Source organism: Streptomyces sp. NRRL B-1347, assembly GCF_000720325.1.
Taxonomy (GTDB): domain Bacteria; phylum Actinomycetota; class Actinomycetes; order Streptomycetales; family Streptomycetaceae; genus Streptomyces.
Map to the genome: position 1 here is coordinate 1 of NZ_JOJM01000059.1, position 51,070 is coordinate 51,070.

Below are 51,070 nucleotides of genomic sequence, written 5' to 3' on the forward strand. Positions count from 1 at the left end.
GGGAAATTCCGCCGCGGTAGCGGTGGGGTGGCCCACTCAGGCGCGGCGCTTCGCGTCGGGGCCGGGCGGGCGAAGCCTGGTGTCACGGGTGGGCGGGTGGGAGAGAGCCCGCCGCGGTAGCGGTGGGGCGGTTCGGCCGCGCTCGGTCAGGCGATGTGTTCCTCGGCGTCCAGGTCCTGCTGGTAGCGGTCCCGGAAGCCGCGCAGGTAGGGGCGCAGCGTGCTCTCCGTGAGGGGGCCGCCCGCCTGGCCCGTGACGCCGTACAGGTCCATCAGGTACAGGCTGAACTGGCGGGCGTTCGGATAGTCGCCCATCTCGCTCACGTACTTGCGGAAGGCGTTGAAGTACGCCTCCTCGCGCGTCATGTCGTCCGGCAGGCCCGGCCCCCCGTCGACGGACTCGACGGGCTCGGGCAGCGGCTCCGGCTCCGGCTCCTCGGCGGGTGCCTGCTCCGCGCGGGGGTTCGGGATCAGCTGCCCGTTCGCCTGGCCGTTCGCCAGCGGCCGGGTGCGGCCAGGGCCCGACGGGACCCGGAACTCGGCAGCCTCCGGCTCCGCAGGACGGGCGTACGGCCGCGCGTCCTCGAACGTCTCGTAAGCCTCGTAGGCCTGCTGCTCCTCGTACGCCGCCTGCTCGTCGAACCACTCGTCGTACGGCCCCTCCGGGTCCTCGTACGGCAGCGGAGCATCGCCCTGAGGGCGCTGCGGCTGCTGGGGCGCCGCGAACCACGGGCTGCCGTGCTGGCCCGGCGCCCACTGGCCCTCCGGCCCCTCCGGGCCCTCGACCCCCTCGGGCCGCCCCTGCGGCTGCGGCTCCGTGACCTGCTGGGGCTGTTGGGGCTTCTGGAGGTTCACGGGCCGCTCGGGCACGGCAGCAGGGGCCGGGGCGGGTGCCGGGGCCAGCTCCGGCTGCTGGACGGCCGGCGCGGCCACCGGAACCGGCGCGACCGGCGGCAGGAGAGCCGGCTCGATGCCCGCGGCGGCCAGACCCGCGGGGGCGGTCTCCGCCAGCGGCACGCCGTAGCGGGCGAGCCGCAGCGGCATCAGGGACTCCACCGGAGCCTTGGTGCGCCAGCGGCGGCCGAAGCGGGAGCGCAGCCGCGCCTGGTAGACGAGCCGCTCCTGCTCCAGCTTGATGACCTGGTCGTAACTGCGCAGCTCCCACAGCTTCATGCGGCGCCACAGGAGGAACGTCGGCAGCGGGGAGAGCAGCCAGCGCGTCATGCGCACGCCCTCCATGTGCTTGTCGGCCGTGATGTCGGCGATCCGGCCGACCGCGTGCCGCGCGGCCTCCACCGCCACCACGAACAGCACCGGGATCACGGCGTGCATGCCCACGCCCAGCGGATCCGGCCACGCCGCCGCGCCGTTGAACGCGATCGTCGCCGCCGTCAGGAGCCACGCCGTCTGCCGCAGCAGCGGGAACGGGATGCGGATCCACGTCAGGAGCAGGTCGAGCGCGAGCAGCACACAGATGCCCGCGTCGATGCCGATGGGGAACACCACGGAGAAGGTGCCGAAGCCCTTCTTCTCGGCGAGCTCGCGCACGGCCGCGTAAGAACCGGCGAAGCCGATACCGGCGATGACGAGCGCACCGAAGACGACGACCCCGATGAGTATCCGGTGCATGCGTGTCAGCTGCATCGCCGCCACCCGCGAACCCCTCCCTAATCCGGCTGTTGCGAGCGACAGCGTGGCACATGTGTGCGGCCGAGCGTGAGCCGGTACCGCCGGGCCGGGCGGTGGCACACCGCTCGCCCCCCGTGTCACAGGTCGTCAACAGCGCCAACCGAACGGGAAGTTCCGCTCTCTTGGAGCACGGACGGAAAGCCCCCGTCCGCCGCCCGCACCAGCCGAGGAGACAGCCGCCATGCCCGAGACCGCCACCTCCAGGACCCGCACCCTCCGGCGCCGGGCCACGGGACTCGCCGTGGCCGGTACGGCCCTCGCCCTCGCCGCCCCGGTGCAGGCGGCGGCCTTGGCCGGGCAGCAGGCCTCCGCCGCGCAGGCCGACCCGGTCTCCGTCCTGAAGTACACCGCCAAGGAGCGCAAGGACGCCCTCGCCTACTGGACGCCCGCGCGCATCAAGGCCGTCGGGAAGTCCGTGGACCTCGGCCCGACCGGGCCGAAGGCCAAGCCGTGGCGCGGCCCCACCCTGAAGACCGTGGGGCGGCTCTTCTTCGTCAACGCGAGCGGCGCCGACACCTGGTGCACCGCCACGGCCGTCAAGAGCGCCAACCGCTCCGCCGTGATGACCGCGGCCCACTGCGTGCGCCGGGGCTCGTCGCCGTACAACACCAACATGTCCATGGTGTTCGTCCCCGCCTACCACAAGGGCAAGAAGCCGTACGGCGCGTTCGCCGTCCGGCAGGCCGCGACCCCGCGCAGCTGGGAGACGGACTCCGCCAACGACATGGCCGCGCTGACCGTCGACGCCGGCAAGAACGGCAAGAAGCTCACCGACGCCGTGGGCGGCCAGGCCGTCGCCTTCAACCGCCCGGTCGGCGGCACCGTCTCCGCCTTCGGCTACTCCGCCACCCGCCCGCAGCGCGGCGAGGAACTCCTCGGCTGCACCGGCACGGCGAAGAAGGAGCACGGTCAGCAGGCCATCTCCTGTGACATGAGCGGCGGTTCCAGCGGCGGCCCGTGGCTGGCCGGCTTCGACACCACCACGGGCAAGGGCGGCGTCCTCATCTCGGTCAACAGCGCGCTGGACTCGCTGACCCCGACCAAGATGTACGGAGAGGTGTGGAAGGCCACGGCCAAGAAGGTCTACGACCGGGCGCAGGGCCGCTGACGCAGACGCTGACGCCGATGAAGGACCGGGAGCCCGGCCGCGCACCGCGGCCGGGCTCCCTCACTGACTGATCGGCACCGAACCGGTCGGCACCGAACCGGTCGGCACCGAACCGGTCGGCACTGACCGGTCGGCTAGCTCTTGGGCTTGGCGCCGTCGAGGGCCGCGCCCTTGCCGTCGCCGTCCTTCGAGCCGTCCTTCGAGCCGTCCTTGGCGTCGGCCTTCGCGTCGTCCTTGGCCGGGTCCTTGGCGTCGCCCTTCGGCTTGTCCGAAGTCGCCGGGGCGCCCGCCTTGTTCGCCGCGACGACCGCCGCGGCGGCCTCCTTCGCGGCCTTCTGCGTGTCCTTGCCGAGGTCGGCGGCGTTCGGCTGCTTGTCGCCCGCGAGACCCGCGCCGTTGTAGTCGACGGTGACGACGGCGTTCTCCACGCGCGTCACGAGGGTCTGCTGCCTGAAGGTTTCCTTGTCCTTGGTCACGTCGTAGCTGACCAGCGTCGCCTGGTCGCCCGTGCCCGGCACCGGCGTGGTCTTCACGCTCTTCGCGCCCTTGACCGCCTGTGCGTCCGCGACCTGCTTGGCGAAGTTGGCCTGCGCGCGCTTGGCGCCGCTGCCCAGGGACTGGTCGGACTCGAAGCGGTTCAGGGAGACCCGCAGCCAGCGGAACTGGGAACCGTCCACGCCGTTGTCCTGGAGGCTCTCCCAGGTGCAGTTGCCGCGCGTGGACACATCGTCCGAAGTGCCGGTCTTGCCCGTCTTGTCCTTGGCGGACGGGACGAGGTCGCCGAGCGTCTTCTTCGAGAGCGTCTTGCACGGCTCGGGAAGCTTGGCGTACGCGGCCTTCTCGACGGTCGCGGCCTCGCCGCCGGAGTCCTTCGACGCCGATGCGGAGGGCTTGCCCGCGGAGTCCTTCTTGGCGTCGTCCGAGCCGGAGCCGGAGTCGTCGCCGCTGCACGCGGAGGCGAAGAGGATCACCGGTGCGGCGGCCGCGCCCACCAGAACGCGGGTGAGTCGCTGTCGCTGTCGCTGTGCGGGTCGGTGCATGGTTCCTTCACTCGTGTTCGCTCGGGGCGTCCGTGCCGGGTGCGTACGGACCACGGGGTCCGTTGGGCCACCGTACGCGGTGAGCGACGCGGGTGACCCGGCTTCCCGGGAGCCCGGACCGGCCTCCCGGACCCGTCAGTCGTCGAACCTGTCGGCGAGGTTATCGGCCAGTTCGCGTGCGTTGTCCTGCATTTCCTTGGAGTCCGGGACCTCGGTGCGGCGCGCGGGCTGCTCGTCGTACTCGACGGTGACGACGACGTTCGACGTGCGGAACACCACAGTCACGGTCCGGTGGCGGCTCGCCGACGCGGCGGTGGTCAGCACGTCCGCGACGAACGCCTCGTCGCCGAGGTCGTCGAGGGTGCGCGACTCCAGGCCCTCGGGGGTGGCCTCGGCCTCCGCGGTGTCCGAGGGCTCGGCCCCGTCGCCCTTCCTGACCTCGGCGGACGTGCCGCCCTGCGGCTTGGCGGCGACCTGGGAGCCCGCGGCGGCGCCGGAGCCCGCGGGCTCCGCGGAGCCCTTGGGCTTCTCGGACTCCTTCGACTCCTCGGACTCCTTGGACCCCTTCGGCGCCTCCGACCCCTCCGGCCCCTCGGATCCGGTCGGGGAGGGGGACTCCCCGTCGTCGGAACCCGAGGCCGACGGCTCCGGGACGTCCGCCTCGCGGAGCTTCGTCCGGTAGACCTCGTGCGCGCGGGCGTCGTCGCTGACGGCCCCGTCGTACGAGACGACGCGCTCGAAGTCGACGAGCAGGTGGTGCGTGGCGTCCGCCGACTCGACCTTCCAGCGGCAGCCCACGCGGCGGTCGGTGTCGTACGTGACCGTGGGGGAGCCCTCGTAGGCCTTCTCGCGCTGGTCGGCGTCCTCGATCTCCTCGATGCCGGGCAGCATCGCGTCGAGCGTCGAGCTGTCGACGGCGCCGCAGGGCTCGGGCAGGGTGCGGTACCTGCCCGGCTCGGCCGCCGTCGTCGAACCGCCCGTGTCACCGGACTTGCCGTCGCCGCCGTCGTCGTGGCCCGAGCCGCCGGTGCAGCCGGCGAGCAGCGCCACGAGGAGGGCTGCGGCGCCCGGTACGTAGACCTTCCTCCGCTGCACCGTGCTGGCTCCTCTCGGTCCTGTCCGGTCCGTCCGGCCTGGTTATTGGGTTGCCGCCGGCGGGCGGCCGGTGGACACAATGTGTATCGCACGCGCTGCCGTGGACGCCGGTCCGTTTTCTTATTTGTTGACCTTGGCGCCGGTATTTGCGCTCCAGTGCTTTTGCTTTGCTTCCTGGGGGATGAGGACGTTATGTCGTACGTAGAGGTTCCGGGCGCGCAGGTGCCGATCCGGATGTGGGCCGACCCCGGCTCGGTCGAGGACGCCGCGATGCAGCAGCTGCGGAACGTGGCCACGCTGCCGTGGATCAAGGGTCTGGCCGTGATGCCGGACGTCCACTTCGGCAAGGGGGCGACGGTCGGCTCCGTGATCGCCATGAAGGACGCGGTGTGCCCGGCGGCGGTCGGCGTCGACATCGGCTGCGGCATGTCCGCGGTGCGCACCTCCCTGACGGCGAACGACCTCCCCGGCGACCTGTCCCGCCTCCGCTCGAAGATCGAGCAGGCGATTCCGGTGGGCCGGGGGATGCACGATTCCCCGGTTGACCCGGGCACCTTCCACGGCTTCGCCACGGCGGGCTTGGACGGCTTCTGGGGGCGGTTCGAGGGGGTGGCGGAGGCGGTGAAGTTCCGCCGGGAGCGCGCAATGGTGCAAATGGGGACACTTGGTGCAGGAAATCATCACCTTGAGGTGTCGGTCGATTCGGATGGTTCGGTCTGGCTCACGCTGCACTCCGGCTCCCGCAACATCGGCAAGGAACTCGCCGAGCACCACATCGGCGTCGCCCAGAAGCTCCCGCACAACCAGGGCCTGGTTGACCGTGACCTCGCGGTCTTCGTCTCGGACACCCCGCAGATGGCTGCTTACCGGCACGATCTCTACTGGGCTCAGGAGTACGCGAAGTACAACCGCGCCATCATGATGGCCCTCCTGAAGGACGTCGTCCGCAAGGAGTTCAAGAAGGCCAAGCCGACGTTCGAGCCGGAGATCTCCTGCCACCACAACTACGTGGCGGAGGAGCGGTACGACGGCATGGACCTGCTGGTCACCCGCAAGGGCGCGATCCGGGCGAACACGGGCGACCTCGGCATCATCCCGGGCTCCATGGGGACGGCGACGTACATCGTGAAGGGCCTCGGGAACGAGAAGGCGTTCAACTCGGCTTCGCACGGTGCCGGTCGGCGCATGAGCCGGAATGCCGCCAAGCGGCGCTTCTCCACGCGTGACCTGGAGGAGCAGACGCGGGGTGTGGAGTGCCGCAAGGACTCGGGCGTCGTGGACGAGATCCCCGGTGCGTACAAGCCGATCGAGCAGGTCATGAGCCAGCAGACCGACCTGGTCGAGGTGGTGGCGAAGCTCAAGCAGGTGGTGTGCGTGAAGGGGTGACAGCACGCGGGGCCCGGGCTGATGTCAGCCCGGGCCCCGGTGTTCAGGGCGTCACTGTTCGGTTGGTGTCGGCACCTGCCCGCTGCGCAGCCGCCAGAGGCGCATGTGGCAGCTTGTCCTGCTCCGTCCGAGGTGGTCGGCTGCGGCGGAGCTGTCGCCAATCCGCACGAGGAGTCTGTCTTCCTCCGGTGTCCAGCGACGCCGTGTGTGAGCGGCTCGCATTCCGGCGGGGCGGCTCCATGAGGTGAAGGAGTCGGCCTTGGCCTGCTTGCGTTCGAGTGAGAGGCAGCCGGGGTAGTAGAGGTCGGCAGCCAGAGCCTGCGCAGGTTCCTTCATGTAGAAGATGTTGTAGATGTCGTCGCGTGTGTTGCGTTTGAGGGTGCGCCCGATGCCTGTGAGGTCACGTGTGTGGTCGCAGAAGAATGTGGCGATTGCGGTGCTGGCTGTAGTCAGCGAGACGAACGGAAATCCTTGGCTCGTGTGGCCGACGGATCCGTCGGCGTCGACGACGCCTCGGACGTAGTCGCGACGGGAGAAGGCCACATCTGGGGGCGCGATCTTCGAGGACTTGCGGCCGTACGGCAGTCCGAGTTCGTTGAGCGTGGTCCGGGCTTCCAAGGAGTGCAGTTTCCAGACTGCCGAGGTGTGGCTCTCGGTGAAGTTCGTCGCGCGGGTGCGCTGACTGATGGTGCTGTTGTGCGGGGTCAAGCGTTGGAACGCGCGCAGTATCTCAATGTCTCGTGCCCCGAGTTCGACAGTGAGGCATCCTCTGTCCCGCGACTGTGCGGACAGATGCCCGTCCATCTGTAAGAACCCGAACATGTACGCGTACTCGGGGACTTCGAGGTCCATGAAGTCGTGCCCGCTAGGCTCGTGTGCAGCCATGAGGAAGTGCGCCTTCCTGTTTGGTCAGGCCCTCGGTTCGGGTTGCCGCCCGGCCGGGGGCCGTCTGTGTGATGTTGTCGGCTTGAGCCTAGGCAGGCCGGACATCACGGAGGAATGGCGATAGAACGCGTTCACCTGGATAGGTGAACGCGTTCGAGAGTGCGCCTTCAGGCCCTACTTCGCGTGGGAGACCGCGTAGATCATGATGAAGGCCACGATGTGGATGCCGAAGAGGAAGTACGCGAGGTACCACCACACCATGCGTTCGTTCTTCTTCTCCTCGGCCAGGCGGCGGGACTCCTGTTCGTGGCGGAGGCGGTCGAGGGGGTCGGGGGAGTCGGGGGAGCCGCCGGGGGTGCCGGGGTCGTCGGCGGCGTAGGTCACGGCTGTTCCCGGTGGACCTTCGTGTTGGAGGCCTGGGCGCGGGGGCGGACCACCAGCAGGTCGACGTTCACGTGCGGCGGGCGCGTGACCGCCCAGGTGATCGTGTCGGCGACGTCGTCGGCGGTCAGGGGCTCGGCCACGCCCGCGTACACCTTCGCGGCCTTCTCCGCGTCGCCGCCGAAGCGGGTGAGGGCGAAGCCCTCCGTCCTGACCATGCCGGGGGCGATCTCGATGACGCGGACGGGGGTGCCGACGATCTCCAGGCGGAGGGTCTCGGCGAGGACGTGGGCGCCGTGCTTGGCGGCGACGTAGCCCGCGCCGCCCTCGTACGTGGCGTGGCCCGCGGTGGAGGAGACGACGACCACCGTGCCGTCGCCGCTCGCGGTGAGGGCGGGCAGCAGGGCCTGGGTGACGTTCAGCGTGCCGATGACGTTCGTCTCGTACATCTGCCGCCAGTCGGCCGGGTCGCCGGTGGCGACCGGGTCGGCGCCGAGCGCGCCGCCCGCGTTGTTCACCAGGACCGCGATCTTCTGGAAGGCCGTGGCGAAGGTGTCGACGGCCGCGCGGTCGGTGACGTCGAGCGCGTATGCCGTCGCGCTGTGGCCCGCGTCCGTCAGCTCCTCCGCGAGCGCCTCGACGCGGTCCTTGCGGCGGGCCGTCAGGACGACGCGGTATCCGGCCTCGGCGAGGCCGCGCGCCGTCGCGGCGCCGATGCCGCCGCTGGCGCCGGTGACGACGGCGATGCCGGGCTTGCGGGGGGTGTCGGCGTGCGGCGTGGACGGCATGGGGGCTGCTCCCTCGGGTGCGGGGCTCGTCTGCGGGGCTCGTACGGGCGTTCTTCTCGCTCCGGCAGTCAGGATAGGCCGGGGGCCTCACTCGCCTCGCGGCGCGTACATGATCACGGCCATGCCCGCGAGGCACACCAGGGCGCCGATGACGTCCCACCGGTCGGGCCGGTATCCGTCCGCGACGGCGCCCCAGGCGAGCGAGCCCGCCACGAAGACCCCGCCGTACGCCGCCAGGATGCGCCCGAACTCGGCGTCGGGCTGGAGGGTCGCGACGAAGCCGTAGAGGCCGAGGGCGAGGACGCCCGCGCCGATCCACACCCAGCCCCGATGCTCCCGCACGCCCTGCCAGACGAGCCAGGCACCGCCGATCTCGAAGAGGGCGGCGACGGCGAAGAGGGCGGCGGAGCGTGCGACGAGCATGCCGATCAGGGTGTCACGGCCGGTGGCGCCGGCCGGTCAGCCGGTCCGCGGCTGCCGTGGCGCTCCGCCGGTCAGGTCGAGCGCCCAGTCGTTGCACCGGCTCCAGCGGCCCTTCGGGTACTCGAAGTCGCCCGCGCCCACGAGGGTGAAGCCGACCTTGCGGCAGACGGCGTTGGACGGGCCGTTCGTCGCGGCGGGGAAGGCGTACAGCGTGGGGTGCCGTCCGGCCGCGCGGGCCTCCCCGACGACCAGGCGGGTCGCGGTGACGGCGATGCCCCGGCCCTGGAACTCCGGCAGGACGCCCCAGCCCGTCTCCCAGACGGTGTGTCCGGAGTGGATGGCCTCCCAGAACCCGACGAGTCCCGCGGGCTCTTCCGTGTCCGTCGTCACGATCTTGAACATCCGGCCCGTGCCGTTCAGGTGCAGATATCTGTGGTGGCGGTCGCGCAGCTTCTCCTCGGCCTCGGGGCCGCCCAAGTGCGCCGTCATCTCCGGGCTGTTGTGCCGTACGAGCTGCGGGAGGTCGTCCTTGCCGTACGGGACGAGGCGGACCGGTGGCGGCTGTGCCGTGCTGGGTGTGCGCTCCATGTCCTCACGGTAGGGCGGGGGTCTGACAAGGCGGCCTGAGCTGCGCGTTCACCGCCGCCCGTCGCCCGCAGGGACGCCGTCGCTCTCACCGCGGCGCGTACGCCGTCGGCGGCACCCCCACCGTCGCCGTGAAGTCCCGTACGAGATGGGCCTGGTCGGCGTACCCGAGGTCGGCGGCGAGGCCCGCCCAGTCCACGGCCGCCTCGGTCTCGGCCCGCTCCAGGGCCTCGTGGATGCGGTAGCGCAGGATGACCCACTTGGGGCCGACGCCGACGTACGTCGCGAAGAGGCGCTGGAGCGCCCGGACCGATACGCCCTCGGCGCGCGCGAAGGCGCTCACGCGCCGGATGGCGCGGTCGGCGCGGACGCGGTCCACCAGGGCCATGGCGAGGTCCGCCTGCGGGTCCGGCGCGGGCCCGAGCCGGGTCAGGAAGGCGTCTAGCGCGGCCACGCGCGCGTGCTCGTCCTCGGGTCCCGTCACGTCCCGTGCGGCGTGCTGCGGTACGGCGTCGAAGACGTGCCCGAGGGGCAGCTGCCGCCCGGTCAGCTCCGCCACGGCGTGCCACGGGGCGAACGGCCGGAAGCCGCCCGGCCGGAACTGGACGCCGCACACCCGGCCGCGCCCTTCGAGCTTCTTGCTGAACAGGCCGAGTCCGACGCCCGCCACCTCCCCGAAGGGCTCGCCGCCCGCCGATTCCTGGAAGACGACGTTCACGGAGGGGTGGGGCACCACGTGCGACACGTACGGCTCGGGCAGGTCCCAGTCGATGAGCCAGTAGTGCTCCAGGTAGGGCCGCAGCGGGGGTGCGGGCACGTGGCGCCGGAACCGGACGCGCCGCATGAGGTCCGCGGCGTCGACGATGCCCCGGGTGTCGCGGCGGGGGCTCTGAGCTGGCATGGCGCGATCGTATGCGCGGGGTCGGACGGGGGCCGGGAGCGGCGGCCCCGCGCGGGGTGTCGTGACGCCCCGGCCTCGGGAACCGTCCCCGGAGACCCCGGAGACCCCGGAGACCCCGGAGACCCCGGATCCCGGATCCCGGATCCCGGAGCCCCCGGACCTCCGGACCCCGGAGACCCCCGGAGAACCGCCCCTCACGCGCGCGTGGGCGTCGCGTTTGTTCAAGCCTCCGCCGCGCCCCTCCTCGTACGGTCGCGACATGAACACCGACCACAAGCTCAGCGATCTGATGGCGGTCGCCGCGGCCCGTGCCACCCCGGTGGTCCGGGGCATCGGCGACGAACAGCTCGGCGCGCCCACGCCCTGTGCGGAGTACGACGTCAAGGACCTCGTGAACCACCTCCTCCACGTGGTGGTGGAGTTCCAGGCGCTGGCCGCCAAGGGGAGTGCCGACTTCACGGTCACGCCCGACTACGTGGCCCGGGACGCGGACTGGCGGGAGCGGTTCGCGCGGGAGGCCGACGGGCTCGCGGCCGCCTGGTCCGCTCCGGGGGCCGACGAGGGCACGACGGGCACGATGGGTCTCCCGGCGGCCACCGTCGGGGCGATGGCGCTGCTCGATCTGACCGTCCACGCGTGGGACTTGGCGCGTGCGACCGGTCAGGAGTACGAGGTGCAGGCCGGAGCGCCGGGCGCGCCGGGCCTCGCGGACGTCCTGGAGGTGCTGCGCGGGGCCGTCGAGGGCATGGCACCGACGGCCCGCTCGATGGGCGTCTTCGGGGAGCCGGTTCCGGTACGTGAGGACGCCACCTCGCTGGAGCGGCTGCTGGCCCGGACGGGACGGGATCCCGCCTGGCTCAAGTAGCCGTTTTTCACCGGGCGTTCGCACACGGGATGACCAGCGCCAGTCTTCCGCTGGAGTGCCATTGCAGCCACCATGGAAGCGGATTCTGAGTCGCGGAACCGTTACGTCAGGGGGAACCACGGTATGGCGGAGTCTGCGAAGGACTTCTGTTCCGACTTGGTCGATCTGTCCGGGGTCTCCTTGGTCTCCTTGGCGGAGCTGCACGCCGGTGACGATCCGGTGCTGCGGCGGGCACTGAACCGGGCGGCGCGCCGGGCGAGCGTGTTCGCCGGCACGCTGGACGAGCAGAACAGCGAGGAAATGGCACTGCTGCGCGGAGACCGGCCGAGGCAGCGGAAGTGATCGAAGGGCGGCTGGACCGCTACCGGCTCCCCGAGGAGTCGTTGAGGTCCATCGCCGCAGGTGACGCCGGGGCTCCGGAGCTGCGGCTGCTGCGGTCGGCCCAGCGCAGCCAGCTGCTGCTCGTCCTCAGGTCGCTGGTGGATCACAGCGGTGTGGCGCGGGCCAGGCCGCCGCGCGTGGGCGCGGTGGCGTCGGCGGAGTCCGCCTGGCACCTCCTGGCGGCCGCGCAGCGGAGGGACCCGGGCGCGGTGGACGTGGTCCTCGCGGACCCCATGGTGATGGCCTGGGCCCTGCGTCTGCTGCGGCGCCTGGGAGGGGCCGGGCCGGGCGCGGCTTCCCCGGCGGCGCCGCTGTGGGCGGATGTCGGCCAGTTGTACGCGCTGGCCGCTGCGGCGGCACTGCGTGCCGGGAGCGACGCCGTCGTGGGCGTGCCGGCCCACCGGGGCGTGGTGTGGGTGCCGGGCGCCGGGGTCGTGGGCCCGCTGTCGTCCCGCAGGTGGAGCGGGGCCGAGGTGCGGGTGGCCGCGGACGGCGCCGTCGTACGGGGGGAGAGCGGGGAGGTGCGGCTGCCGCGGGACCTGGGCGCGGCGGCGCCCGGGTGGCACCCGCTGCCCGTGCTGTGGGACGCGGCGCCCTGGGGCGAGGGGCCGGGGGGCTCCCTGTGCCTCGACACGGTCACGCCGTACCGCGACTTCGAGGTGGCACCGCGTGCTCCGGTGCGGATGGCGGGGCGCAGGTCCGGCCTCTGGCGGGAGCGGGTCGCCGGTGCCTGTGCCCTGCTGGCCCGTGAGTCCCCCGCGGACGCGGCGCGTCTCGCGGCGCTGGTGCGGGTCCTGGTGCCGCGGGCCTTCACGGCGTCCACGCGGGGTCAGGTGGCCAGTTCCTCCTCGCCCGACGCCTTCGGCGCGGTCACGCTGTCCCTGCCGTACGACGAGGCGCAGATGGCGGCCACGCTGGTGCACGAGACCCGGCACCAGCAGCTGAACGCGCTGCTCGGGCTCGTACCGCTGGTGCGCGAGTCGGCGGCGGGGGCGCGGCGGCCGCTGTACTACGCGCCGTGGCGCAGTGATCCCCGGCCCGCGTACGGCCTGCTGCACGGGGTGTTCGCGTTCGCGGGCGTGACACGTTTCTGGCGGCTGCACCGGGAGTTCGTCACGGGGGACGAGGCGCGGCGTGCCGACTTCGAGTTCGCCGTGTTCCGGCAGCAGGTGCGGGAGGTCGCCGTGACGCTGCTCGCGGGTGCGGAACTCACGGCTGCAGGGCGGCTGTTCGTCGAGGAGATCGCGGGGGCGGCCGAGCGGTGGGCGAAGGAGGACGTCCTGCCCGGGCCCGCCGGTCTTGCCGCGCGCTACTGCGCGTTGCGGCGTGCCGTGTGGCGGGCGCGGCACATGGAGCTGGACGGGGCGGCGGCGCGGCGTGCGGCCGTGGCACGGGTGGCGGGGCTGCCCGCGCCGCCGCTGCCGGGGTCGCGGCTGCGGCCGCGTCCGGACGCGATCCGTACGGACACCTTCGGTCATGTGGTGCGGCTTCACCTGGGGACGCCGGACGCGTTCGTCCGCCGCTGGCGGAAGGCCGACGCGGACCGGGACGCGGTGATCGGTGCCGAGTGCGCGTCGGTGGCCGGGGACGCCGAGGGTGCCGCGCGCCGGTACGCGGCGTGGACCGCGGCGGAGCCGCACGACGCGGAGGCGTGGATCGGCGCGGCCCTTGCCCGCCCGGACAGGACCGCGGCCGCGGCGCTGCTGCTCGACCGCCCGGAGGCCGTGGCGGCGGTGCGCCGGGCGATCTCGGCCGCGGGTGCGGAGCCACCCCCGCCGATGGAGTTGGCGGAGTGGCTCCGCGGTGCGCCTGCCGCGCCCGGCGGGGGCGGCGGCTAGAGCGAGATCAGGTCGATGTCGGCGTTGGCCCTGAGTCCCTTCTCGGCGTCGCGGGTCGCGGGGTGGGAGGGGCCGAGGATGGTCCGGTAGGTGGACAGCGCCTCGTCGAGGATCTGCCCGCTCTCCTCCGCGCGGCCCAGGGCCTTGAGGTCGTGGCTGAGGTTCAGCTGCACGGCGAGGTTCGCGGGGTGGCGCTCGCGCAGCCGCGCGGCTTCCTCCGCGACGGCCGCGTCGATCTCGTAGGCCCGGTCGGGGCGGCCGAGTGCGAAGTGGTCGCTGGCGAGGTTCATCCGGGCGAGCAGGGTGCGCGGGTGCTCGGCGGCGAGGGTGCGGGTGAGGCCGTCGACGATCTCCTGGTCCAGGGCGAGTGCGCCGTCGTTCTCGCCGAGCAGCCGCAGCGTCACGGCGAGGTTCATGGCCATGGCGTGACTGTGCGGGTGTTCGCGGCCGTAGAGTCCGCGGTGCTCCTCCAGGGCCTGCTCGGTCAGCTGTCGGGACTCCTGGAGCTTGCCGACCTGGCGCAGGTCGTTGGCGTGGCTGATGGCCATCTGGAGGTACTGGCGGCTGCGTTCCCCGAAGCGGCCGCGCACCAGGGAGATGTACGGGGTGGAGAGTTCGTACGCGCCTTCGTGGTCGCCCTTCTTGCGGCGGGTGACGCACAGGTTGCGGACCACCTGGACGGTGAACCAGTGGTCTCCGCCGAGTTGGTCCCGCAGGTCCTCGGCCAGTTGCTCGTACCCTTCGAGCGCTTCCTCGTACCGGCCCACTTCCTGGAGGTCGAGGAGGTAGGCGTTGTAGGTGGTGAGGGTGTAGAGGTGGTCCTCGCCGAGGACTTCCACGCGGCGCTGCCAGGTGTCGTGGTCCAGCTCGCGCGCCGTCTCCGGGGAGCCCGCGAGGCGCAGGCTCACCGCGTAGTTGTGCGCGGTGAGGAGGGTGGCGGGGTCGTCGGGGCCGAATTCGGCGAGGCTCGTCTCGTAGACGCGCTGGTCGATCTCGCGGGCTTCGTAGAAGTTGCCGCGGATGCGGTGGTTGCCGGCCATGAAGCTCTGGGCCTGGAGGGTGTTCTCGTGGGCGTCGCCGAGGACGCGGCGGTAGCGGTCGACGAGTTCGGCCTGCATGTGGAAGGCGCGGTCGAGGTCGAGGTTCTGCTCGCGCAGGGTCTCGGCGATCTGCTGGTCGATGCTGAGGACTTCCTCGTGGTCCTCTCCCAGCCGGTCCCGCCAGATCTCGGCCGCCCGCTCGCCCAGGTTGAGGGCGGCGGCGTAGTCGCCGCGCGCCCGCAGGAACCACACCTCGTTGAGGACGAGGCGGCGGGTCCAGCCCTCTTCGCACTCGACGGCGTTGGAGGCCCGCAGATGGGTGAGGAGCGAGGAGTAGCGCGGCCAGAAGGTGGCGCGCTGGGGGTTCCTGGGGTCGGCGTTGGACAGGAGCTGGTGGGCGGCGTGCCGCATCTGGGCCCGCTCCTGCGGGTTCATCTGCTCGACGAGGACGCGCTGGACCAGGCGGTGCAGCTGGACGGTGGACTGGCGGTGGTCGATGCGGGCGAGGGCGTACCGGCCGATCTCGCGGACGGCGCGGCCGAGTTTGACGGGGTCGTCGAGCGCGGCCTGGAGTTCCTGGGGCACGGAGATGCCGCGGACGGCGGAGAAGAGGTCCCAGGAGATGGGTTCGGGGGCGAAGAACGCGCAGACCTGGAGGAGTTGGAGGGCGTCTGGGCGGTCCTCGCGGAGGCGTTCCAGGGACACGTTCCAGGCGGCGGCGACCGGCATCTCGTAGTCCGGCGGCGGGTCGGACCGCAGGAGCTCGGCCCACTTGCGTTCGAAGAGCTCCAGGTACTGCTGGACGGGCATGCCCGTCTCGGCGAGCCAGACGGAGGCCTGCTCGACGGCGAGGGGCAGGTCGCCGAGGGAGGACGCGAGGTGGTTGACGGCCTCGTCGGGCAGCTCGGGGCTGCGGCGGCGGAGCAGTGAGACGCTCTCCTCGCGGGCGAACACGTCGACCTCGAGGGAGCTCGCCGTGTGGGACCACTGGACGTTCCGTGAGGTGACGAGGATGCGTCCGGGGCCGTCGCTGGGGAAGTACTTGCGTACTTCTTTGGGGTCTTCCGCGTTGTCGAACACCAGCAGCCAATCGCTGTAGGGCTCGCCCCTGCGCAGGGCGTCGAGGACGGCCGGGACCGCGGAGATCTCGGAGCCGACCTGGAGCCCCATCTGCTCGCCCAGTTCGATGAGGGACTGGACGATCTGGTTCTCCTGCTCGGACGCCACCCACCAGATGAGCCGGTAGTCGCGGCTGTGCCGGTACACGTACTCGACGGCGATCTGGGACTTCCCGACACCGCCCATGCCGTGCAGTGCCTCGGGGAGTACGGCGGTGACTCCGGTGCCGAGGCGGTCCTGCAGCTGTTCGAGCAGGGCTTCGCGGCCGGTGAAGTTCCTGTTCCGCTGCGGTACGTTCCCCCAGATTCGGGGCGGGTCGTGCGGGCCGCGCGGGCCCGGGGCAACCGGCAGACCGGCAGACACGGCGGGGCCTCCAGGAAGGGAGCGAGGGGGAGCAGAGGGGGAGGGGGGTGGGGTGGGTGCGGGAGAGCTGGGAGCAGTGGGGGGTGTGGCGGTGGAGGGCGCGGCCTGGGATGGAGGCGACGACGAAGAGCCCGTGCGGTCGGGGGTGTTCGCCTGGGCTTGCGGCCGGTACCGTATCGCAGTTTGACGGCTCTTTTTCAAGTTTGACCCGCTATCAGCCTGTGAGTACTGTAATGACTGCTTATGTCCTGATGTAAAGGCTTCGGCTTGGGTCAGGGCGCGCGGGCCTGCCGCATGGCTTTGCAACAGCCTTCCCAGGTGATCGGCGCGGGCGAGATAGGGCCCCGAAAGGGCGCAGAGCGCGGTGTAGAGGTGCGTCACGAAAGGGCGCGTCTGGTCCGTGATCGGCGGGTCGGCGGGGTCGCCGTCCGGCGCGACCAGGGCGCCGCCGCCCTCCCAGAGCGCTTCGAGCCGCGGCCCCAGATAGCCCTCGACCTGCCGCAGCGCCCCGATGGTGTCGGCGCGCCGCCCCAGGGCGAGCAGTTCCTCGCGCACGCCGTCCACGAAGTCGTACGACACGCGGTACGCGTCCTCGACGTCGACGGCGTCCGTGGCGTCGGCGCTGCGGCGCACCAGGCCGAGCAGCACGATCTCGGCCAGGTTCCAGAACCGGGCGCCCGGCAGCCCCTGTTGGAGCAGCCGCATGACCGGCAGGTTCAGGGGCACCGCGGCCAGGCGCTTGGCGAGGGCGAAGGCGGCGGGCGACGCGGTGGCGCGGAAGCGGCGCACCACGGCGGCCGCCCGCGCGGCGCGGTCCCGCTCCGGCCGCTCCCCGGCCTCGTCGGCGCCGCCCAGGAGCGCGTCGGCGAGGCGCTCGGGGACCGGGCCGACCGCCTCCGCGCGCAGGTCCCCGGCCGGTGCCGTCAGGAGCGCGGCGATGCGGTGCCACTCGCCGGTGTCGGCCGCGGCCACCAGGCGGGCCCAGCGGCCGAGCGACTCGGGGCGCAGTTCGACCACGGGGACGGCGATGGCGTCCGCGGGGCCCGGCTCGGGGACGGCGCGGGGCGCCAGGGCGTCGGCTTCCAGGGGGCAGGTCTCGGCGTCGTAGCGGCGGTTGGGCTCGGCCGGGGACGCCGCGCGCAGGCGGGTGGGGGTGACCGTGGGCAGGGTGAGGTCCCACAGGTGCTGCGGCAGCACGTTCAGGACGGCGGTGGGGGAGGAGCCCGCGAGGCGGTGCAGGAGCGCGGCGGCGCTGCCGTCGCGCCAGGCGTCGTGGCCGCCGTCCGTGACGACCAGGACCAGTTGGCGCGCGCCCGGGGACAGGGCGGGCGGCGCGGCCCCGCGAGGGCTCCAGCGCACCCGCCGCACCGTGCGGAACGCCGCAGTCTGCTCCATCAACTCGCCGATCCTGCGGGCGGTTCCGCGCCACAGGGCCATCGAGGGGCCGTCGTCCACGAGCAGCAGCAGGTCCTGGCGCCGCTCCGGCAGGGAGCGGCACACCGGCGTCCACAGTCCGTCCGCCGCGGCCTGCTCGGCGGTGGCCTCCTCGTCCAGCTCCACGTCGTGCGGCGAGGAGCGGTGGAGGCGCAGCGGGCGCAGGGCGCGGCCGAGGGCGAGGGAGTCGGGGAGGTGCGCGCCCTCGGGGCGAGGGGGCCGCTCGGCGCCCGCGGCGCCGCCGACGGCGCCGCCGCGCAGCCCGACGAGCGGCCCGAACGGCCTGACCGGGGCCGCGGCCGTCGGCGGGGCCTTCTCGTGCACTTCCTCCGGGCGCCCGGCCGGGGCGTTCGGGGTGTCTGGGGTGGCTGGGGCGTCCGGGGCGGAGCGCCGGGGTCCCGGGGGCTCGTCGGCCCTGGGGGGCCTGCCGGTCCTGCCGGGCCGTGCGGGCCCTGCCGTGCCGCGCGCCGCCGGCAGCGGCGGGAACTCCGGCAGCGCCGCGTCCTGGCACGCGGCCAGGTAGAGGGCGTCCGCCAGCTCCGTCCACGTGGGCGCTTCCGGGCTCGGGGTGTCCGGGTCCCGCCCGGCGCGCGCGGACTCCCGTGCGGCCCGGGGCGACGGCTCCGCGGAGGCCGCCGTCATCCCGGCCTCGATTCCGCCCCCGCCCCGTCGAGCCGGTGCCACAGGGCGTCGACCAGTTCGTCGAGCGCCCCCGCGTCGGTGGGGAGGCGTCCCGAGGTCGCCAGGTACACGGAATTGAGCAGTTGGTCGACGGCGAGCCCGCCGCGCTCCCGGCTGCGCCGGAGGAACCGCTCGATCAGATCGCCGCTTTCCCCCGCACGGGTGACCGCGCCTTCCGCGAGGTGCGCCGTCACCATGTCGACGAGCTGCGTACGATCCGGATCCGGCATACGCAGACGCAAACAGCGACGTAAGAAGGCGGGAGGGAACTCGCGCTCGCCGTTGGACGTGATGACCACGATCGGGAAGGCCCGGCAGCGGACCACCCCGCCGACGATCTCCGCGCCGCCCTCCGGGTCGTCGGTCAGGACGGTCACGCGCGGATGGCGCCGCCGGGCCCGCAGCAGCTCGGAGATGTTGAACTGGCCCTCTTCGAAGACGCTCAGCAAGTCGTTGGCCAGGTCCTGGTCGCTCTTGTCCAGCTCGTCGATCAGCAGCACGCGCGGGGTCTCGTACGGCAGCAACGCCGTTCCCAAGGGGCCCAGTTGGACGTAGTCGCCGATCCCGGGGAGCTGCCCGCCGCTCGCCGCGGGGTCGCCCGCAGCCCTGTCGCCGGCCGTCCGGGGCGCGATGGGCGATTCCCCCGCGGTGTGCAGCGCGCGCAGTGCGGCGGAGTCCTGGACGCGGCCGATCGCGTCGTACTCGTACAGGCCCGAACGCAGTGTCGTCCTGCTGGTGATGTGCCAGCGCAGGACCCGGCCGAGCCGCAGCTCGCGGCTGATGCGGTAGGCGAGGCTGCTCTTGCCCGTGCCGGGGCGGCCCGTCACGAGCAGGGGTCGTCGCAGAAGCAAAGCGGCATTGACCATGTCGGCCTCGCGCCGCAGTTGCTCGGAGGCCGGGGAGCGCCCCGACGGCCTGCCCAGCCTGCGCGCGACCTCCTCGTCGTCCGCGGGCGGCGGCGGCACCACGGGCCCGCCGGTGAAGCGGCGCCAGGGCGGCGGTTCGGGCAGCAGCTCGCGCAGGCTCGTGTCGTACAGGGGCTGCCCCGAACCGCGGTAGATCCACCAGCGGTTCTGCCCGGAGGCGCCGAAGCCGGGGCTGGAACCGGAGTCGGGGCCGGAGCCGGGGCTCGGGCCGGGTCCACCGTCGGCGGATCCGCCGACGGTGGCCGCCGGGTCCGCCGCTTCCGTGGATGTCGCCGTGTCCGGGTCAGGAGTCATGTCCTGTGACCGGACGTCCTCGGCGCCCGCGGCGCCGACCGGACGGATCCCTTGAGGCACGCCGTCCTCGGGAAGCATCGCGTCCTACCCTCCCCCCTGTGCGGAAGAATCCGCCATGGCGCCGCCCCCTCCTGGAAGGCGGTACGGATCGTCCCAGAGCAGTGCTGCGTGACGACCGAGCGTTGAGTCGCCCTCAGCAGCATCCCCGGCTTTCGCCTCTATACGCAACGACCGTACGGCATCAGGTAGTTGATGGATTCCTGTGCGAGCGGCCAAGTCGGCCAGCTCGCCGCGGAACACCGGATCTATGCCGCCCCGTCTGTCCCACACCACGATCGGCACCCCGGCGCGCAGCGACTCGGCCAGCTCGTCCACCCCGGAACCGCGCCCGCCGGTGCCGCCCGGCGGATCGCTCAGGACCACCATCACGCGCCGCGGATCCGAGAGCAGCCGGGAGCGGCCGTCGTCGGGAAACCAGTGCACGGGGCCCGCGCAGCCGGTGAGCAGCGCGTCCCAGCGGCGCGCCCAGCGGCCGTGCGTGTCCGTGCGCTCCATCCTTTCGAGGCTGCGAAGCAGCACCGGATGGTCCTCCCCGAGGCTGCCGTCCGCGCCGTGGAAGCCCCTTTTGGCCCACTGCTCGACCGGCAGCCCCAACAGCTCCCTCGGCAGCACGAATTCCAGCGTGAGGTCCTCCTTGCAGAAGTAGGCCCAGCCCGTCTCCGCCTCCTCCACCAGGGACTTCACCTGCTCGGGCAGCTCGGCCACGTCGACGCGCAGATCCCCGCCGCGCACCGGGTAGGGCTCGGGCCCCTCGATCTGCCACCAGTACGAGAGCAGCCGCTCGCCCTCGTGGTCGGGGTCGGGCAGAGGGCGCAGCCGGATCAGCAGACAGGCGCTCGGCGCCCACACCGGCTCCTGGCCGACGGCGCGCACCGGGGGCGCGGGTGCGGGGGCCGCCGTGCGGACGCCGCGCCCAAGAAGGCCGGATTCCGCCCCTGCCGCCACCGGGAGGGCGCTTTCACCGCTGTTGACCGGTGCAGCCGGTACAGCCGTTATGTCCTCCGGGCGCGCCGGGCGGCCGCGCTCGCTCCGGTAGGTGCCCTTCGCCGGAAGGGCGGGCCCTTCGCCGTACGACTCGGGGCGGGCGCGGTGCTCCATCGCCCAGCCGAGGAGGTCCTGTTGCTGCTGGCCCTTCGCGTAGCGCGCGAGGTGCTCGACGAGCAGGACGCAGGGCGGCAGCTCACCGGGCCGCGCGTTCAGCGTCGCGGCGTGCACGACGGCGAGCCAGGGCTCGGTGCAGTGGGCGGGCAGCGGATCGGCGTGGTACCGCATGACCTCCTGGTACGCGCCCGCGATGTCGAGCACTTCGAGGCCGCCGAGCGCCTCCATCAGACGGGACCAGTCCTCCGGCGGGAACAAGGGCACCTCCGCCACGGCGATCGCGGTCCGTACGCGCTCGGTGTAGCGCGTGTTGCCTTCGAGCAGCTCGACGACGCCGCCGAGGACCTGGAGCCCGTCGGCGTACTCCAGGACCGCCATCAGGAGCGAGGAGAGGTACGTCCGCCGCCGGGCGCTGTCCGGCACCGTGACCGTCGCGCCGAGGGCCCTGCCGACCATGCGGGTGCACTCGCGCAGGGTGGCCGTCTCGTCGAAGGCCGGGACGCCGTCGAGGGCGTCGAGCACGATCTTGGGCGGGCCCCAGGACTGCGTCACGGGGCATCGCCGCCCGGTGCCTGCGGCCACACCTCGTCGAACAGGGCGAGCGCCGCCCGCGCCGGTTCCGACGACTCGTCAAGCATGCGCAGCGCGGCCACGAGGGCCCCTCTGCCGTCGCGGTGGTCGACGCAGGCCTGCACGACGTAGAAGACCTGGAGCCGTGCTCGGGGGTGGTCCCGGACGCCGTGCCGGATGTGCGCGGGAAGCAGCCGCCGCAGCGTGGCCGCGCGGTCCTCCTCGACCAGGGAGACCCTCAGGAGGGCGTCGGCGAGGGCGAATTGCTGGTGGTCGGTGGGGAGCTGCGGGTTCTCGCCGCCGGGCTCCGCCCCTGGGGGCGGGCGGCCGTTCACCGCCGGGGCGAGCGCGGGCCACAGGCGGGCCGCCGCCTCCATGGGGAGCATCCACGCCGCCCGGGTGCGCCCGTCGCCGAGCGCGGCCGTCAGCATGCCGACCACCCTGCGCGTGGCGGGGTCCCAGACGCCCGCGCCGCTGAAGCCCGGCTCGATCCAGGCGGTCGCGGAGTCGAGCCCGTCGAGCTGCACCCACTCCATGTGCGGCCCTCCGCGACCCGCGAGGTTCGCCCGCGACCACAGCCCGTCGGGTGCGCGGGCGGGGTGGCCGTACACGCTCACCTCGCGCCGGTCGGGCTCGCCGCAGGGGCCGAGCCGCGCGAACCCGACGTCCGGGGGCGGCTTCCAGGTGGTGGTGAGGACCGCGAAGTCACCGACCCCGCCCCCGTCGACCGGTCCGGGGAACCAGCCGTCCGGCGCGACCGCGGCCTCGCCGGGCGCCGCGCCCGGGTGGCCGCCGACGTCCACGCGGACCGTGCCGGTGGGGGCGGCGGAACCGGCGGGGAGACGCAGGGCGCCCGCGACGACGTGCGCGCAGGTCAGCACGGAGCCGGGCGCCACCATGATGCCGGCGCCCCGTAAGGCGCCCGCCGGCGTGAGGACGCGCACGCGCCCCGCCGCGGGCGTGCTCTGCCCATCCCCCTCGGCCACTGCCCCGCCCCTTCCCCCGGCACGGATCCGACGGCGCGCACTTCCCCGTACAAAGTCAGCGTACGAAGGACGCACGCTCCGCGCACCGGCGCTGCGCGCACCGGAGTGTCCCGGGTCCTCACCCGCCGGTACCCCGGTGACTACCCAGGGAACCGGACGTTCACGGCCAGACCAGGCAGTACGCCTGATGGCCCGCGTCGTGCAGGCGGTGGCTGAAGTCCTGCCACTCGTGCAGGAGTTGGTACACGTTGAACGCGTCCCGGGGGCCGCCGCGGTCGGGGACCGTGGACCAGATGAAGGCCGCGGCGCCCACCGACTCCTCGCCGATGCCGCGCAGCGGGTCGACGACCGTCATGGGGAGCTTCACGACCGCGTAGTCGGGGTGGAGGACGACCAGTTCCAGCGGGGGGACCTTGTGCAGGGGTATGCCTTCGATGCCGGTGAGGACCATCGCGGCCATCGTCTCCGGCTTGATCTTCGTGAACATGCCGCCCATGCCCAGCTCGTCGCCGCCGAGCTCCTCGGGCCGCATCGAGATCGGTACCCGGGCCGCGGTCGCGCCGTCCGGGGCCCCGAAGTACTTGTAGGTCACCCCCACCCCGCTGCTCCTGCTTCCCGTGCGGTCCCGCCGCGCCCCGTCCGGCGTCCGCTGCTCAGGGGCCGGGCCCGCCTCCGCATCTCGCCGGTGCTTTCCCCGCCGGGCACGCCGGGGACCCAGGCCGTCGGTCCCCTCGCCCAGTCCACCACCGCGCTGCATATCTCCACCCGACTGCTTTTCCAGGGCGCGCGGACCTTGCCGCGCAACCCGATCATCGTGTCAGTGACCTCCCCCACGGTCACCCGCCGAAACGTGGGGTGAAACACCAGTCCACAGGATCTCCGCACCAGCCGCCCCGAGGGAAGGAGGTACGGGCGGAAAGCCGGCGCGCAGGAGGCCCCGGCGCGACGTCCGGACCCTCTGACACCATGGTTCATGTGAGCTTCCCGTATAGCGCCCCAGTTTCGCAGACTCTTTTCGACCGTGCGGCGGCCGTGACGCCCGGCGGTGTGAACTCGCCCGTGCGCGCCTTCCGCGCGGTGGGTGGTACGCCCCGCTTCATGGTGTCCGGTACCGGTCCGTACCTCACGGACGCCGACGGCCGCGAGTACGTCGACCTCGTGTGTTCGTGGGGGCCCATGATCCTCGGCCACGCCCACCCCGAGGTGACCGCGGCCGTGCAGGAGGCCGTCGCGCGCGGCACCTCCTTCGGCACGCCGGGCGAGGGTGAGGTCGCCCTCGCCGAGGAGATCGTGGCCCGGATCGCCCCCGTCGAGCAGGTCCGGCTCGTGTCCAGCGGCACCGAGGCGACGATGTCCGCCATCCGCCTCGCCCGCGGCTTCACCGGACGCGCCAAGGTGATCAAGTTCGCCGGCTGCTACCACGGGCACGTGGACGCGCTCCTGGCCGCGGCCGGGTCCGGCGTCGCGACCCTCGGCCTGCCGGACACCCCGGGTGTCACCGGCGCCCAGGCGGGCGACACCATCGTCCTTCCGTACAACGACATCCAGGCCGTGCACGAGGCCTTCCACAACCACCCGGGCCAGATCGCCTGTGTGATCACGGAGGCGTCGCCGGGCAACATGGGCGTGGTGCCGCCCGGCCCTGGCTTCAACGAGGGCCTGAAGGCCGCGTGCGAGAAGAACGGCGCGCTGTTCATCTCCGACGAGGTCATGACCGGCTTCCGGACGAGCAGGGCCGGCTGGTTCGGCGTGGACGGGGTCGTGCCCGACCTCATGACCTTCGGCAAGGTCATGGGCGGCGGCTTCCCCGCCGCCGCGTTCGGAGGCCGCGCCGACGTGATGGCGCACCTGGCCCCCGCGGGCCCCGTCTACCAGGCGGGCACGCTGTCCGGGAACCCGGTCGCGACCGCCGCGGGCCTGGCGCAGCTGCGGCTGCTCGACGACGCCGCGTACGCGAAGGTCGACGCGGTCTCCGAGCGGATCCGCACGCTGGTGGGCGAGGCGCTCACCAAGGAGGGCGTGGCGCACCGCGTCCAGAACGCGTCGAACATGTTCTCCGTGTTCTTCACCGACCGCGAGGTGCGTGACTACGACGGCGCGAAGGCGCAGGAGTCGTTCCGCTTCACCGCGTTCTTCCACTCGATGCTGTCGCAGGGCGTGTACCTGCCGCCGTCGGCCTTCGAGTCCTGGTTCGTGTCCACCGCCCACGACGACCGTGCGGTCGAGAAGATCGCGGCGGCGCTGCCTGCCGCCGCGCGTGCCGCCGCCGAGGCCGAGGAGGTCAGCGCGTGAGCCGGGCCGATGAGCTGACCGTCGTCCACCTGATGCGCCACGGCGAGGTGCACAACCCCGACGGCATCCTGTACGGGCGCCTGCCCGACTACCACCTCTCGGAGCTGGGGCGGCAGATGGCCGACCGGGTCGCCGAGCACCTGGCGGCGCGGGACGTCACGCACGTCGTCGCCTCGCCGCTCGACCGGGCGCAGGAGACGGCGGCGCCGATCGCCAAGACCCACGGGCTCGACCTCGCGACGGACGGGCGGCTCATCGAGGCCGCCAACGTCTTCGAGGGCAAGACCTTCGGTGTCGGCGACGGCGCCCTGAAGAACCCGGACAACTGGAAGCACCTGGTCAACCCCTTCAAGCCGTCCTGGGGCGAGCCGTACATCGAGCAGGTCGTACGGATGATGGGCGCGCTCGACGCGGCGCGGGACGCGGCGCGCGGGCACGAGGCGGTGTGCGTCAGCCACCAGCTGCCGATCTGGATCGTGCGCAGCTTCGTGGAGAAGCGGCGGCTCTGGCACGACCCGCGCAAGCGGCAGTGCACGCTCGCCTCGCTGACGTCGTTCACCTACCGCGGCGACAAGATCGTGTCGGTGGGGTACTCGGAGCCGGCGCGGGATCTCGTGCCGAAGCACCTGTTGGCCGGGGCCAAGCCGGTTAAGGGGAAGGCCAAGGCCTTCGGGGCGTAGCCGGTGCGCTGGGCTTGAGCGGGCTGGCCCCTGCGGGGCCGGGCTTGCTGCTGCCGCTTGCCGTCGTGCCTGCGGCTGCCGGTTCGTCGTGGCTGGGCGCGCAGTTCCCCGCGCCCCTTGAGGGCGGTCCTGTGCGGCGGCGCTCATGGGGAACCGGCGGGCAGTTCCCCGCGCCCCTTCGGGGCGCCCCTGCAGGGCCGAGTGTTCCCTGTGAGGTTGCTGTGCGCGGCGGGTAGTGGGGTGGCCACCCTATGGCGTGGAATGTCTGTTCTCTGTAATAGGACCCGAATAGGTCCGGCTTGGCCGGAACCCGCCCCGGCGTCGTGCCCTCTAAGTGGTTGTCCTTTGCACAACCGAGGGCGCGACGAATGGGGATGGAATGCGCGACGACAGCCGGACGGACCCGGAACTGGGCGGCGGAGCAGCGGCCGCGAGCCGTGGTGCGCTCAGCCGACGGGGCGCGATAGGCCTGGGCGTGGGTGCCGCGGCGGCCTTCGGGCTCACCGCCTGCGGCTCCGGCTCCGGGGAATCGGGTTCGGCCGCCGACAAGGGCAAGGGCGGCGGCGCCACGCCGGAGCGCCCGGCCAAGCCGATCGGTGACGGCTCCACGGCGTTCACCGGGAAGCAGCCCAAGCAGCCGGAGGCGCCCCGCCCGCTTGAGCCGGGGGAGACGCCGCCGCAGTTCGTGATCTTCTCCTGGGACGGCGCGGGCGAGGTCGGCAACGGCCTGTACCCGCGCTTCCTGAAGCTCGCCGAGGAACACGACGCCAAGATGACGTTCTTCCTCTCCGGGCTCTATCTGCTGCCCGAGTCGAAGAAGCGGCTCTACCGGCCGCCGAACAACCCCGTCGGCGCCTCCGACATCGGCTACCTCACGGACGGCCACATCAAGGAGACCCTGAAGTACGTCCGCCAGTCGTGGCTCGAAGGCCACGAGATAGGCACGCACTTCAACGGCCACTTCTGCGCGGGCAGCGGCACCGTCGGCAACTGGACGCCCGCCCAGTGGCAGAGCGAGATCGACCAGGCCAAGTCCTTCGTCAAGAAGTGGCGGACGAACACGGGCTGGACGGACCTGCCGTCGCTGCCGTTCGACTACGACAAGGAGCTGGTCGGCGGCCGCACGCCGTGCCTGCTCGGCCAGAACAACCTGCTGCCGACCGCCAAGAAGCTCGGCTGGCGCTACGACGCCTCCTCGCCCGGCGGCCGCCAGAAGTGGCCCGAGAAGAAGCTGGGCGTCTGGGACCTGCCCCTGCAGCAGATCCCGTTCCCGGGGCACTCCTTCGAGGTCCTGTCGATGGACTACAACATCCTCGCCAACCAGTCGAAGAACTCCACGAAGGCCCCGCCGGCCAACTACCCGGGCTGGCGCAAGCAGGCCACCGAGGCCTACCTCTCCGGCTTCAAGCGCGCGTACGAGTCGAACCGCGCGCCCTTCTTCATCGGCAACCACTTCGAGGAGTGGAACGGCGGCATCTACATGGACGCCGTCGAGGCCGCCATCAAGGGCATCGCCGGGAAGAAGGACGTCCGCATGGTCTCCTTCCGGCAGTTCGTGGACTGGCTCGACGTACAGAAGCCCGAGGTCCTCGCCAAGCTGCGCAGCCTTGAGGTCGGCCAGAAGCCCGCGGGCGGCTGGAAGAGCTTCCTGTCCGACGCCGGCTCCGGCGGCTCCCGCAAGGACGCCGAGAAGGACACCGGCAGCACCGGCGACGCCGCCTGAAACACCGGCTGGAAAACGCGCGGAAACCCTGTCTGAAATGGGACTTTCCGCTACTGCGGGGGGCGTCGAAGATCCTCGAATCGGGCATGCGAAACTTTTCACATGAGTGCCGCCTGCCGCGCCCCCCGCAGCCAGAACCGCAGTCTTGACCGCCGTGCCAGCCGTCGTCGCAGCCGTGTGACCGCGCTGGCGGCGGCTGCGGCGGCCGCCGCGCTCACCCTGACGGCCTGCAGTTCGGGCGGCACGTCGGGCGGCTCGGGCAAGACGAACTTCGTCACCGGCACCGACGGCATCTCCACCGCGAAGAAGGCCGACCGGCGCGACGCGCCGGACCTCGACGGCGAGACCCTCGACGGCGAGAAGCTCAGCCTCGGCGACTACAAGGGCAAGGTCGTCGTCGTCAACGTCTGGGGCTCCTGGTGCCCGCCGTGCCGCGCCGAGGCGCCGAGCTTCGCGAAGGTGGCCAAGGAGACCAAGCCCAAGGGCGTGGAGTTCGTCGGCATCAACGCCCGCGACCCCGAGAAGGGCCCGGCCATCGCCTTCGAGAAGGACAAGGGCGTGCCGTACCCGAGCCTGTACGACCCGATGGGCAAGCTGATGCTGCGCTTCCCGCGGGGCACGCTCAACCCGAACTTCATCCCGTCCACCCTCGTCATCGACAAGGACGGGAAGATCGCCGCGCGCTCGCAGCAGCCCCTCAGCGAGGAGAAGCTGCGCAAGATGATCGACCCCGTGGTCGCGGAGAAGTGACCGACGTGTCGACCGCCATCGCCGCCGCCCACACGCTCGCCGCGTCCGGGCCGAACCAGACCGTCATGAGCGGAGCGCTGCTGCTCGCGATCCCCGTCGCGGTGCTCGGCGGCCTCGTCTCGTTCTTCTCCCCGTGCGTCCTGCCGCTGGTGCCGGGCTACCTCTCGTACGTGACCGGGGTGACCGGGCAGGACCTGGAGGAGGCCAAGCGCGGCCGGATGGTCGCGGGGGCCGGGCTCTTCGTGCTCGGCTTCACCGCGATCTTCGTGCCCGCCGGGATGTTCGTCGGGGCGCTAGGGGAGAGCCTGCGGGAGCACCAGAGCACCATCACGAACGTGCTCGGTGTGGTGATGATCCTGCTCGGGTTCTTCTTCATGGGCCTCATGCCCTGGCTCACCCAGCGGGAGTTCCGCTTCCACAAGCGGCCCGCCACCGGGCTCGTCGGGGCCCCGATACTGGGCGCCCTGTTCGCCGTAGGGTGGACGCCGTGCATCGGCCCGACGCTCGCGGCCGTCAACGTCCTGTCCTTCGAGGGCGCCGACCCGCAGCGGGGCGCGCTCCTCGGAGTCGCGTACTGCCTCGGGCTCGGCATCCCGTTCATCCTCGCGGCCGTCGCGTTCCGCAAGGCGCTCGGCGCGTTCGGCTGGGTGAAGCGGCACTATGCGTGGGTGATGCGGATCGGCGGCGGCATGATGATCGTGACCGGGCTGCTGATGCTGACCGGCGTCTGGGACAGCGTCATGCAGCAGATGCAGGTCTGGTCGAACAGCTACTCGGTGGGGATCTGATCCATGAGCAAGACCACGACCACCCGGGACGAGACCGTCGCCCAGGACGACCTCGGGGCGGCCGGCGCACAGCTGTCCACCGCCCCCCTCGACGAGGCGACGGGCGGCGGCGCCCCGAACCTGCCGTCGCTCGGCGTCATCGGCTGGTTCCGGTGGATCTGGCGGCAGCTGACCTCCATGCGGGTCGCGCTGCTCCTGCTCCTGCTGCTTTCGCTCGGCGCGATCCCCGGCTCGCTCATCCCGCAGCAGGGCACCGACGAGCTGAAGGTCCAGGACTTCAAGGACACCCACACCACGCTCGCGCCGATCTACGAGAAGCTCGGCCTGTTCCACGTCTACAGCTCGGTGTGGTTCTCCGCGATCTACATCCTGCTCTTCGTCTCGCTCATCGGCTGCATCGTGCCGCGCACCTGGCAGTTCGTCGGCCAGCTCCGCGGCCGCCCGCCGGCCGCGCCCAAGCGGCTGACCCGGCTGCCCGCGTACACCACCTGGCGCACCGACGCCTCGCCCGAGCAGGTGAACGAGGCCGCGCTCGCGCTGCTCAAGCAGCGGCGCTTCCGCTCCCACGAGGTGGGCGGGGCCGTCGCCGCCGAGAAGGGCTATCTGCGCGAGGCCGGGAACCTGGCCTTCCACATCGCGCTCATCGTGCTCCTGATCGCCTTCGCCGCCGGACAGCTGTTCAAGTCCGAGGGCGGCAAGCTGATCATGGAGGGCGACGGCTTCTCCAACACGCTCACGCAGTACGACGACTTCAAGTCCGGCAGCCTGTTCAGCACCGGGGAGCTGGAGCCGTTCAGCTTCAAGCTGCGCAGCTTCGAGGGCACGTACGAGATGTCCGGGCCCCAGCGCGGCACCGCCCGCACCTACAAGGCGCACGTGACCTACAGCGAGGGCGCCGACGGGCCGGAGAAGAAGAAGGCCATCGAGGTCAACAAGCCTCTTGAGGTCAACGGCACGAAGGTCTACCTCATCGGCCACGGGTACGCGCCCACGGTCACCGTCCGCGACGGGCGCGGCAAGGTCGTCTCCCGCGTCTCCGTGCCGCTCCTGCCCATCGACTCGATGGGCACGGCCACCGGCGCCATCAAGATCCTCGACGGCTACCGCGACAAGAACGGCAAGAAGGAGCAGCTGGGCTTCAACGCCTTCTTCGTGCCGACGTTCGCGGGCGAGGGCAACGGCCAGATGTTCTCCCAGTTCCCCGCGCCCTTCAATCCGCGGCTCGCGCTCTCCGCGTACCACGGCAGCCTCGGTGTGGACTCCGGCATCCCGCAGAACGTGTACCAGCTGGACACGCGGAAGATGAAGAAGTTCAAGGACGCCGAGGGCGAGCTGCTGAAGAAGCGGCTCAAGGTCGGCGAGACCATGAAGCTGCCGAACGGCGCCGGGTCGATCACCTTCGAGAAGGAGCTCAAGCAGTGGGCGACCTTCCAGATCTCCCAGGAGCCGGGCAGCGGCTGGGCCCTCGGCGGCGCGATCGCCGCGATCGCGGGCCTCGCCGGTTCGCTGTTCATCCAGCGCCGCCGCGTCTGGGTCCGGGCGGTGCGGGGCGCCGACGGCGTCACGGTCGTCGAGATGGCGGGCCTGGGCCGCAGCGAGTCCGCGAAGGTGCCCGAGGAGCTGGCCGCGCTTGCGGAGACCCTGCACGAGCGGGCTCCGAGCACGGCGGAACCGGAGGCCGCCGAGACCCCGAAGGCCTCGGAAGCCGCCGGCACGGATGACACCGCCGACACCGCTGAGGCCGCCGAGGCGTCCGGCAAGGACACCGAATCCCCGGGCACGGACAGCACGGCCAGCCCGGCCACCGACCCATCCCACCCCACCCCCGATGTTCCTGCCGAAGGGGCTGAGAAGTGACGCTCGCCACCACCCTCGCCGCCGAACCCAATGAGAACCTCGCGAACATCAGCAATGTGCTGATCTACTCCGCGATGGCCGTCTACCTCCTCGCCTTCTTCGCGCTCATGGCGGAGTGGCTGTTCGGCAGCCGCAGCAAGGTCGCCCGCACGGCCGCCGCGCTCACCTCCGACGGTGCGGCCGACGCGGATGCCGCCAAGGCGTCGGCCTCCTCCGGTCCCGCCGTCACCGTGCGGGCCAAGGGCGGCACGGCCACCCTGGAGCGGCCCAAGGCCGCGCCCAAGGTCGTCACCCGCGCCGTCGCGGGCAGCCGTGACGTGCCGGACGGCCCCGGTGCCGCCGCCGGTGACGAGCAGGGCGACCTCTACGGCCGCATCGCCGTCTCCATGATCGCCCTCGGCTTCCTCGTCGAGGCCGGTGGTGTCCTCACCCGCGCGCTCTCGGTGCGGCGCGCGCCGTGGGGCAACATGTACGAGTTCAACATCACCTTCTCCACGGTCGCGATCGGCGTCTTCCTGGCGCTGCTCGCCCTGAAGAAGAACGTCCGCTGGATCGGCCTGCCGCTGATCACCACGGTCCTGCTCGACCTCGGCCTCGCCGTCACCGTCCTGTACACCGACAGCGACCAGCTGGTTCCCGCGCTGCACTCGTACTGGCTGTGGATCCACGTCTCCACCGCGATCTTCTGCGGCGCCGCCTTCTACGTCGGCGCGGTGTCCACGGCGGCGTACCTGTTCAAGGACAGCTACGAGGCCAAGCTGCAGAGCGGCGGCACGCCCGGCAGGTTCGCGACCTCCGTCATGGAGCGGCTGCCCGCGTCGGCCTCCCTCGACAAGTTCACGTACCGCATGAACGCCGCGATCTTCCCGCTGTGGACGTTCACGATCATCGCGGGCGCGATCTGGGCGGGCGACGCCTGGGGCCGCTACTGGGGCTGGGACCCCAAGGAGGTCTGGTCCTTCATCACCTGGGTCGCCTACGCCTGCTATCTGCACGCGCGCGCCACCGCGGGCTGGAAGGGCCGCAAGGCCGCCTACCTGGCGCTCATCGCCTTCGGCTGCTGGCTGTTCAACTACTACGGCGTGAACATCTTCGTCAGCGGCAAGCACTCGTACGCCGGGGTCTGACCCCGCAAGGCCCCGAAGGCCGGTTTCCGTGACCCAGGTCACGGGAACCGGCCTTCGTCGTACGGACAGACAACAGGGCGTGGAGATGAATGAGGGGGAACTCGCGGCACAGCGACGGCAGTTACGCGTACGGATCCGGGGCTCCGACCCCGACGCGTTCGGGGAGCTCTTCGACAGCTACGCCCGCTCCGTCTACAACCACGCCTATCGCCTGACGGGGGACTGGTCGACGGCCGAGGACGTCGTGTCGCTGACCTTCCTGGAGGCGTGGCGGCTGCGCGACAAGGCCGACGCGGACGGCGGCTCGCTGCGGCCGTGGCTGCTCGGCATCGCCACGAACGTGACCCGCAACCAGCGGCGCGCGAGCCGCCGTCACGCCGCCGCCGTGGCCCGGCTGCCGCGCGCCGAGGCCGTCGCCGACTTCGCCGACGAGATCGCCGGGCGCGTCGACGACCAGGAGCAGCTGGCCCTCGTCCGCACGGCGCTCGCGAAGCTGCGCCGGGCCGAGCGCGAGGTGCTCGCGCTGTGCGTGTGGTCGGGGCTCGGCTACGAGGCGGCGGCGAGCGCGCTCGGCGTCCCGGTCGGGACGGTGCGGTCGCGCCTCTCACGGGCCCGGAAAAAGCTCGCGAAACACATGGAACCACCCAAAGGGCGCGGACAGGTGAGAGATGACCGCACCACCGCGGTCGGGCCTATTGAGGAGGGCGTCCGATGAAGTCACCCAATGACCGTGCTGACTTCCCGACCCCGCTGGAGCGGGACCTTCCGCCGGGCCGCCATCTGCGCCTGAAGGAGCATCTGTTGAGCGAGATCCGGCAGGAGAACCAAGAGAGCACCACTGCGGTGCCGAGCGCCGGGGGCAGGGGCTGGCTGCGGCCCTCCCTGGTCGCGGGGGCGGTGGTGGCGGCGGTCGCCGCGGGCCTCGTGGTCGCCCAGCCGTTCGGCGGCGATGCGGCGCAGGCCGGGCCGCCGTCGAAGGAGACGGTGCGGATGCTGGAGCGGATCGCGGACGCGGCGAAGCGGCAGCAGTCCGTGCCGAAGGGCATCGAGGACGACCAGTTCGTCTACATCAAGAGCAAGGTGAGCTTCCGGGACGGCGGCAAGCAGGAGGCCCTGCACGACCGGGAGATCTGGCTCTCCGTCGACGGCAAGCACACGGAGATGCTGCACGAGCCCGCGAACGACGCGAACTACGAGCGTCTGGAGGACGAGGTGGAGGCGAGGGACGAGAACGGCGACCCCGTCGAGCCGAAGCCCTACGAGGCGGCCACGAACTACCGCAACCTGCAGAAGCTGCCGACCGACCCGGTCAACATGCTCGACTGGCTGAACAGGGTGTCGAAGGAGGAGACGAACGGAAAGCCCTTCGTGCTCCTGGGGGACATGGTGATGGAGTCGCTGATGCCGCCGGAGCAGGCCGCCGCCATGTACCTCGCCGCGACGAAGATCCCCGGCGTCGAGCTGGTCGACGACGTCGAGGACGCCGCCGGTCGGCACGGGGTCGCCATCACCTGGGAGGACGACGGCGACGACGTGCGCACCGAGCTGATCTTCGACAAGAAGACCAAGCAGTACCTGGGCACGCGGGCCGTCCTGACCGAGGACGGGTCGCACGGCAAGGAGGGCGAGGTGACCGAGAGCACCGCCGTCGTGGACCGCGAGGTCGTCGACAAGGCGGGCGAACGCCCGTAGTGGATGCGTGACCCGGGGGACCGTGTGCGTGAGGCTTGGCCCATGAGCGATGTCAGTGGATTCATCGAGCGGGGGACGAGCCGGACCGAGGGGGACACGCACACGCTCCACTGGGTGCTGCGCCTGCCGCACCCGGTGGCGGAGGTGTGGCGGGCGGTGGCCACCCCGGAGGGGCTTCCGGGGTGGCTCGCCGCCGCCGACGTGTTCGAGCCGCGCCTCGGCGGCGCGGTGAGCCTGCGCTGGCTCAACAACGAGACCCCGGCGGACGCGGTCCACTCCGGGCAGGTCACCGCCTGGGACCCGGACGTCGTCGCCGAGTACACGATCGACCTGCACGGGCGCTGCCGGTTCCACCTGGAGCCCGCGGGGAGCGCGGGCACCACGCTGCGCTTCACCAACGAGCTCACCGGCGAGGACTCGTTCCGGCTCGACTGCCTCGCCGGGTGGCACGACCACTTCGGGTTCCTGGTGGACGCGCTCGACGGACGGCCGAAGGACTGGTCGACGTGGAGCCTCGACCGGTGGCGCGAACTGCGCGCGGACTACGCCCGGTCCACCGGGCCGTAGCTAGTCCGCCGGGTTCACGCGCAGCAGCAGCTTGCCCGTCGTCGTGCGGCCGCCCATCAGCTCGTGGGCCCGCGCGGCCTCTTCGAGGGGGAACTCGGCGGTGACGGGCAGGGTGACGGTGCCGTCGGCGACCGCCCGGAAGGCGCGTTCGGCGATCGCGCGCAGCGCCCGCGGGTCCTCCTTGGCCAGCGTCAGGATGGAGAAGCCCGCCACGGACCGCGTGCCCGGGAACAGCTCGGCCTGGCCCACGCGCCACGGCTCGGCCGAGCTCGCGTTGCCGTACGAGACCAGGCGGCCGAAGGTGGCGAGCGCGTCGAGTCCGGCGCGGAAGGCGGCGCCTCCGACGGGGTCGAGGGCGAGGTCGACGCCGTGCCCGCCGGTGGCCGCGCGGGCCTGCGCCGCGAAACCGGTCCCGCTGTCGACGAACACCTCGTCGTAGCCGTACCGGTGGGCGTACTCGGCCTTGGCCGCGCTCGACACCACGCCGAGGACCGTGGCCCCCGCGGCCTTCGCCAGCTGGCCGACCACGGTGCCGACCCCGCCCGCCGCGCCCTGCACGAGCACGGTCTCGCCCGCGCGGAGCCGGCCGACCTCGTGGAGCAGGGCGTGGGCGGTGGGCAGGACGGTGGGCAGCGTGGCGGCGGTGCGCAGATCGACTCCGGCCGGGACCGGGAAGACGGTGGCGGCGTCCGCGACGGCCACCTCGGCGTAGGCGCCGCCCGCCGTGAGCGCGGCGACCTCCTGGCCGGCCTCGATGCCCTCGACGCCCGCGCCCACCGCGCGCACCCGCCCCGACACTTCGAGGCCGGGCACGAACGGCAGGCCCGGCACGCGGTAGCCCTCGGCGCGGGCCTTGAGGTCGGCGAAGTTCACGCCGGTGTACGCGACGTCGACGGCGACCTGCCCGGGACCCGGCTCGGGGGCGCCGGTCTCGACGGCCTTCAGGACCTCGGGCCCGCCGAACTCGTGGAGCTGGACTGCGCGCATGCGTGTCTCCCGGTGCATTGTGTTCGATCTGAATTGAACACTCGGGACTGTATGGTTTTCATCGAACACTCTGCAAGTCCTTCCCCGAGAACGAGGAGGCGGGCCCGTGGCCCCACGCACCAGCCACCGCGCGGCCCCCGTGCACGCGCGCCTCGACGACGTCACCGTGCAGGAGGCCCTCGCCGCGCTCGCCGACCCCGTACGGCTGCGGCTCGTGCGGGAACTCGCGGGCTCGGCGGACTGGTCGCGGGCCTGCGGCAGCTTCGACGTGCCCGTCGGCAAGGCGGCGCTGAGCCACCACTTCGCGGCGCTGCGGGCCGCGGGCCTCGTCGAGCAGCGCGACGAGGGGCCGCGGCGGGTGAACCGGCTGCGGCGCGAGGAGTTCGACGCGCGCTTCCCCGGGCTGCTCGCCCTGGTGCTGCGCGGGGACTGAACCGGCTCAGTCGGAGGCGATCGAGTCCAGCTGGGCGCGCAGATAGGTGTGCGAGTCGGTGCCGCGCACGTCCGTGCCCGGGTCGCACTCGTAGAAGTACACCAGCGACATCAGCTCCTCGGCGGGCACGTCGGCCGGGGGCGGCAGGACGCGGTGGCGGCCGGAGCGCCAGCGGCCGCCGGTCCAGCGCGCCATCAGATCGCCGATGTTGATCGTGAACGCCTCCGGGTCCCAGGGCGCGTCCTGCCAGCCGTCGGCGTCCGTGAACACCTGGAGCCCGCCCCGGCCCGCCTGCCGGTCGAGGACGGTGACCGTGCCGAAGTCGGTGTGCGGGCCGATGCGGAACTGGCCCGGCTCGGGGGTGCCGACCCGGTCGCGCCCCGGATACCAGTTGATGTTGAAGCCCCAGGTGGGGTGGCCGGTGTGGCGGGTGAAGAAGTCCTCGGGCTCGCCGAGCGCGGCCGCGAGCACTTCGAGGAGCTGGTCGGAGAGCGTCCGCATCAGGCGCAGATACGTCTCCACGGGGCCGCGCAGGCCCGGGGTCTCGGCGGGCCAGGTGTTGGGCGCGAACCACTCCGCGTCGACGGCCGCGTCGCCGGTCGGCTCGTCGGCGGCGAAGGACAGCGACTCCTTCAGGTCCGGCGGCGAGGGGGTGCCCTCCGCGTAGCTGTTGGCCTCCGCGCCGGGGCCGAGCCAGCCGCGGGCACCCACTCGTACGGAGTACGGCTGCTTGGCCTCGGGCGGCAGCCGGAAGAAGGAACGGGCCTCTTCGCGGATCGTGGCGCGCAGGGCGGGGGCCACGTCGTGGCCGGTGACCAGGAGGAAGCCGGCGGTGCGGAGGCCCTCGTCCACGGCCGCGGTGATCCGGCCCCGGGCGGCCGGCTCTCCTGAGCGCCAGGCCCGCAGATCGACGGTGGGGATCGTCATGGGGACATAGTGCCCTCGCGGGACGCCCCGGACCCGCCCCTTCCCGATCCGGGGGCTCCGCCCCCGCACCCCCGCCCTGTCGGCGCTCCGCGCCTCGTCCTCAAACGCCGGACGGGCTATTTGCCCTCGTCGCGCTTGTCCGTGTCCTTGTCGAGGTCCTTGTTCAGGCCCTTCAGGAAGTCGGGGTTGTCGTCGGGGGCGACCCAGCCCCCGCGGGAGCCGTTCGCCCGGCCGGTCGCAGGCCCCCGCTTCTTGCCGGTGACGAACCAGGCGATCGGGCCGAGGAGTACCTCGCCGAAGAGGAGCACGATGATGACCCACACCACCTTGGGCAGGTGGCGCACTTCCTTCTCGGGGGTGTTGAGCACATCGATGAAGGCGTAGATCCACACGGCCAGGACCAGCAGGAACGGCAGATACCTGAGCATGGGTCGGAGATCCCCCAGAGAGCGGAGTGCGGGCGCCGGGCGTACCCGGTGACGGGGCCAGGGTAGCCGGTGACCGATACTTGACCGCATGGCTTATGACGATCTCCGCTCTCTGCTGAGGGCACTGGAGCGCGAGGGCGATCTGAAGCGGATCAAGGCCGAGGTCGACCCGTATCTGGAGGTCGGCGAGATCGTCGACCGCGTCCAGAAGTCCGGCGGCCCGGCGCTCCTCTTCGAGAACGTCAAGGGCAGCGACATGCCCCTCGCGATGAACGTGTTCGGGACCGACCGCCGGCTGCTCAAGGCCCTCGGCCTGAAGTCGTACGGCGAGATCAGCGAGAAGATCGGCGGGCTGCTCAGGCCGGAGCTGCCGCAGGGCTTCGTCGGCGTGCGCGAGGCCTTCGGGAAGCTCGGCGCGATGACGCACGTGCCGCCGAAGAAGGTCAAGGACGCGCCGGTGCAGGAGGTCGTGCTCCGGGGCGAGGACGTGGACCTGGACCGGCTGCCCGCCCTGTTCACCTGGCCGAAGGACGGCGGCTCCTTCTTCAACCTGGGGCTCACCCACACGAAGGACCCGGAGAGCGGGGTCCGCAACCTCGGGCTCTACCGGCTCCAGCGCCACGACCGGCGCACCATCGGCATGCACTGGCAGATCCACAAGGACAGCCGCAACCACTACCAGGTGGCCGCGCGCCGGGGCGAGAAGCTGCCGGTCGCCATCGCCTTCGGCTGCCCGCCCGCCGTGACGTACGCGTCCACCGCGCCGCTGCCCGGCGACATCGACGAGTACCTCTTCGCGGGCTTCCTGCAGGGCAAGCGGATCGAGATGGTCGACTGCAAGACCGTGCCGCTCCAGGTGCCCGCGCAGGCCGAGGTCGTCCTGGAGGGCTGGCTGGAGCCGGGCGAGATGCTCCCCGAGGGGCCCTTCGGCGACCACACCGGCTTCTACACGCCGCAGGAGCCGTTCCCCGCGCTGACGATCGACTGCGTGACGATGCGGAAGCGGCCGCTGCTCCAGTCGATCGTCGTGGGCCGTCCGCCGACCGAGGACGGGCCCCTCGGCCGGGCCACCGAGCGGTTCTTCCTGCCGCTGTTGAAGATCATCGTGCCGGACATCGTGGACTACCACCTGCCGGAGTCGGGCGGCTTCCACAACTGCGCGATCGTCTCGATCGACAAGAAGTACCCGAAGCACGCGCAGAAGGTCATGCACGCCATCTGGGGCGCGCACATGATGTCCCTGACCAAGCTGATCGTGGTCGTGGACTCCGACTGCGACGTCCACGACCTGCACGAGGTGTCGTGGCGGGCGCTCGGCAACACCGACTACGCGCGCGACCTGACGGTGGTGGAGGGTCCGGTGGACCACCTCGACCACGCCTCGTACCAGCAGTTCTGGGGCGGCAAGGCGGGCATCGACGCGACGAAGAAGTGGCCCGAGGAGGGCTACACGCGCGACGGCGGCTGGCCGGACATGGTCGAGTCGGACCCGGACACGGCGGCGCTCGTGGACCGCCGCTGGAGGGAGTACGGCCTGTGAGTTCCGCTTCCGCCGCGCTGCCGCAGCCGGGACGTACGAAAGCCTTCCTGCGGCTCGTCATGATCGAGCACTCCGTGTTCGCGCTGCCCTTCGCCTACATCGCCTCCCTGACGGCGATGTACGAGTGGGACAAGAACATCCACTGGGGGCGGCTGCTCCTGGTCACCATCTGCATGGTGGGCCTGCGCACCTTCGCGATGGCCGCGAACCGCATCATCGACCGCGAGATCGACGCCCGTAACCCGCGCACCGCGCACCGCGAGCTGGTCACCGGCGCCGTCACGGTGAAGTCCGCGTGGACCGGCGCGCTCGTCGCCGTCGTGGTCTTCCTGGGCTCCGCCGCGCTGCTCAACCCGCTGTGCCTGGCGCTCGCGCCGGTCGCGGTGATCCCGATGGTCGTCTATCCGTACGGCAAGCGGTTCACCAACTTCCCGCAGGCGATCCTCGGCGTCGCGCAGGCCATCGGGCCGATCGGCGCCTGGCTCGCGATCACCGGCGAGTGGTCCTGGACGGCGGTGATCCTGGGCCTCGCGGTGGGCGTGTGGATCGGCGGCTTCGACCTGATCTATGCCTGCCAGGACGTGGAGACCGACCGGGAGGTCGGCGTGCTCTCGGTGCCCGCGCGGTTCGGCGTCCCGGCCGCCGTCTGGGGCGCGCGCGCCTGCCACACGATCACGACGGCGCTGTTCGTCTGGTACGCCGTGGCCACCGGCGCGGGCGCGTTCTTCTGGCTCGGCCTGCTGATCGTCGCGGGTGCCTTCCTGTACGAGCACTCGATCGTGCGGCCGCACGACCTGTCCCGCCTCAACCGCGCCTTCTTCCAGGTCAACGGCTTCATCGGGATCGCGCTCTTCGTGTGCGCGCTGCTCGACCTGCTGGTGCGCGGGCTCACGGTATGACGGGGCGCACCGGGCCCGTGGATAGGCTGCGGGGCGTGAACGCGGGAGATACGGAGCGTAGGCCCTGGGTCGTGGGGGTGTCGGGCGCTTCCGGCACCCCGTACGCCGCGGCGGTCCTGCGGGCGCTGCTGGAGGCCGGCGAGAGCGTGGACCTGGTGGTCTCGCGGGCCTCGCGCCTGACGCTGCTCGACGAGACCGGCATCTCGTTCCGGGACGCGCACTGGCGCGAGGACCTGGAGCAGTGGCTGGCGCGGGGTGCGGACGGCAAGCCGGACACGTTCCGGGTGTGCACGGACGACGTGCGCTACTGGGCGGCCGGTGACCTGGCGGCGGGGCCCTCGTCGGGTTCGTACGCGACGAAGGGGATGCTGATCGTGCCCGCGTCCACGGCGTGCGTGGCCGGGGTGGCGCTGGGGCTCTCGAAGGACCTGCTGCAGCGCGCGGCGAGCGTGACGCTCAAGGAGGGGCGGCGGCTCGTGGTCTGCGTGCGGGAGACACCGCTGAACGGGCAGACGCTGCGGCACCTGGTGAGCCTGGACGAGGCGGGCGCGATCGTGCTGCCCGCCTCTCCGGCGTTCTACGCGGGGGCGACGCACATCCAGGATCTGGTGGACTTCGTCGCGGGGCGGACGCTGGACGCGGCAGGGGTGCCGCACCAGCTGTACCGCCGCTGGAAGGGAGAGCTAGGAGCCAGCTCTCGTGAGAGGTGAACGCCCCAGACAGGGGCGCCCCGAAGGGGCGCGGGGCTGTGACAACTGCGGCTGCGCCGCGTGGGCGCGACCAGCCACGGTGAACCCGCACCCGATCACGACGAACCCGCAGCTGGCGCTGCTCCGCATCCCCGCGACGGGGCTAGCGCTTCTTGGCGGCGCGCTTCTTGGCCTTGCGCGCTGCGGCGGCGGACAGGTGGGCACGCGAGCGGTTGGCCTGGTCCTGAAGCTCGCGCATACGGGCGTAGGCCATCTCGATCGTGTACACGGGGAACACTCCTGAAGAATTCGAAGGATCGTCGTTGATCGGCTGAACATCCGGAAGATTCACAGGGTCTAGACCCTGTTACGCCTTAGATTCTACACGTAGACTCGCGAAAACGCTAAATAATGAAAGGCTTCGACCTATGGATGCCGTGGACAGGCAGCTCATCCAGGCTCTGCGCGAGAACGGCCGTGCCTCCTACGCCGAGCTCGGGCGCCTCGTCGGCCTCTCCGGGCCCAGCGTCACCGACCGCATCAACCGCCTGGAGGCGGCCGGCGTCATCACCGGCTACCGCGCGACGGTCGACTCCGCGTCCCTCGGCCTCGGCGTCACCGCGCTGATCGGCATCTCGCTGTCCGACGCCGCCGACCACGAGGACGTCGCCCGGCGCCTGCGCGACCTGCACGAGATCGAGGACTGCTGGTTCATCGCGGGCGACGACTCGTACATGCTCAAGGTCCGCGCCAGCGACGTGGACGGCCTGGAGAAGACCATCCGCCGCCTCAGCGGCACCAAGGGCGTCTCGCGCACGCGGACGACGATCGTCCTCTCTACGAAGTGGGAGAACCGGGTCGGGGAACTGCCCGAAGAGGTGTAGGCGCGGAGCGCCGTATGGGGCCCCCTCCCGCCCGAAGGGTGGGGGAGTACCGTTGGGCGGGTCTGTCGCAGGTCGTTCGGAGAGATAGAGGTACGGCAATGGACGCAGGGCTCAAGCGCGAGCTGGAGCAGAAGGTCCGCTCCGGTGAGCGGCTGTCCCGCGAGGACGGCATCGCCCTGTACGAGTCCGACGACCTGGCCTGGCTCGGCGGTCTCGCCCACGAGGTGCGCACCCGCAAGAACGGCGACGTGGTGCACTTCAACGTCAACCGGCACCTCAACATGACCAACGTGTGCACGGCCTCCTGTGCGTACTGCTCCTTCCAGCGCAAGCCGGGCGAGAAGGACGCGTACACGATGCGCATCGAGGAGGCCGTCCGGCTCGCCAAGGCGATGGAGGCCGACAACCTCACCGAGCTGCACATCGTCAACGGCCTGCACCCGAACCTCCCCTGGCGCTACTACCCGCGCTCGCTGCGGGAGCTGAAGGCCGCGCTGCCGCACGTCTCCCTGAAGGCCTTCACGGCCACCGAGATCCACCACTTCGAGACCATCTCGGGCCTGTCCGCGTCGGAGATCCTCGACGAGCTGATCGACGCCGGTCTGGAGTCGCTGACCGGCGGCGGCGCCGAGATCTTCGACTGGGAGGTCCGGCAGCACATCGTGGACCACAAGACCCACTGGGAGGACTGGTCCCGCATCCACCGCCTGGCGCACGAGAAGGGTCTGAAGACCCCCTCGACGATGCTGTACGGACACATCGAGGAGCCCCGCCACCGCGTCGACCACGTCCTGCGCCTGCGTGAGCTCCAGGACGAGACCGGCGGCTTCCAGGTCTTCATCCCGCTGCGCTACCAGCACGACTTCGTGGACGTGCGGGACGGCAAGGTCCGCAACCGCCTCCAGGCCCGCACGAAGATGGCCTCCGGCATCGAGGCCCTCAAGACCTTCGCGGTCTCCCGGCTGCTCTTCGACAACGTGCCGCACGTCAAGGTCTTCTGGGTCATGCACGGCCTCGCCACCGCGCAGCTCGCGCTCCAGCACGGCGCGGACGACATGGACGGCTCCGTCGTCGAGTACAAGATCACCCACGACGCGGACAACTTCGGCACGCCGAACAAGCTGACCCGCGACGACCTGCTCGACCTGATCCGCGAGGCCGGCTTCCGCCCGGTGGAGCGCAACACGCGCTACGAGGTCATCCGCGAGTTCGCGGGGCCCGACCGGGAGCTGCGCGAGTCGCCGCAGCCGATGCGGCTCTGACCCGGCTCCTGCCGGGGCGCGCCGCCGTGCTTCACTGGAGGGGCTCGTCCAGCTCGGGCTGATTCGGGATGCTCGGGCCTATGTCGGAACGGAAGAGTGGATTGACATGCTCCGCTACACGCTGATGCGCCTCGGGATCTTCGCGGGCTGCTTCTTGGTCGTCTGGGGCCTCGTCTACTCCGGCATCGTGCCGCGCGGACTCGGCGGCTCCAACCTCCTGTGGGTGGCGCTGCTCTCCCTGGTGGTCTCCGCGCCCCTCAGCTTCGTGCTCCTGCGCAAGGAGCGCGACCGCGCGTCGGAGAAGGTCGTCGCGAAGGTCGACAACGTCAAGGCCAGCCTGGAGCGCAACCGCACCCAGGAGGACGGCGCCGACGACGCCGCGCGCACCGCGCAGTAGCGACGGCCGCGCACCACGCGGCCGTGCGGCCCGCGCAGTCGTAAGGTTCGTCACACACGCAGGGAACCCCGGTACCGGAGCATGCCGCTCCGGTACCGGGGTTCTGCCGTTTCTGGGACGCTTGGGACCCCTCCTACCTCAAACAAGGGCTTTGATGTACTCAAAGTTCAAGTGTTAACGTGTTCGACATGAAGACAGCAGCCGCGCACCGCAACGCCATGAGCGTCCCGCTCGTGGCGCGCCTGCGCAGCGTCCCGCTCGTGGAGCGCCTGCATGTCGATCTCTGCCGCTGCATGTCCGCGGCCTGTCGCGTCATCTGAACGACTTCGACACCTGCACTGCAGCGGCGCCCGTGACCCTTTCGCGGTCGCCGCTCCTCACGTCCCCCGTCATTACCCGGAGTGTGTCCGTGTCCGCGAATTCCGCGTCCCCCACCGACGAGCCCCGATCCGGCTTCCGGATACCCAAGTTCCTGAAGCTGCCCTTCTGGGCCCAGATCCTCGGCGGTCTGGTCCTGGGCGTGCTGCTCGGCTGGCTCGCCCGCAGCCAGGACATCAGCTGGCTCGTCACCACCCTGTCGAAGGTCGGCGACACCTTCATCGGCCTGCTGAAGCTGGCCGTCGCCCCGCTGGTGTTCTTCGCCATCCTGATCTCGATCACCAACCTGCGGAAGGTCAACAACGCCGCCCGGCTGGCGACCCGCACGCTCCTCTGGTTCATGATCACGTCGCTGATCGCGGTCGTCATCGGCCTCGTCATCGGCCTGGTCACCAACCCCGGCGCGGGCACGGGGCTGACCCCGAAGGACGGTGCCAAGCCCGAGCACGAGGGCTCCTGGATCGACTTCCTCACCGGCATCATCCCGACGGACGTCATCACGCCGTTCACCGAGCTGAACGTCCTGCAGATCGTCTTCATGGCCGCCGTCGCGGGCGTCGCCATCCTCAAGATCGGCGACGAGAAGGCCAAGCCGATCCTGGACCTCAGCGAGTCGATCCTCACGCTGCTCCAGAAGGCCCTGTGGTGGGTCATCAAGCTCTCCCCGATCGGCACCGTCGGCCTCATCGGCTTCGCCATCGCCGACTACGGCTGGAACCTGATCAGCAAGTACGCCACGTTCACCGCGGACATCTACATCGGCTGCGCCCTGGTGATGTTCGGCGTCTACCCGCTGCTCCTCTCCACGGTCGCCAAGGTCAACCCGCTCCAGTTCTTCAAGGGCGCCTGGCCCGCCATCCAGCTGGCCTTCGTCTCGCGCTCCTCGGTCGGCACGATGCCGGTCACGCAGAAGGTCACCGAGCGCCTCGGCGTGCCGAAGGAGTACACGTCCTTCGCGGTGCCGTTCGGCGCCACCACCAAGATGGACGGCTGCGCCGCGATCTACCCGGCGATCGCCGCGATCTTCGTCGCGCAGATCTTCGACGTGAACATGGGCATCAAGGAGTACCTCCTGATCGCCTTCGTGTCGGTCGTCGGCTCCGCCGCCACCGCGGGCCTCACGGGCGCCACGGTCATGCTGACCCTGACCCTGTCCACGCTCGGCCTGCCCATGGAGGGCGTCGGCCTGCTGCTCGCCATCGACCCGGTCCTGGACATGATGCGCACCGCCACGAACGTCGCAGGACAAGCTCTCGTGCCCGTCGTGGTCGCCGCGCGCGAGAACATCCTCGACCGCGAGGCGTACGCGCACGCGTCCGCGTCGCCGCTCGACGACCCGCTGGACGAAGGGCCGCTGCCCGCCGCCGCGTAGGCGAGCGTTCCTGCCGTACGACCGTGCCCCGCACCCGGAACTCCGGTGCGGGGCACGGTCGTACGCGGGGGTGTCGGTGGTGGGTCGTACGCTGATCCGTGGACGGTTGGTGCGGAAGGGCGGGCGGCCGGGGTGGGAGCTGTGAAGACCGGGAGCAAGGCCGGGGAGGCCGGCAAACGGGGGCGGCAGAAGCGGATGCCGCGGGCCGTGCGCGAGCGGCAGATGCTCGACGCGGCGGTGCGGACCTTCGGGCAGCGCGGGTACCGGGCCGCGTCCATGGACGAGATAGCGGAGCTCGCCGGGGTCTCCAAGCCGCTCGTGTATCTGTATCTGAACTCCAAGGAAGACCTGTTCACCGCCTGCATCCGGCGTGAGGCCGCCGCGCTCACCCGGGCCGTGCGCACGGCAGTGAGCCCCGACGCGCCCGCCGACCAGCAGCTCTGGGACGGCCTGCGGGCGTTCTTCGAGCACACCGCGCTCCACCCGGACGCCTGGGCCGTGCTGCACAGCCAGGCGCGCACGGTCGGCGAGCCGTTCGCCGCCGAGGTGAACGGGTTGCGGGCGGAGATCGTCGCCTTCGTGACCGCGCTCATCGGGGCGGCGGCGCGGGCCGCCCACCGGGACCCGTCGCTGCCCGACCGCGAGGTCGCGGGGCTCGCGCACGCCCTCGTGGGCGCCGCGGAGTCGCTCGCCGGGTGGGCCAACGCGGAGCCGTCCGTCCCGGCCAAGGAGGCCGCCGCCACGCTCATGAACTTCGCCTGGGCGGGACTCGGCGACCTCATGGAGGGCCGCCCCTGGTCACCGCCCCGCTAGCGGCTCCACCCGGCCGCGCAGATGCGGCCGTCCCGTGCTGTCCCGCAGCTCGAAGTCCTGCCCCTGACAGCCGTACGTGACGGTCGATGGCAGCGGTACGGGCGCCCGGAACTCGGCGGTCACACGCACCGGTTCCGTTCCGGCCGGTCCGTACTCCGCAAGGCAGCGCGCGAACGTCCACATGCCGTGGGCGATCGCGCGCGGGAAGCCGAAGGGGCGGGCCGTGAGCGGGTGCAGGTGGATGGGGTTGCGGTCGCCGGAGACGGCGGCGTAGCGGCGGCCCAGGTCGGCCGCGAGCCGCCACTCCGCCCGGGCGGGGAGCGGGGGCTCGTCGCCCCGGCTCCGGCGCGGTGCCGCTGTCGTCCCGGTCCGGTGGCGGGCGAGGTAGGTGCTGCGGGACTCCCAGACGACCGCCCCGCCGACGGCCGCCGCCACGGCGAGGGTGGCCTGCGTGCCGCGGTGGTGCGGGGCCAGTCCCGCCACGTACGCCGTGAGGTCCAGCTCGTCCGTGAGCCGCGGGGCGCGGTGCTGGACGACCTCGATGGAGGTGTGCACCAGGCCGAGCAGGGGCAGCGGGAAGGCCCTGGCGGCCAGGAGGCGGGTGGTGAGGGGGAACGCGAGCACGTGCGGGTACGGCAGGGGGACGGTGTCCCCGGTGGGGGCGAATCCGCAGACCCGGCGGTACGGCTCCACCCGGCCGGGCGCGGCCCGGGCGCGGGCCCGCAGGCCCGGGGCGTCACTGCGGCCGGTGCCCGGGCGCTTGAAGGGGGAGAGGAGGGCGCCCTTGAGGAGGGTGAGGGGGAGCGGAGGCCAGGGCATGGGGGCCTTTCTGTAGGGCGGCTCTGCTGGAAGCAGACACGTGGCGCAGCGCTCCGCGTCGGGGTCAGGCGGGCGAAGCCATGGAGGTTCTGGCGGGTGGGTGGGAAAGAGGGGGCGTGGTTCGAGCTCAGCGGTGGCGTCACGCGCCCAGGAGGCTCTGGCCGCACACCCGTACCACCTGGCCGTTCACCCCGCCGAGGGCCAGCCAGGCCACCGTCTCTGCGACATCGACGGGCTGACCGGCCTGCGCGAGGGAGTTCAAACGGCGCCCGGCCTCGCGGATGAGGAGGGGCACGGCCGCGGTCATGCGGGTCTCGATGAAGCCGGGGGCCACCGCGTTGACGGTGATGCCGTGCTCGCCGAGGGCCCGGGGCGCGAGGGACCGGACCAGGCCTGCGACGCCCGCCTTGCTGGCGGCGTAGTTGGTCTGCCCGGCGTTCCCGGCGAGCCCCGCGATGGACGCGGTGGCGACGACGCTGCCGCCGCGCCGCAGCGTGCCGGACTTCAGGAGGAAGTCCGTGGTGCGCAGGACGCTGCCCAGGTTGACGTCGATGACCGGACTCCAGCGGTCGGCGGCCATGTTGGCGAGGCGCCGGTCGCGCGTGATGCCCGCGTTGTGGACGAGGACGTCGAGGCCGTCGGGCAGCGCGGCGGCGATCCGCTCGCCCGCGTCGTCGGCGGTGATGTCGAGGGCCAGCGGCTCGCCGCCGACGCGTGCGGCGACGCGGACGAGGTCGGTGCGCGCGGCGGGCACGTCGAGGGCGACGACGTGGGCGCCGTCGCGGGCCAGGACCCGGGCCACCGCCTCGCCTATGCCGCGCGCGGCGCCGGTGACGAGTGCGGTGCGCCCCGCCAACGGCCTGGCGGGGTCGTGGATCCCGGGCGCGTGCTCGTCGGGGGCGGCGTGGGTGACCTCGACGGTCTGGCCGTTGACGTACGCGGACTTCGGCGAGAGGAGGAAGCGCAGGGTGGTCTCGGCGGCGGCCGCGGAGGTGGTGCGGACGAGCGTCGCGGTCCTGCCCCGGCCGAGTTCCTTGGCGAGGGAGCGGACGAACCCGTCGAGGGCCTGCTGCGCGGCGGCCTGGTGGTGGTCGGCGGGGGAGGGCGGCGCGCCGAGGACCACGACGCGGCCGCAGTCCGCGATCGAGCGGACCACGGGGTGCAGCGTGGCGTGCACGTCCACGAGGGCGGTGACGGTGGCGACGCCGGTCGCGTCCAGGACGACGGCGGCGGGCCGTCGCGTGCCCAACGGGCCGGTGTGCGGCGCCAGTCCGGTGCGGACCAGGACCTCGTGCAGACCGGGCAGCGGTACGTCCCCCGCGGTGAGGTGCAGCAACGGCCCGTCGAGCGCGGGGTGTTCGGGCGACCAGCGGCGCAGCGGCACGGGCCGGGGCAGGCCGAGCCTGCGGGTGAGGAACCGGCCGGGGGCGGTGCGGGTGAACGTCAGATAGCGGTCGGCCATGGCCCAGCTCCCAGCTCGGTCGGTCTCGGCGGGGCGAGCAGACGTCCGGCCGCTTCCCAACGGGCGTACGTCTGCTTCAATTTACCCTTGAGTAAGGTTACTCAAGGGTCAGGAGCTGGTCGAGAGATGCCGACGAATCCCGTCACCCAGGTCGTACCCGCGGACCGCGCGAGTGCGCTGACGCGCGCCTTCCGCACCCGCCCCGTCGCCGTCGTCGGCGGCTGCCGCATCCCCTTCGCCCGCGCCGACGGACCGTACGCCACCGCGTCGAACCAGGACATGCTGACGGCGGCCGTCGACGGCCTCGTCGACCGCTACGGGCTCGAAGGGCCCGGCGCGGTGGGGGAGTTGGTGGCGGGCGCGGTGCTCAAGCACAGCCGGGACTTCCAGCTGGCCCGCGAGACCGTGCTCGGCTCCCGGCTCGACCCGCGCACGCCCGCGTACGACGTCCAGCAGGCGTGCGGCACCGGGCTTCAGGCGGTCGTCGCGGCCGCCAACAAGATCGTGCTCGGGCAGCTCGACGCGGCTGTGGCGGGTGGCGTGGACACGGCGAGCGACGCGCCGCTCGGGGTGAACGACGAGCTGCGCAAGGTGCTGCTCGCCGCGCGCCGGGCGAGGTCCGCGGGGGCGCGGCTGCGGGCGCTCGCGCGGCTGCGGCCCCGGCACCTCGTACCGGACGTCCCGCGCAACGCCGAGCCGCGCACCGGGCTCTCCATGGGCGAGCACGCCGCCGTGACGGCCCGGAAGCGGGGCATCACGCGGGCCGCGCAGGACGAACTCGCCGCCGCGAGCCACCGGCGCCTCGCGGCGGCGTACGAGCGCGGCTTCTTCGACGACCTGGTCGTGCCCTACCGCGGCCTGGCCCGGGACCAGAACCTGCGGCCGGGCACGAGCGCGGAGCAGCTCGCCGCGCTGCGTCCCGTCTTCGGCCTCGACGGGCCAGGACCCACCCTGACCGCGGGGAACTCCACGCCCCTGACGGACGGCGCGGCCGTGACGCTCCTCGGCAGCGACGCCTGGGCCGCGGAGCGCGGGCTCACGCCGCTCGCGTATCTGACCGCGTACGAGACGGCGGGCGTCGACTTCGTACGCGGTGATGTCGCCGGGGGCGAGGACGGGCTGCTCATGGCCCCGGCGCACGCGGTGCCGCGGCTCCTTGAGCGGGTCGGGCTCGGCATCGAGGACTTCGCCTTCGTGGAGGTCCACGAGGCGTTCGCCGCGCAGGTCCTCGCGACCCTCGCCGCCTGGGAGGAGCGGGGGCTCGCCCCGGTGGACCGGGCCCGTCTGAACGTCGCCGGGTCGTCCCTGGCCACCGGGCACCCCTTCGCCGCGACCGGGGCGCGGATCGTGGCGACCCTCGCGAAGCTGCTCGCCGGGCGCGGGCGGCCCGGACGGGGCCTGATCTCGGTGTGCGCGGCCGGAGGCCTGGGCGTGACGGCCATCCTGGAACGGCCCTGAGCGGCGGTGATCACGGAGCGTAGGCGTCCTTGGCGGGCGGGGTGCGGCCGGGGCGCCTAGCCTTGCGGAAGGGGACCGGACCAAGGGGACCGGACCTGGGGACCGGACCTGTGGATCGCTAGACCGCACCTCTTGGGGGACCGCACCTCTTGGAGGCCGCCGTGCGCACACCGGCGCTCACGGGCGTCACCGCCCTCGCCCTGGCCCTCACGGCCCTGCCCGTCGCCGCGACCGGCGCTGAGCCGCCGCAGCCCGACCTCAAGCGCTTCTACGCCCAGAAGATCAAGTGGGCCGCCTGCACACCGGAGAAGCAGAACCTGCCGGAGACGGTCACCAAGAACGAGGACGTCCGCTGCGGCACGCTCACCGTGCCGCTCGACTACGCGCGGCCGCGGGGCGGCACCGTCGACCTCGCCCTCCTGAAGGTGAAGGCGAGCGGCAAGAAGCGCGGCTCGCTGCTGGTGAACTTCGGCGGCCCCGGCGGACCCGGCGTGGCCGGGCTCGCGGCCGATCTGAAGGGCTTCGGCGACCTCGGCAAGGGCTATGACGTGGTGGGCTTCGACCCGCGCGGGGTCGGCCTGAGCTCCCCCGTGACCTGCGGCGACGAGCCGGAGCCCGAGGGGCTCGACGACCCGGACGACGCGGCGGCCGTACTGGAGCAGCTGCGGAGGACCGCCGAGCGGTGCGTCAAGGAGTCGGGGCCCGTGCTGCCGCACATCGGCACCGTGAACGTCTCGCGCGACATGGACGTCATGCGCGCGGCCCTCGGCGACAAGAAGCTCAACTACCTGGGCTTCTCGTACGGGACGCGGCTCGGCGCGGTGTACGCGGCGCAGTTCCCGAAGAAGGTCGGCCGCATGGTCCTGGACGGCGTGGACACGCTGACCGAGCCCGTCGACGAGCAGGGGCTCGCGTCCGCCGAGGGGCAGCAGACCGCCCTCGACAACTTCCTGCTGTGGTGCACGAAGAACGCCGGGTGCGTGTTCGGCAACGACTCGCGGAAGGCCCGGGAGACCATGGTGAAGGTCATCAAGGACCTCGACGCGATGCCGCTGCGCTCCACGGACGGCGCGGAGTTCACCGGGCAGGACGTGGTGGGCGTCCTCGGCTCTGCGCTCTACAGCAGGCAGGCCTGGCCCGCCCTGTCGCAGGCGCTCGGCGCGCTGCTCGCCGACGGCGATCCGCGGGCGCTGATGCGCGTCGGCGGCGCGGGAGGCGCGGGCCTCGGCAAGGGTTTCGGCAAGCGGCTGGGGCGCCAGGACGTGCCGCAGGACAACGAGACCGCCGCGCTCGCCGCGGTGAACTGCGCCGACGACCCCGACCGGCCCGGCGCGCGGAAGGTCGAGGAGGAGATCGGGCGGCTCCAGCGGGAGTTCGAGGAGGTCTCGCCCGTCTTCGGCGAGCACAATCTGACGCTCGTCCTGATGTGCTTCGGGTGGCCCGCGGGCACCTCGTACATCCGCGAGGACGTACGGGACGTCGATACGCCCAAGCTCCTGCTCGTCGGGACGCGGGGCGACCCGGCGACGCCGTACCGCTGGACGGAGGAGACCGCGCGGCGGCTCGGCTCGGCGGCGGTCGTGCTCGACAACAAGGGCGACGGGCACACCGGGTACTTCGGCTCCAAGTGCGTGAAGGCGAAGGTCGACGGGTTCCTGCTGTACAAGCAGCTGCCGAGCAACGGGAGTTCGTGCTCGGCGGAGTGGAAGGAGTGACCGCCGCGGGCCGCTAGGACCCGTCCGCCGCCGCCGTCGTACGGGACGCGGAGTCCAGGCGCAGCATCGCGGCCTCGTCGGCCGTGCCCGGCTCGGCCTGGTAGGTCACCAGGCGCTGGCCGCCGGTGCGGGCGAGCGACATGATCTCGTACGTGAGGGTCATCGGGCCGACCTTGGGGTGGGCGAAGGACTTGGCGCCGCCGCCGCGCTCGCAGACCTCGTACCGGTCCCAGAGCCGGGCGAAGTCGGGGGACTTGAGCATCAGCTCGCCCACGAGCGCGGTCAGGCGCGGGGAGTCCGGGTCGCGGCCGCCGACCGCGCGCAGATGCGCGATGGACAGGGCGACCGTCTCCTCCCACGGCACGTACAGCGTGCGGCCCACGGGGTGCAGGAAGAGGTAGCGCATGAGGTTGCGCTCCTGCGGGGGCCAGTCCCACAGGCCGGGCAGCAGACGGCGGCCCGGCGCGTTCGCGGCGAGCATGTCGCTGTACGGGCCCACCACGTACGCGGGCAGCGGGCGCAGCGCCTCCAGCATCCGGTGCACGGAGCCGCGGACGGAGGCCTCCGTGGTGGGGCGCGGTTCCGTGAGGCGGCCCGATGCCAGCTCCGCGAGCTCGTGCAGGCGCTCGTGGGCGTCGCCGCGCAGGCGCAGGGCGCGCGCGAGGGCGTCGACGACGGCCGGTGAGGGGTTGGACTCGCGGCCGCGCTCCAGGCGCGTGTAGTAGTCGACGCTCACCCCGGCCAGGATCGCCAGCTCCTCGCGGCGCAGGCCCGGCGTCCGCCGGATGCCCGCGCCGGCCGGGAGCCCGGCGTCCTCGGGGCGTATCTGGGCGCGGCGCGCCCGCAGATAGCGGCCGAGCTCGGTCCCGCCGTTGCTCTTCATACGGCCATTGTCCCTGGCCGGAGGGGTCGGCGGCGGGGCGGTGGGGGGCCGTGTCAGGGCCAGGAACGCGGCGGTCTGCCGGGGGCGGCGGCCGGGGCGGAGGCTGTTCCTGCCGCCGCTCCGCGCCGGGCCTTCGCCGCTCCGCGGCCCGGGGCCCTGCCGCTCCGCGGCCGTGCTCCGCCGCTCCGCGACGGTCTCCACCCACCCGCCCCCATCAGCTCCGCCGCTCCGCGACGGCCCCAGAGAGGCCCCCATGACCGCAACGCTCCACCCCCCGATCGCCCCTGCGGCTGTCTCTTATACACATCTC

General features: G+C 72.2%; 48 protein-coding genes. 27 read left to right on the forward strand and 21 right to left on the reverse strand.

Annotation, left to right across the window (positions count from 1 at the left end):
- Positions 1-146: 146 nt before the first annotated feature.
- Positions 147-1,643, reverse strand: coding sequence for a DUF2637 domain-containing protein (locus IG74_RS0134485; RefSeq protein WP_199818932.1), 1,497 nt, complete (start codon positions 1,641-1,643; stop codon positions 147-149).
- A 226-nt stretch (positions 1,644-1,869) separates the two neighbouring features.
- Between IG74_RS0134485 and IG74_RS0134490 the strand changes: the two genes are divergently transcribed.
- Positions 1,870-2,796 (forward strand): trypsin-like serine peptidase, encoded by a 927-nt coding sequence (locus IG74_RS0134490; RefSeq protein WP_030685325.1) that lies wholly within the window; start codon positions 1,870-1,872, stop codon positions 2,794-2,796.
- A 134-nt stretch (positions 2,797-2,930) separates the two neighbouring features.
- Here the strand turns inward: IG74_RS0134490 and IG74_RS0134495 are convergent, their stop codons facing one another.
- Together IG74_RS0134495 and IG74_RS0134500 are read right to left on the reverse strand one after the other, a co-directional pair.
- The gene (locus IG74_RS0134495; RefSeq protein WP_234334544.1) at positions 2,931-3,836 is read right to left on the reverse strand and encodes a DUF3558 domain-containing protein; all 906 of its coding nucleotides are present in this window, start codon (positions 3,834-3,836) and stop codon (positions 2,931-2,933) included.
- Positions 3,837-3,971: 135 nt separating this feature from the next.
- A complete protein-coding gene (locus tag IG74_RS0134500) occupies positions 3,972-4,931 on the reverse strand; it encodes a hypothetical protein (RefSeq protein ID WP_030685328.1) in 960 nt (319 codons plus the stop codon).
- A gap of 192 nt (positions 4,932-5,123) precedes the next feature.
- Here IG74_RS0134500 and IG74_RS0134505 point away from each other — a divergent pair, with 192 nt between their 5' ends.
- The gene (locus IG74_RS0134505) at positions 5,124-6,317 is read left to right on the forward strand and encodes an RtcB family protein (protein WP_030685329.1); all 1,194 of its coding nucleotides are present in this window, start codon (positions 5,124-5,126) and stop codon (positions 6,315-6,317) included.
- A 51-nt stretch (positions 6,318-6,368) separates the two neighbouring features.
- Here the strand turns inward: IG74_RS0134505 and IG74_RS0134510 are convergent, their stop codons facing one another.
- From IG74_RS0134510 to IG74_RS0134535, 6 genes are all read right to left on the reverse strand, one after another.
- Positions 6,369-7,202: a hypothetical protein gene (locus IG74_RS0134510; RefSeq protein ID WP_030685331.1), complete on the reverse strand. Its 834-nt coding sequence runs from the start codon at positions 7,200-7,202 to the stop codon at positions 6,369-6,371.
- Between the two features lie 174 nt (positions 7,203-7,376).
- Positions 7,377-7,586, reverse strand: coding sequence for a hypothetical protein (locus IG74_RS0134515; RefSeq protein ID WP_030685333.1), 210 nt, complete (start codon positions 7,584-7,586; stop codon positions 7,377-7,379).
- On the reverse strand, positions 7,583-8,371 hold the full coding sequence (locus tag IG74_RS0134520; protein ID WP_030685334.1) for an SDR family NAD(P)-dependent oxidoreductase: 789 nt from the start codon (positions 8,369-8,371) through the stop codon (positions 7,583-7,585). The genes IG74_RS0134515 and IG74_RS0134520 overlap by 4 nt, the downstream gene beginning before the upstream one ends.
- Positions 8,372-8,458: 87 nt before the next feature.
- Positions 8,459-8,794 (reverse strand): YnfA family protein, encoded by a 336-nt coding sequence (locus tag IG74_RS0134525; protein WP_030685335.1) that lies wholly within the window; start codon positions 8,792-8,794, stop codon positions 8,459-8,461.
- Positions 8,795-8,830: 36 nt separating this feature from the next.
- Positions 8,831-9,382 (reverse strand): GNAT family N-acetyltransferase, encoded by a 552-nt coding sequence (locus IG74_RS0134530; RefSeq protein ID WP_051855985.1) that lies wholly within the window; start codon positions 9,380-9,382, stop codon positions 8,831-8,833.
- An 85-nt stretch (positions 9,383-9,467) separates the two neighbouring features.
- Positions 9,468-10,280, reverse strand: coding sequence for a helix-turn-helix domain-containing protein (locus tag IG74_RS0134535; RefSeq protein ID WP_030685337.1), 813 nt, complete (start codon positions 10,278-10,280; stop codon positions 9,468-9,470).
- 259 nt (positions 10,281-10,539) lie between these two features.
- Between IG74_RS0134535 and IG74_RS0134540 the strand changes: the two genes are divergently transcribed.
- The 3 genes from IG74_RS0134540 to IG74_RS0134550 all read left to right on the forward strand — a co-directional run bounded on the left by IG74_RS0134540 (position 10,540) and on the right by IG74_RS0134550 (position 13,364).
- Positions 10,540-11,145, forward strand: a complete 606-nt coding sequence (locus tag IG74_RS0134540; protein WP_030685343.1) for a TIGR03086 family metal-binding protein — start codon at positions 10,540-10,542, stop codon at positions 11,143-11,145.
- A 123-nt stretch (positions 11,146-11,268) separates the two neighbouring features.
- Positions 11,269-11,487, forward strand: a complete 219-nt coding sequence (locus IG74_RS0134545; RefSeq protein ID WP_030685346.1) for a hypothetical protein — start codon at positions 11,269-11,271, stop codon at positions 11,485-11,487.
- Complete coding sequence (locus IG74_RS0134550) at positions 11,484-13,364, forward strand: aKG-HExxH-type peptide beta-hydroxylase (protein ID WP_030685347.1); 1,881 nt, start codon at positions 11,484-11,486, stop codon at positions 13,362-13,364. Before IG74_RS0134545 ends, IG74_RS0134550 begins: the two co-directional genes overlap by 4 nt.
- Here the strand turns inward: IG74_RS0134550 and fxsT are convergent.
- The 5 genes from fxsT to IG74_RS0134575 all read right to left on the reverse strand — a co-directional run bounded on the left by fxsT (position 13,361) and on the right by IG74_RS0134575 (position 22,536).
- Entirely contained in the window at positions 13,361-17,962 is a 4,602-nt protein-coding gene (gene fxsT, locus IG74_RS0134555; protein ID WP_267885625.1) for an FxSxx-COOH system tetratricopeptide repeat protein, read from the reverse strand. The genes IG74_RS0134550 and fxsT overlap by 4 nt on opposite strands.
- Complete coding sequence (locus IG74_RS0134560; RefSeq protein WP_234334545.1) at positions 17,959-19,299, reverse strand: AAA family ATPase; 1,341 nt, start codon at positions 19,297-19,299, stop codon at positions 17,959-17,961. The genes fxsT and IG74_RS0134560 overlap by 4 nt, the downstream gene beginning before the upstream one ends.
- Before the next feature lie 6 nt (positions 19,300-19,305).
- Positions 19,306-20,934 carry an effector-associated domain 2-containing protein gene (locus tag IG74_RS46500; RefSeq protein ID WP_158857875.1) on the reverse strand — a complete coding sequence of 543 codons (1,629 nt, stop codon included), beginning with the start codon at positions 20,932-20,934 and terminating at the stop codon, positions 19,306-19,308.
- Positions 20,931-21,938, reverse strand: a complete 1,008-nt coding sequence (locus IG74_RS0134570) for an effector-associated domain 2-containing protein (protein ID WP_051855990.1) — start codon at positions 21,936-21,938, stop codon at positions 20,931-20,933. The genes IG74_RS46500 and IG74_RS0134570 overlap by 4 nt, the downstream gene beginning before the upstream one ends.
- Positions 21,939-22,098: 160 nt before the next feature.
- Positions 22,099-22,536, reverse strand: a complete 438-nt coding sequence (locus IG74_RS0134575; protein ID WP_016640275.1) for a hypothetical protein — start codon at positions 22,534-22,536, stop codon at positions 22,099-22,101.
- A gap of 368 nt (positions 22,537-22,904) precedes the next feature.
- Between IG74_RS0134575 and hemL the strand changes: the two genes are divergently transcribed.
- The 10 genes from hemL to IG74_RS0134625 all read left to right on the forward strand — a co-directional run bounded on the left by hemL (position 22,905) and on the right by IG74_RS0134625 (position 33,414).
- Positions 22,905-24,230, forward strand: a complete 1,326-nt coding sequence (hemL, locus tag IG74_RS0134580; protein WP_030685358.1) for a glutamate-1-semialdehyde 2,1-aminomutase — start codon at positions 22,905-22,907, stop codon at positions 24,228-24,230.
- Positions 24,231-24,262: 32 nt separating this feature from the next.
- Positions 24,263-24,910, forward strand: a complete 648-nt coding sequence (locus tag IG74_RS0134585) for a histidine phosphatase family protein (RefSeq protein WP_051855998.1) — start codon at positions 24,263-24,265, stop codon at positions 24,908-24,910.
- A 379-nt stretch (positions 24,911-25,289) separates the two neighbouring features.
- Positions 25,290-26,633, forward strand: a complete 1,344-nt coding sequence (locus tag IG74_RS0134590) for a hypothetical protein (protein ID WP_030685360.1) — start codon at positions 25,290-25,292, stop codon at positions 26,631-26,633.
- A 102-nt stretch (positions 26,634-26,735) separates the two neighbouring features.
- Positions 26,736-27,383 (forward strand): TlpA family protein disulfide reductase, encoded by a 648-nt coding sequence (locus tag IG74_RS0134595; protein ID WP_030685361.1) that lies wholly within the window; start codon positions 26,736-26,738, stop codon positions 27,381-27,383.
- 17 nt (positions 27,384-27,400) lie between these two features.
- A complete protein-coding gene (locus IG74_RS0134600) occupies positions 27,401-28,171 on the forward strand; it encodes a cytochrome c biogenesis CcdA family protein (RefSeq protein WP_030685365.1) in 771 nt (256 codons plus the stop codon).
- 3 nt (positions 28,172-28,174) lie between these two features.
- Positions 28,175-30,028 carry a cytochrome c biogenesis protein ResB gene (resB, locus tag IG74_RS0134605; RefSeq protein ID WP_030685367.1) on the forward strand — a complete coding sequence of 618 codons (1,854 nt, stop codon included), beginning with the start codon at positions 28,175-28,177 and terminating at the stop codon, positions 30,026-30,028.
- Positions 30,025-31,155 carry a c-type cytochrome biogenesis protein CcsB gene (gene ccsB / locus IG74_RS0134610; RefSeq protein WP_030685368.1) on the forward strand — a complete coding sequence of 377 codons (1,131 nt, stop codon included), beginning with the start codon at positions 30,025-30,027 and terminating at the stop codon, positions 31,153-31,155. The genes resB and ccsB overlap by 4 nt, the downstream gene beginning before the upstream one ends.
- Positions 31,156-31,240: 85 nt before the next feature.
- Positions 31,241-31,870: an RNA polymerase sigma factor gene (locus IG74_RS0134615; protein WP_030685370.1), complete on the forward strand. Its 630-nt coding sequence runs from the start codon at positions 31,241-31,243 to the stop codon at positions 31,868-31,870.
- Positions 31,867-32,847 (forward strand): CU044_5270 family protein, encoded by a 981-nt coding sequence (locus IG74_RS0134620; protein WP_051855992.1) that lies wholly within the window; start codon positions 31,867-31,869, stop codon positions 32,845-32,847. Before IG74_RS0134615 ends, IG74_RS0134620 begins: the two co-directional genes overlap by 4 nt.
- A 42-nt stretch (positions 32,848-32,889) precedes the next feature.
- Positions 32,890-33,414: an SRPBCC domain-containing protein gene (locus tag IG74_RS0134625; protein ID WP_030685381.1), complete on the forward strand. Its 525-nt coding sequence runs from the start codon at positions 32,890-32,892 to the stop codon at positions 33,412-33,414.
- Here the strand turns inward: IG74_RS0134625 and IG74_RS0134630 are convergent, their stop codons facing one another.
- The gene (locus IG74_RS0134630; protein ID WP_030685383.1) at positions 33,415-34,401 is read right to left on the reverse strand and encodes a quinone oxidoreductase family protein; all 987 of its coding nucleotides are present in this window, start codon (positions 34,399-34,401) and stop codon (positions 33,415-33,417) included. It lies immediately after the preceding gene.
- 106 nt (positions 34,402-34,507) lie between these two features.
- Between IG74_RS0134630 and IG74_RS0134635 the strand changes: the two genes are divergently transcribed.
- Positions 34,508-34,834, forward strand: a complete 327-nt coding sequence (locus IG74_RS0134635; protein ID WP_030685386.1) for an ArsR/SmtB family transcription factor — start codon at positions 34,508-34,510, stop codon at positions 34,832-34,834.
- A 6-nt stretch (positions 34,835-34,840) separates the two neighbouring features.
- On the opposite strand, the gene IG74_RS0134640 is transcribed toward IG74_RS0134635, so the two are convergent.
- Entirely contained in the window at positions 34,841-35,761 is a 921-nt protein-coding gene (locus tag IG74_RS0134640) for an isopenicillin N synthase family dioxygenase (RefSeq protein ID WP_030685387.1), read from the reverse strand.
- 116 nt (positions 35,762-35,877) lie between these two features.
- A complete protein-coding gene (locus IG74_RS0134645; protein ID WP_030685390.1) occupies positions 35,878-36,189 on the reverse strand; it encodes a PLD nuclease N-terminal domain-containing protein in 312 nt (103 codons plus the stop codon).
- A gap of 88 nt (positions 36,190-36,277) precedes the next feature.
- Between IG74_RS0134645 and IG74_RS0134650 the strand changes: the two genes are divergently transcribed.
- Genes IG74_RS0134650 through IG74_RS0134660 form a run of 3 tightly spaced genes read left to right on the forward strand, consistent with a single transcriptional unit; the run spans position 36,278 to position 39,338 of the window.
- Complete coding sequence (locus IG74_RS0134650) at positions 36,278-37,729, forward strand: menaquinone biosynthesis decarboxylase (protein ID WP_030685392.1); 1,452 nt, start codon at positions 36,278-36,280, stop codon at positions 37,727-37,729.
- On the forward strand, positions 37,726-38,628 hold the full coding sequence (gene mqnP / locus IG74_RS0134655) for a menaquinone biosynthesis prenyltransferase MqnP (protein WP_030685396.1): 903 nt from the start codon (positions 37,726-37,728) through the stop codon (positions 38,626-38,628). The genes IG74_RS0134650 and mqnP overlap by 4 nt, the downstream gene beginning before the upstream one ends.
- 35 nt (positions 38,629-38,663) lie before the next feature.
- Positions 38,664-39,338, forward strand: a complete 675-nt coding sequence (locus IG74_RS0134660) for a UbiX family flavin prenyltransferase (RefSeq protein WP_107059097.1) — start codon at positions 38,664-38,666, stop codon at positions 39,336-39,338.
- Between the two features lie 142 nt (positions 39,339-39,480).
- Here IG74_RS0134660 and IG74_RS54265 read toward each other — a convergent pair whose 3' ends face one another.
- Positions 39,481-39,606 carry a hypothetical protein gene (locus IG74_RS54265; protein WP_267885627.1) on the reverse strand — a complete coding sequence of 42 codons (126 nt, stop codon included), beginning with the start codon at positions 39,604-39,606 and terminating at the stop codon, positions 39,481-39,483.
- 139 nt (positions 39,607-39,745) lie between these two features.
- On the opposite strand from IG74_RS54265, the gene IG74_RS0134670 reads away from it, so the two are divergent.
- The 6 genes from IG74_RS0134670 (at position 39,746) to IG74_RS0134700 (ending at position 44,423) form a co-directional block, all read left to right on the forward strand.
- On the forward strand, positions 39,746-40,201 hold the full coding sequence (locus tag IG74_RS0134670) for an Lrp/AsnC family transcriptional regulator (RefSeq protein ID WP_030685400.1): 456 nt from the start codon (positions 39,746-39,748) through the stop codon (positions 40,199-40,201).
- 98 nt (positions 40,202-40,299) lie between these two features.
- Positions 40,300-41,463: an aminofutalosine synthase MqnE gene (gene mqnE, locus IG74_RS0134675; RefSeq protein WP_030685402.1), complete on the forward strand. Its 1,164-nt coding sequence runs from the start codon at positions 40,300-40,302 to the stop codon at positions 41,461-41,463.
- A gap of 106 nt (positions 41,464-41,569) precedes the next feature.
- Complete coding sequence (locus tag IG74_RS0134680) at positions 41,570-41,860, forward strand: DUF4229 domain-containing protein (RefSeq protein WP_030685404.1); 291 nt, start codon at positions 41,570-41,572, stop codon at positions 41,858-41,860.
- A gap of 188 nt (positions 41,861-42,048) precedes the next feature.
- Positions 42,049-42,180: a hypothetical protein gene (locus IG74_RS54270; protein WP_267885626.1), complete on the forward strand. Its 132-nt coding sequence runs from the start codon at positions 42,049-42,051 to the stop codon at positions 42,178-42,180.
- An 89-nt stretch (positions 42,181-42,269) separates the two neighbouring features.
- The gene (locus IG74_RS0134695) at positions 42,270-43,610 is read left to right on the forward strand and encodes a dicarboxylate/amino acid:cation symporter (RefSeq protein WP_030685406.1); all 1,341 of its coding nucleotides are present in this window, start codon (positions 42,270-42,272) and stop codon (positions 43,608-43,610) included.
- Between the two features lie 132 nt (positions 43,611-43,742).
- Positions 43,743-44,423, forward strand: coding sequence for a TetR/AcrR family transcriptional regulator (locus IG74_RS0134700; protein ID WP_420709995.1), 681 nt, complete (start codon positions 43,743-43,745; stop codon positions 44,421-44,423).
- Here IG74_RS0134700 and IG74_RS0134705 read toward each other — a convergent pair.
- Positions 44,409-45,242 (reverse strand): MaoC/PaaZ C-terminal domain-containing protein, encoded by an 834-nt coding sequence (locus IG74_RS0134705; RefSeq protein ID WP_030685409.1) that lies wholly within the window; start codon positions 45,240-45,242, stop codon positions 44,409-44,411. The two genes, IG74_RS0134700 and IG74_RS0134705, sit on opposite strands and share 15 nt — an antisense overlap.
- Before the next feature lie 139 nt (positions 45,243-45,381).
- Positions 45,382-46,704 (reverse strand): 3-oxoacyl-ACP reductase, encoded by a 1,323-nt coding sequence (locus tag IG74_RS0134710; protein WP_030685411.1) that lies wholly within the window; start codon positions 46,702-46,704, stop codon positions 45,382-45,384.
- 126 nt (positions 46,705-46,830) lie between these two features.
- Here IG74_RS0134710 and IG74_RS0134715 point away from each other — a divergent pair, with 126 nt between their 5' ends.
- Together IG74_RS0134715 and IG74_RS0134720 are read left to right on the forward strand one after the other, a co-directional pair.
- Positions 46,831-48,162, forward strand: coding sequence for an acetyl-CoA C-acetyltransferase (locus IG74_RS0134715; protein WP_078869287.1), 1,332 nt, complete (start codon positions 46,831-46,833; stop codon positions 48,160-48,162).
- A 161-nt stretch (positions 48,163-48,323) separates the two neighbouring features.
- Positions 48,324-49,877 carry an alpha/beta hydrolase gene (locus tag IG74_RS0134720; RefSeq protein WP_234334546.1) on the forward strand — a complete coding sequence of 518 codons (1,554 nt, stop codon included), beginning with the start codon at positions 48,324-48,326 and terminating at the stop codon, positions 49,875-49,877.
- 13 nt (positions 49,878-49,890) lie between these two features.
- Here the strand turns inward: IG74_RS0134720 and IG74_RS0134725 are convergent, their stop codons facing one another.
- Positions 49,891-50,760, reverse strand: a complete 870-nt coding sequence (locus IG74_RS0134725) for a helix-turn-helix transcriptional regulator (RefSeq protein WP_030685415.1) — start codon at positions 50,758-50,760, stop codon at positions 49,891-49,893.
- Between the last annotated feature and the right edge of the window lie 310 nt (positions 50,761-51,070).

Bases quoted from the DNA above. Each gene is read 5' to 3' on its own strand.
- IG74_RS0134590 (WP_030685360.1), top strand. From the start codon at position 25,290: ATGCGCGACGACAGCCGGACGGACCCGGAACTGGGCGGCGGAGCAGCG.
- IG74_RS0134485 (WP_199818932.1), bottom strand. From the start codon at position 1,643: ATGCAGCTGACACGCATGCACCGGATACTCATCGGGGTCGTCGTCTTC.
- fxsT (WP_267885625.1), bottom strand. From the start codon at position 17,962: ATGACGGCGGCCTCCGCGGAGCCGTCGCCCCGGGCCGCACGGGAGTCC.
- IG74_RS0134520 (WP_030685334.1), bottom strand. From the start codon at position 8,371: ATGCCGTCCACGCCGCACGCCGACACCCCCCGCAAGCCCGGCATCGCC.
- IG74_RS0134530 (WP_051855985.1), bottom strand. From the start codon at position 9,382: ATGGAGCGCACACCCAGCACGGCACAGCCGCCACCGGTCCGCCTCGTC.
- IG74_RS0134510 (WP_030685331.1), bottom strand. From the start codon at position 7,202: ATGGCTGCACACGAGCCTAGCGGGCACGACTTCATGGACCTCGAAGTC.
- IG74_RS54270 (WP_267885626.1), top strand. From the start codon at position 42,049: ATGAAGACAGCAGCCGCGCACCGCAACGCCATGAGCGTCCCGCTCGTG.
- resB (WP_030685367.1), top strand. From the start codon at position 28,175: ATGAGCAAGACCACGACCACCCGGGACGAGACCGTCGCCCAGGACGAC.
- IG74_RS0134525 (WP_030685335.1), bottom strand. From the start codon at position 8,794: ATGCTCGTCGCACGCTCCGCCGCCCTCTTCGCCGTCGCCGCCCTCTTC.
- IG74_RS0134710 (WP_030685411.1), bottom strand. From the start codon at position 46,704: ATGGCCGACCGCTATCTGACGTTCACCCGCACCGCCCCCGGCCGGTTC.
- IG74_RS0134725 (WP_030685415.1), bottom strand. From the start codon at position 50,760: ATGAAGAGCAACGGCGGGACCGAGCTCGGCCGCTATCTGCGGGCGCGC.
- IG74_RS0134625 (WP_030685381.1), top strand. From the start codon at position 32,890: ATGAGCGATGTCAGTGGATTCATCGAGCGGGGGACGAGCCGGACCGAG.
- IG74_RS0134495 (WP_234334544.1), bottom strand. From the start codon at position 3,836: ATGCACCGACCCGCACAGCGACAGCGACAGCGACTCACCCGCGTTCTG.
- IG74_RS0134620 (WP_051855992.1), top strand. From the start codon at position 31,867: ATGAAGTCACCCAATGACCGTGCTGACTTCCCGACCCCGCTGGAGCGG.
- hemL (WP_030685358.1), top strand. From the start codon at position 22,905: ATGGTTCATGTGAGCTTCCCGTATAGCGCCCCAGTTTCGCAGACTCTT.
- IG74_RS0134595 (WP_030685361.1), top strand. From the start codon at position 26,736: ATGAGTGCCGCCTGCCGCGCCCCCCGCAGCCAGAACCGCAGTCTTGAC.
- IG74_RS0134535 (WP_030685337.1), bottom strand. From the start codon at position 10,280: ATGCCAGCTCAGAGCCCCCGCCGCGACACCCGGGGCATCGTCGACGCC.
- IG74_RS0134490 (WP_030685325.1), top strand. From the start codon at position 1,870: ATGCCCGAGACCGCCACCTCCAGGACCCGCACCCTCCGGCGCCGGGCC.
- IG74_RS0134650 (WP_030685392.1), top strand. From the start codon at position 36,278: ATGGCTTATGACGATCTCCGCTCTCTGCTGAGGGCACTGGAGCGCGAG.
- IG74_RS0134670 (WP_030685400.1), top strand. From the start codon at position 39,746: ATGGATGCCGTGGACAGGCAGCTCATCCAGGCTCTGCGCGAGAACGGC.
- mqnE (WP_030685402.1), top strand. From the start codon at position 40,300: ATGGACGCAGGGCTCAAGCGCGAGCTGGAGCAGAAGGTCCGCTCCGGT.
- IG74_RS0134680 (WP_030685404.1), top strand. From the start codon at position 41,570: ATGCTCCGCTACACGCTGATGCGCCTCGGGATCTTCGCGGGCTGCTTC.
- IG74_RS0134540 (WP_030685343.1), top strand. From the start codon at position 10,540: ATGAACACCGACCACAAGCTCAGCGATCTGATGGCGGTCGCCGCGGCC.
- IG74_RS0134705 (WP_030685409.1), bottom strand. From the start codon at position 45,242: ATGCCCTGGCCTCCGCTCCCCCTCACCCTCCTCAAGGGCGCCCTCCTC.
- IG74_RS0134645 (WP_030685390.1), bottom strand. From the start codon at position 36,189: ATGCTCAGGTATCTGCCGTTCCTGCTGGTCCTGGCCGTGTGGATCTAC.
- IG74_RS0134505 (WP_030685329.1), top strand. From the start codon at position 5,124: ATGTCGTACGTAGAGGTTCCGGGCGCGCAGGTGCCGATCCGGATGTGG.
- IG74_RS0134715 (WP_078869287.1), top strand. From the start codon at position 46,831: ATGCCGACGAATCCCGTCACCCAGGTCGTACCCGCGGACCGCGCGAGT.
- IG74_RS0134615 (WP_030685370.1), top strand. From the start codon at position 31,241: ATGAATGAGGGGGAACTCGCGGCACAGCGACGGCAGTTACGCGTACGG.
- IG74_RS0134640 (WP_030685387.1), bottom strand. From the start codon at position 35,761: ATGACGATCCCCACCGTCGATCTGCGGGCCTGGCGCTCAGGAGAGCCG.
- IG74_RS0134585 (WP_051855998.1), top strand. From the start codon at position 24,263: ATGCGCCACGGCGAGGTGCACAACCCCGACGGCATCCTGTACGGGCGC.
- IG74_RS0134545 (WP_030685346.1), top strand. From the start codon at position 11,269: ATGGCGGAGTCTGCGAAGGACTTCTGTTCCGACTTGGTCGATCTGTCC.
- IG74_RS0134560 (WP_234334545.1), bottom strand. From the start codon at position 19,299: ATGCTTCCCGAGGACGGCGTGCCTCAAGGGATCCGTCCGGTCGGCGCC.
- IG74_RS0134630 (WP_030685383.1), bottom strand. From the start codon at position 34,401: ATGCGCGCAGTCCAGCTCCACGAGTTCGGCGGGCCCGAGGTCCTGAAG.